The organism is Nonomuraea aurantiaca (genome assembly GCF_020215705.1).
Classification (GTDB): Bacteria; Actinomycetota; Actinomycetes; order Streptosporangiales; family Streptosporangiaceae; genus Nonomuraea; species Nonomuraea aurantiaca.
In genome coordinates this window covers 1-55,833 of record NZ_JAIWNB010000010.1, presented here as the reverse complement: position 1 = coordinate 55,833, position 55,833 = coordinate 1, and the positions used below count along the sequence as shown (strand labels likewise).

Below are 55,833 nucleotides of genomic sequence, written 5' to 3'. Positions count from 1 at the left end.
CTGGCCGCCGACAAGGGCGCGCCTGGTGTGACCACTGCCGCGACGGCCCTCGCGGCGGTGTGGCCGCGTCCCGTACTCCTCGCCGAATGCGACCCCGCGGGCGGCGATCTCGCCTACCGGCTGCCCGCCGCCGACGGCGGCGTGCTCAACCCGGGCAAGGGCCTGCTCACGCTGGCCGCGACCGCCCGGCGCGGCCTGGAGCCCGCGCAGATCCACCAGCACACCCAGAAGATCGTCGGCGGCCTGGACGTGCTGGCCGGGCTCACCCACGGCGAGCAGGCGGCCGGGCTGACCTGGCTGTGGGGTCCGCTGGGCAGGGCGCTGGCCGCCATCCCCGACGCCGACGTGATCGCCGACTGCGGCCGGCTCGGCGGCCATCCGCAGCTCGGCGACCTGATGGCGCAGGCCGAGCAGGTCGTGCTGCTCACCAGGGCCACCCTCGACCATGTCGCCCACCTGCGCGAGCGCCTGTCCATCACCAAGGCCCACGGCGTGGCCGTGATCGCCGACCCGCGCAACTACCGCTCCTCGATCGACGACGTACGCAGGATCGTCGGTCCGAGCGTCAAGTTCGTCCACGGCCTCGCGCACGACCCCAAGGGCGCTGAGCTGCTGCGCGGCCAGTGGGGCGGGCGCCTCGACCGCTGCCTGCTCATCCGGACGGCACGCGATCTCGCGGGACGATTGGTGAGCAACCTATGAATTTCGGTATGGCATTCAACCTCGCGAGAGGTCCGCTACGTACAACCCGGAGTACGACACGCGTCCTCGCGAGAGTGAGCAGCCCGTGATCGATCACTCCCTGGTCAAGCGCTTCCGCCAAGAAGTCGGCGACCGCCTGGCCCACCAGCGCCGCCTCGACCAGGTCAACGGCCTGGTCTCGATGACCGGCGAAGACGAGCGCCAGTTCGCCAGAGCGCTGATCTCCCAGGTCCTGGAGGAGCACGCGCGCAGCGAGATCGGCCTGGGCCGCACTCCGCCCACGGTCGAGGAGGAGGAGGCGCTGGCGGCCGGGATCCACGCCGCGCTGTTCGGGGTGGGCCGCCTCCAGCCGCTGCTCGACGACACCGAGGTCGAGAACATCGACATCAACGGCTGCGACCGCGTCTTCGTCAGCTACGCCGATGGCCAGGAGCTCATGCAGGAGCCGGTCGCCGAGTCCGACGACGAGCTCATCGAGCTGATCCAGATCCTGGCGGCCTACTCGGGGCTGTCGAGCAGGCCGTTCGACACCGCCAATCCGCAGCTCGACCTGCGGCTGCCCGACGGATCGCGGCTGAGCGCCGTCATGGACGTCACGCTGAGGCCGGCCGTATCGATCCGCCGGGCCCGTCTGGGCAAGGTGTTCATGTCGGACCTCGTGGGCAACGGCACGCTGAGCCCGGAGGTGGGCAGGTTCCTCAGCGCGGTGGTCGGCGCCCGCAAGAACATCATGATCGCCGGCTCCACGAACGCCGGTAAGACCACCCTACTCAGGGCCCTGGCCAACGAGATCGCGCCGCACGAGCGCCTGATCACCGTCGAACGCGCCCTGGAGCTCGGCCTCGACCAGTTCCCTGAGCTCCACCCCAACGTCGTCGCCTTCGAACAGCGCCTGCCCAACTCCGAGGGTCAGGGCGAGATCAGCATGGCCGAGCTGGTCCGGAGGTCGCTCCGGATGAACCCCAGCCGGGTGATCGTCGGCGAGGTGCTCGGCGACGAGATCGTCACGATGCTCAACGCGATGACCCAGGGCAACGACGGCTCCCTGTCCACCATCCACGCGAACTCCAGCATGGAGGTGTTCAACCGCATCTCCACCTACGCTCTGCAGGCCCGCGAGCGGCTGCCGATCGACGCCACCCACATGCTCATCGCGGGCGCGATCGACTTCGTGGTCTTCGTCGAGAAGCGCAACGACTACAGCCGCGGCGGCACGTTGCGGCGCTACGTCTCCAGCATCCGCGAGGTCAACGGCTGCGACGGCCGCGTCCTGTCGAGCGAGGTGTTCATCCCGGGCCCCGACGGCACCGCCCTGCCCCACGCCCCCGTCTCCTGCCTGGAGGAGCTCGCCGCCCACGGATACAACCCCGGAGGCTGGCTGTGATCGACCTCGATCCCCTCGCCCTGCTCGCCGGCGCGCTCGTCGGCGGCGGCCTGTTCCTGTTCATCCTCTCCCTGTACGGCATGCGCGTCCGCCCCGCCCGCCCCAAGCGCGAGCTGGTCAAGACGCTCACCACCCGCACCGCGATCGCCGCGGTGGCCGCCACCCTGGTGCTGGTCGTGACCCAGTGGGCGGTCGCGGCGGTGGGCACGGTGCTGCTGGTGTTCGCCTGGCGCGGCCTGTCGGGCGGCGCCGCCGAGGAACGAGCCGCGATGCGCCGCCTCGAAGGGCTGGCCGCCTGGACGGAGTCGCTGCGCGACACGATCGCCGGCGCGGCCGGGCTCGAACAGGCCATCCCGTCGTCGATCAGGGCCGCCGCGCCCACGCTCAAACCGCACCTGCGCGCCCTGGTCGACCGCCTCCACACCCGCATGGCGCTGCCGGAGGCGCTCGCGCTCTTCGCCGACGAGCTCGACGACCCCTCGGCCGACCTGGTGGTGGCCGCGCTGATACTCAACTCCAAGCTGCGCGGTCCCGGCCTGCGCGACGTGCTCGGGGCGCTGGCCGTGTCCGCCCGCGAGGAGCTCGACATGCGCCGCCGCGTCGAGGCCGAACGCCGGGCCACCAGGCGCAGCGTCCAGATCGTGGTGATCACCGCGCTGGTCTTCGCCGGGCTGCTCGTCGTCTTCAACCCCTCGTACGTCAGCGAATACCACGGCCTCCTCGGCCAGGCCGTGCTGGCGGTCGTGGCGGGGCTGTTCGGCGCCGGATTCGCCTGGATGCGGCGGCTGGCCCGGTTCGACAAGCCCACCCGCCTGCTCGTAGGGGGCGGCAATGGATAGAGGGGGCCGTCATGGTTGAGGGTGTGCTGGCCGGCTGCGTGCTGGGGCTCGGTCTGTTCCTGCTGATCAGGGCGCTGTTCCCGGCCCGTCCAGGGCTCGTGTCGCGGCTGCTGGCGATCGAGGCCGTCCGCGAGGACGCCGACGCGCCGCGCATCCAGCTCGCCCTGCCCGACGAGGAGGTCTCCGCCTTCCGCCGCGGCGTGGGCGTCCGGCTGGCCCGCCTCTACCAGGCGCGGGGGTGGGAGGTCCGGTCGGTCAAGGCCGACCTGGCGCTGGTCGGGCGGTCGTTCGAGGGCTACCTGGCCACGAAGGCGCTGCTCGCGTCGGCCGGGCTGCTGGCGTTCCCGGTGCTGCTCGGCTGGCTGGCGCTGATGGGGTGGGGCACGTCCCTGACCATCCCGTTCTGGTCGGCCGTACTCGTGTCGCTGGTCTTCTTCTTCCTGCCCGACGTTCAGGTACGACGCGACGCGGCGGCGAAGAGGCGCGACTTCCGGCACGTCGTCGGCGCCTTCCTCGACCTGGTCTCGATGAACCTCGCGGGCGGGCGCGGCGTGCCCGAGGCGCTGATGATGGCGGTCTCGGTCAGCGGTGACGAGCCCAACTGGGCGATGTCGCGCATCCGCGAGGCGCTGGCCGGCGCCAGGATCGTCGGCATCACCCCATGGCAGGCGCTCGGCCAGCTCGGCGAGGAGATCAACGTCGATGAGCTGCGCGACCTGTCCGCCGCGCTCGGCCTGGTCGCCGACGACGGCGCCAAGGTCCGCGCCTCCCTGACCGCGAGGGCCGCCACGCTGCGCCGCCGCGAGCTGGCCGAGATCGAGGGTCGCGCCGGTGAGCGTTCCCAGTCGATGCTCGTCGCCCAGCTGCTGCTCTGCGCGGGCTTCGTGATCTTTCTCAGTTATCCCGCCGCTATGAAGATGTTGGGGTCCTAATGAACCATCCCTGGGTCATCTACCTGCAGGCATACCTCGGCGTACGTATCCAGCGCGCCCGCACCGCCCCCAGCCGGGGCGCCTCGGCGGTCGAGTGGGTGATCATCTCGGCGATCATCGCCGGCGTCGCCCTCGGCCTGGCCACGCTGATCAAGCAGCTGGTCGAGGGGAAGCAGAGCGAACTCCAAACCAGCTTCGGCCAGACCGGCGGGCGCACGTGACAGGTGCCCGGCGCCCGCGCGGGCACCCTCGGCGACCGGGCCGGCCGGCGACCGGGCCGGGCCGCCGAACAGGGGGGCGCGGACGGCGCGACCGCGGCGCCTCGGTGATCGAGCTCGCTCTGCTGATGCCGGTCATCCTGGCGGTCGTGCTGCTCATCGTGCAGGTGGCGCTCTGGTTCCACGGCCGTCAGGTGGCCGAGGCGGCCGCCAAGGAAGGCGCCAGGGTGGCCAGGTCGGCCCCCTTCGACTCGGGCGACTGGGAGGGCGCGGCCTCCACCAAGGCCACCGACATCGTCCGGGCCATCGGCCCCCGCCTGCTCTCGAACGCCGCGGTCACGACCGCGGAGAAGGATCCCGACGAGCGCTTCGTCACCGTGACCGGCAGCGCCGTACAGGTCATCCCGCTCCTTCCGGAGCTCACGTTCACGATCACGGCCACCTCGGGCGGCCCCATCGAGTGCTTCCGCCCGGACGACGGGGGTGACGACTGCGGATGAGCCAGAACCGACTGCGGGTGAGCCGGAACCGGTGGCGTGAGCGCGGCTCGATGGCCGTGGAGACGGTCATGCTGGCGCCCGTCTTCCTGCTGTTCCTGATGTTCCTGGCGGGGGCGGGCCGGCTGGTCGAGGCGCAGGGCGAGGTCAACGGCGCGGCGCGGGACGCGGCTCGGGCCGCCTCGGTGCGGCGGTCGTTCGGTGACGCGGGCGACGCGGCCGACCGGAGCGTCAAGGCCGCGCTCGACGGGCGGTGCCAGAGCCCGGCGGTGTCCCTCGCCGGCTCCAAGTGGGAGGAGGGGGGCCAGGTGCAGGCGGAGGTCACCTGCGAGCTGGACCTGGGCTTCCTGGGCTTCTCCGGCACCAAGCGGATGACCGGCACCTCGGTGGTGCCCCTGGAGCAGTTCAGGAGGACCGAATGAGCCGCGGTGCCTCTGGAGCGATGCAAGAGGACCGAGCGAGCCGCCGCGACCGCGTCACCCGCCGCGACCGCGTGAGCCGCCCCGACCGCGTGAACCGCCCCGACCGCGTGCGCCGTCGCGATCGCGGGTCGATGTCGGTCTTCACCGTGCTGTTCTCCGTGGCGGTGTTCCTGCTGGCGGGGCTGCTCGTCGACGGCGGCGGGGCGATCAACGCGCGGCTGCGGGCCGCCGACGTCGCCGAGCAGGCCGCGCGGGCGGGCGCCGACCAGATCGACGCCGACCACCTCCACGAGACGGGCGAGATCCGGCTGCTCGGCGACGGCCAGGTGTGCGACCGGGCCGACGAGGTGATCTCGGCGGCGGGCAGCGCCGACGTGACCAGGGGCACCTGCACCGTCGCGCAGGGACAGGACGGCGTGACCGTCTCCGTGAAGGTGCGCTGGACGGCCTTCTTCCTGCAGGCCATCGGCTTCCCCGGCACCGAGATGGAGGGCGAGGCCACGGCCGGGCCGCAGGCCAGGTGAGCCAGACCGATTCCGCTCACTCGATGGATCAGAGCACCACCACGCAGGACCCTGAACACGGAGAAGGGAGAGCCGATGCCGACGCGAGACCCCGCGCGTCCAGCGGGCCGGCCGCGCGGGCCCGGGCAGGCGCCCGTGCGCATCCCGGCCAGGCGGAGCGCGGGCGACGTGCTGGCGGGCCTCGGCGCGCTCGCGGTGCTCGTGGCGATCGTCGGCGGCGTGCCGTACGCGCTGCTCACGTTCGTCGGGCCGCCGATCTCTCCCGAACTGCTCGATCTCGACGTGCTCAACAGCCGCGTGGGGCCCAGCACGATCATGGCCGTCCTGGTGCTGTTCGTGTGGCTGGCCTGGCTGCAGTTCTTCTCGTGCGTGATCGTCGAGGTCTACGCGGGCGTACGCAGGGTGGGCATGCCGGCCAGGGTGCCGCTCTCCGGCGGGTCCCAGGCGCTGGCCAACAAGCTCGTCTCGGCCGTGCTGGTGCTGTTCACCGCCGGGGCGATGGTCGTGCCCCTCGTCAAGCTGGCGGCGCCGCCGCCCACCGCGCCGCCCATGACGACGGTCGCGTACTCCGCGCCGATCGTGGAGCAGCCGATGGAGGCGCAGGCCACCAAGAAGGTGTACGTGGTCCAGCCGCCCCACGGCCGGCACCACGAGAGCCTGTGGGAGATCGCCGAGAAGTGCCTGGGTGACGGGCGCCGATACCCGGAGATCTACCGGCTCAACCAGCACAAGGAGCAGCCCGACGGCACCCGCCTGCGGATGGCCGACCTGATCAGGCCGGGCTGGGTGCTCGACATGCCCGAGGACGCGCGCCACGCGCACGTCGTGCCGGTGAACCAGGCGCGGGCCCAGACACTGAAGCAGCACCCGGCGGGCTCGCACGGCGAACACCAGCGGGTCGCCGACGAGGCGCGCCAGACCTCCAGCGTCAAGCAGGGGCCGGCGCACGCACGCCACGAGACCGGAGCCGAGCAGCCCGTCGTGCAGAGCCCCGCCGCCGACCTGACCGACTACCTGGCCGCCGCGTCGCTGGCCGCGGCCGGTCTGCTGGTCGTGCTGGCCAGGCGGCGGCGCGAGCAGCTGTGGCGGCGCGCGTTCGGCCGCCGCATCGTCCGGCCGCGCGACGATGCGGCCAAGGCCGAGGTCGCGCTGAGGCTGGGCGCCGACGCGCCGGGCACGCGCATCCTCGACATCGGGCTCAGGTTGCTCGGCGCCGAGCTGGCCACGCAGGGCCGCACCCCGCCGACCGTCTACGCCGCCCACCTGTCGCCACGCAACCTCGACCTGTGGATCCACCCGCCTGACGGCGACGCGCCCGCGCCGTGGACGGCCCAGGACGGCGGCCAGGTGTGGCGGCTGGCCGCGCACGAGGGCCGCCTGCTGGAGGAGCAGCCCGGCGGCGCCCCGTACCCCGGGCTGGTCTCGCTCGGCGCCGACGAGAGCGGCCGGGTGCTGATCGACCTGGAGGCGGCGCAGGGCCTGATCAACATCCGCGGCCCGCAGACCACCGCGGCGCTCGCGGCGCTGGCCGTGGAGCTGGCGACCAACCGCTGGTCCGACCGGATGCGCATCACGCTCGTCGGCTTCGGCGACGAGCTGACGGCGATCGCGCCCGACCGGATCAGGGCCGTGGGCAGCCTGGCCGAGGTGCTGCCCGAGCTGGAGGCCACCGCCGCCCCGCGCCAGGAGGTGCTCACCGGGCGCGTCACCGGCAGCCCCCGCGACGCCCACTACCTGCTGTCCGCCGTGGCCCCCACCCACGAGGAGGCGCGCCGCCTGGCGCTGCTCGCCCGCAAGGACACCGCCGGATACGTGGTGACGGGCGACGTGCCGCACGCCACCTGGACCCTGGAGATCACCGAAGACGGCAAGGCGAAGATCGCCGAGCTGGGCTTCGAGGTGACCGCCCAGCTGCTGCCGCGCCGCCACTACCAGGCACTGATCGACCTCTTCCGTACGGCGGAGCAGCTCGACGGCGAGGCGGTGCCCGAGGCGGAGCCGTTGGAGGAGCTGGCGCCACCCGCGGTGGAGGTCAGGATGCTCGGCCCCATCGAGATCGTCGGCCGCGATCCGCTCGAAGAGGGACGGATGGCGCTGGCCACCGAGCTGCTGGTCTACCTGGCCACGCATCCCGGCGGCGTACACCCCGTCGTGCTGGGCGGCGTCCTGTGGCCGCGTGGCGTGCAGCCCATGGTCAGGGACGCCACGATCGCCAGGGTCGTCGACTGGCTGGGCCGCGAGCACCTGCACGTCGACGAGGCGGGCAGGCTGCGGCTGGGGCCCGCGGTACGCACCGACTGGGCGCTCTTCCGCGAGCTGGTCCGCCGCTCGCACGGCGATCCCACGGCGCGGACCGTACTCCTGGAGAAGGCGCTCGGCCTGGTCAGAGGCCCGTTGCTGAGCGGGCGGCCGCTCGGGAGATACGCGTGGCTGGCAGGCGACGACCTTGAGTACGACGTCGCGGCCGGGGTCGCCGACGCCGCCCACCGGCTGTGCGAGCTCCGGCTGGCGCACGGCGAGCCGGACGCCGCGGTCGCGGCCGTACGCGCGGCCCTGCTGCTCGCCACCGACGACGAGGGGCTCTGGCGCGACCTGCTGCGGGCCACGCACGCCACCGGGGACGTGCTGCGGCTCCGGACGGTCGTCGAGGGGCTGACCAGGCGCGCGTCCTCCCACCCCTATGGCGGCGGGATGGCACCCGAGACCGAGGCGCTGATCGACGAGCTGCTGCCGTCGTGGCGCATCCACATAGTGAGGGAGTCGACGGCATGAGGCGGATGGCGGTAATGCTGGCGCTCCTGCTCGCGGCGGGCTGCGGCCCGCCCGAGCGGCCGTACACCCCCAGTGACGTGGCGACCCCCGTCACCGGCGATACCGCCGCGGCGCCCGCTCCCACACCCGCCCAGTCCAAGACGGTCGAGGTCGGCGACGAGCTGAAGGTCAAGGTGGAGAAGGGGAGCTCGGCCAGTGCCCTGCAGCGGCTCTTCGCCGACTACTACGTGGAGCGGTGGAAGGCGGTCGTCATCGGCGACACCGGTTACCTGCGTCATGTCGAGCCGTCCATGATTCCGCGGGCCGGCGAGTGGGTGCGCGGGTTCGCCGACCGGCAGGAGTCGGCGCGCGGCGTCGCGCGTCTCTACAGGCTGCGGATCACGTCGGTCATGGGCAAGGGAGCCCAGGTCGACACCTGCGTGGACGAGCGGGGTGTACGCCTCGTCTCCACGCCCACAGGCAAGGCCGTCGCGCGCCAGCCCGACTGGGTGCGCGCTCCTTACCTCCAGGCCGTGCTCGCGCATCGCGGCGACGACGGTGTGTGGCGGATCAGGGAATTCCGCCAGGACAAAGAAGGGTGCACCTGATGAATCCCCTGATCCCGGTGCTCATGGCAGGCTCGCTCCTGCTGGCCGCACCTACGCCCCCACCTTCCACGGACGCCACGGCGACCAACAACGGCAGAACGAGAACCCTCACTCTCAGGGACTCCAAGATCGTGGTCAGCGGCGACGTGGGCAAGGGCGGCAAGAGCGACGGCTACCGGATCAAACGGCCCTGCTGGTACGAGCCGGGGCTCAGCGCCGACGAGATGCTCAAGTTCCAGACGGACTCGAAGACCCAGTTCGCCAGGGTTAAGGCCGACGAGGACAGTTTCAATAAGTTCGTCCAGCAGTTCAAGGACAAGAAGGGGCAGCCGGGGAACTGGTGGACGCCCGCCTACGACGCGTCCGACCCCAACGGCGCCACCTGCTGGGCCGGGCTCGAACTGTTCGTCTTCGTGCCGCCGAACGACACTCCGCCCTCCGGCATCACCTTCGAGCAGCTGGCCGAGATCGCGCGGGCGGCGATCACCGTGCCCCAGCCGACGGTCAAGCTGAGCCCGGACGCCAAGAGCTTCGTCAACCTGCCGACGTTCGTGTGGCTCGAAGGCATCGGTCAGCCTCGGCGCACGGCGACCGCGACGCTGCCCGGCGTCATGAGCGCCACCGTGGTCGCCACGCTCCAGGACATCAAGATCGACGCGGGCACCGGCAAGGACCGGGCCGAGGTACGCGAGCAGTGCGGGGCCACCGGCAAGCCGTACGCCAAGGGGGCCGCCTTCACCTGTGGCGTGCAGTATCTGCGCTCGTCGATCGACCAGCCGCGGCAGGTCTACCAGCTGACCGTGACGACCGTGTGGCCGGTGACCGTGGCGGACCGGGCGGTGCCGGTGCAGTTCGCGCCGGTCCAGGTGGGGGCGACCCGCGACGTGCCGGTGGGTGAGGTACAGAGCAACGTCAGACCCTAGACGGCGTCCTGACGAGTGCTTCAGGCGACGACGGCGGCGAGCGGGGCCAGCTCCGGCAGCTCCGCCGCCTCCGCCAGAACCTCCTTGAGCACGGTGTCGTGCGTGGGGCCGGCCTGGGCGAGCAGCTCGCGGCCGGCCGGGGTGACCTCGGTATAGATGCCCCTGCGGTCGTCCTCGCACAGGTAGCGGGACAGCAGCCCACGGTTCTCCAGCCGCGTCACCAGACGGGTGGTGGCGCTCTGGCTCAGCACGACCGCGCGGGCGAGCTGCTGCATGCGCATGTGCCAGCCGTCCTGGCGGCCCAGCACGTCGAGCACGGTGTACTCGCTCACGCTCAGCTCGTGTTCCTTCTGCAGGGCCCGCTCCAGCCGGTCCTCGATCCTGGCGTGCAGCGCGGCGAGCGTGCGCCAGCCCTGGGCGCGCGCCTCGACGGCGTCATCGGCTAGCGGCATGTGACACCTTCCCAGACAAGGTTGTATGGTCGTTTAGTCGGCGCGTGCAAATAATGTCTACGCTGACTAACGTCGTCTGAGGAGTATTCTATGCCACTCGCCCTGTTCGCCCTCGCGATCAGCGCCTTCGGCATCGGCACCACCGAGTTCATCATCAACGGGCTGCTGCCGGAGCTGGCCGCGGACTTCGCCGTCACGATCCCCGCCGCCGGCCTGCTCGTGTCCGGGTACGCCCTGGGCGTGGCCATCGGCGGGCCGCCCCTGACCATGCTCGGCGGCCGGTTGTCCCGCAAGACCATGCTGCTGTCGCTGATGGTGCTGTTCATCGTGGGCAACCTGCTCTCCGCGCTCGCCCCCTCGTACGGCGTGCTCATGGTCGGCCGGTTCCTGTCGGCGTTCGCGCACGGCGCCTACTTCGGCGTCGGATCCGTGGTGGCCGCCGATCTGGTCGCTCCGCAAAAGCGGGCCAGCGCCATCGCGCTCATGTTCACCGGCCTGACCCTGGCGAACGTGCTCGGGGTGCCGCTCGGCACCTGGATCGGGCAGGCGTTCGGCTGGCGGGCGACGTTCTGGGTCGTGGTGGCCATCGGCGTCGCCGGGCTGATCGGCGTGCTCGTCCTGGTGCCCGCCCAGCCGCGGCCCGAGGGCGGTGGGATGCTGCGCGAGCTGGCGACCTTCCGCAAGGGCGGCGTATGGCTGGCGCTGGCCATGACCGTGTTCGGGTTCGCGCCGGTGTTCGCGGTGATCACCTTCATCTCGCCGATCATGACGGGCGTCGGGGGTTTCTCCCCGGGTGCCGTGCCGGTCGTCATGGCCCTGTTCGGGGTGGGGCTCGTCGTCGGCAACCTGATCGGCGGCCGGCTCGCCGACCGCGCCGTCATGCCGAGCATCTACGGCTCGGTGGCCCTGCTCGCGCTGCTGGGCCTGGTCCTCGCGCTGGTGGCGGGGAACCAGGTGGCGTTCATCGTGACGATCACCCTGTTCGGGGTGGCCGCCTTCGCGACCGTGCCGCCGCTGCAGACCCGGGTCCTGGACGCCGCCGCGGGTGCGCCGACGCTGGCCTCGGCGGCCAACATCGGCGCCTTCAACCTGGGTAACGCGATCGGGTCGTTCGTGGCGGGGCTGACCATCGACGCGGGCTTCGGCTACACGGCTCCGGCCTGGACCGCCGCGCTGCTCGGGCTGACCGGGCTGGCGGTGGCGGGACTCGCCGGCGTGCAGTCCCGCCGCCAACTCGTCCCGGCCGCCTGACAACGCCACCGGCGCCGTGCCTCCGGCTCAGCTGAACAGCTCGTCCACGCTCAGCGCCGTCACGGCCCGGACGGTCCAGCGGTCGAGGAGGCTCTGGTCCGTGCATGTGCGGATGCGGGACCGAGCCTCCTCGGGCACCGAGATGTCGCGTGCGTCCAGAAATCCCAGGATCAACTGAGCCGGCGTCCGCTCCGGCTCGCCCCTGTATTCGTGTGCTCCGCCCATCCACCCAATCGTACAGAGAGCTGCCGGGCCATGACGGGGAGTTGCTAGAGCCGGCCGGACTCGTGGGCGAGCAGCCACTCCTTGACCGGTACGCCGTAGTAGTAGCCGCCATAGCCGCCCGAGCCGGGCAGCACGCGATGGCAGGGGACGAAGGGGGCGATGAGGTTCTGGGCGCAGGCCGACCCGGCCGCGCGGGCCGCCGTCCTGGGCATGCCGGCGCGTTCGGCCAGCTCGGCGTACGAGACCGTGGTGCCCGGCTTGACCTCCCGGAGCGCCTGGTGGAGGCGCTTGCGGGTGGCCGAGCCCGGCTGCTCGACCGGGATGGCGTCCAGGGCCAGGAGGTCGCCGTCCAGGTAGTCGCGTACGGCCTGCGCGGCGGCGCCCAGGTCGCCGACCACGTCCAGCCCTTCGGCCTGCAGCGCGGGCGACAGCCGGACGAACATGTCCGAGGGGTCGGCGGTGAAGCCGGCCGCGACCAGTACGCCGTCGCGGCACAGCAGGGACAGCGGGCCGATCGGGGTCGGCATGACTTGGGCGTCGATCATGAGGAGCTCCAGAGATGCAGGGCGGCGTAGGCCCGCCAGGGCCGCCACCGTTCGATGTGATCGTCGGGAATGCCCAGGCAGGCCATGCGCTTCTTGAGCACCAGGTCGCCGATGGGCCAGGCGTCGGGGTCGCGGAGGGCGCGCAGCGCGACATAGCTGGCGGTCCAGGGGCCGATGCCGGGAACGTCGAGCAGCTCGGCCACGGCCTCGCCCGGATCCTGCCCGCCGTCGAGGTCGATCCGGCCCTCGGAGACGGCGATGGCCAGCTCCTTGAGCGTCGCGACGCGGCGGTTGGTGAGCCCCAGCCCGGTGAGGTCCGCCGCGAGTAGCTCCGCGGCGGTGGGGAACAGGTGCGTCAGCCCGGGGCGCTCGGTGAGCCGGCCGGCCCGCGAGACGATCCGGCCGAGCAGGGTGCGGGCGCCCGCGACGGAGATCTGCTGGCCCACCACGGCGCGTACGGCCAGCTCGAAGCCGTCGAACGTGCCCGGCACCCGCAGGCCGGGCCGGGACTCGATGAGCGGGCGCAGGGAGGTCTCGCCCAGCGCGGCCGCGATGGCGTCGGGGTCGGCGTCGAGGTCGAGCAGGCGGCGGCAGCGGGCCACGATGCGGGCCAGCTGCCGGGTGTCGTCCACGGCGACGTCGAGCGCGATGTGGCCGGGCTCGGGGGTGAGCGTGATCGTCCCGCCGGGAACGGCCCGGCTGTAGGACGTGGGGCTCGCCACCTCCAGGCCGGGGATCGCGCGCGAGGTCAGGAAGGAGAACACGCCCGCGATGTCGTACGGCTCCCGCCGGTGCAGGCGCAACCGGAGCGTCGCGGGCCCGGCCACGACCTCGACCGCCGACGGCGCGGAAACGGAAGGGCCGCCCGCGGTCGCGCGGAGCTCGCTGGGCGTGAACCCGTACGTCTCCCGCATCGTGGCGTTGAACTGCCGCACGCTCCCGAACCCGGCCGCGAACGCCACCTCGGTGACCGGCAGCCGCGTCTCGGTCAGCAGCTGCTTGGCCAGCAGCAGCCGCTTGGTCCTGGCCACCGCCAGCGGCCCCACGCCCAGCTCGGCCACGAACAGCCGGTGCAGGTGCCGCTCGGTGATGTGCAGGCGCGTGGCCAGCCCCGCCACGCCGCGCTCGTCGGCGGCCCCGTCGTCGATCAGCCGCAGCGCCCGCCCGATGAGGTCACCGCGCAGGTCCCATCCGGGGTCGCCGGGGGAGAGCTCCGGGCGGCAGCGCTTGCACGGGCGGAAGCCCGCAGCCTCGGCCGACGCCGCGTGCCGGTAGAACCGCACGTTGCGCGAGGCCGGCGTGCGAGCCGGACAGATCGGGCGGCAGTAGATCCGCGTCGAGGTCACCGCCGTGTAGAAGCGCCCGTCGAATCGGGCGTCCCGGGCGGCGACCGCCCGGTAGCAGGAGTCGAAGTCGAGCTCAAGTGGTGACATGACACCGAGCGTATGCGTTCGCCCGGCCCATCGACTGGCGGGAATCGGACCTGATCGTTAAATCGCTGGCCAGCAGGTCAAACCCGCCGACCAGCGGAAATCGGACATCACTTCGACAAGCCGCCCACAGTCACTTCGACGAGACGCCCACACCCAGGTCGAACTCCCGGTAGACGCGCGCCCAGAACCCGTCGCGCAGCCACACCCGCGCCTCCGGGAACGGCCGCAACGAGTGGCCGAGCTCCTTCTCCGCCTCGATGAGCAGCTCGGTGTCGATGACCGTCGGCAGGATCGGACCTGGCAGCAGGTCGCGGATGTTGTCGCGGCCACGCGTGAGGATCCACTTCTGTGCCACGTGCTCGCCCACATCCTCGACGCGTGGCCGGCTGGGCCCGAGCTTGGCCACCTGGCCGGGCTTGACGTGCGGTTTGACGGGCGCGCGCCCGGCGAACACCTGCGCGGGCGACGGAGCGGTCACCGGCGGGGCGACCGGAACGGGTTGCGGAGCACGACTGAAAAAGGGCCTCAGGAATTCAGCAGTGATCACTTCCACGGTGTCCGACTCCCAAACCAGCCGTTCGGCCTGGTTGGTGCCGTACGGCGGCTCGACGCCCCACAAGTGGATGCGCACCCCGTACGCCTGCGCCGCCTCCACCGCGGGGACCATGTCCTCGTCTCCGGCGAGCAAGATCGTGTCAGTCACCGCATGATGCCGGGCCAGGGCCTCCAGATCGCTCCTGATCTGCGCGTCCACACCCTTCTGCTGGCCACGGGCGTTCAGGTTGCCAAGCCGTACCTTGACCCAGGGCAACTGGGCGATGACCCGCTGATCGACGGTCGGCACACGGTCGCGAGCGGCGTCATACCAATAGATCCGCAGCAGTTCGCCAGATATACGTTCCAGCGCATGTTTCTGTAGACTCTGGATCAGCTCGTCGGCGGCAACTCGATATTCTTTGCGCTCCTTGGCGCCCAGCAGCACTTCGCCTGCGGCAGCATAGAGATAACCGACGTCCACCAGGACGGCGTACTTCGCTGCCACAGCATGCGGCATGAGGTCTGGGATGGCCATGTGTCCTCCAGGCCGCGGTTAGTTGATCGGCTGACTATATACGCCTACTTTCTCTAGATAGTCCCAACTCCTCGAGAACTTGACACCCGATTCCCGGGATCTATCTCGGTAGAGCGCTCATCCGCCAACCCGACTTCCCCGGTGCGGCTGCCTTACGCATCGCTCTCGCCGGGTTTCGCCATGTTTGACTTCGCGCTACGACCGCCGGCTCCGGTGCGGCCTGCTGCCGGGTGGCGAGGACGGCCACGAGGGCGGCGATCTCCTCCGGCGTGGCGTCCCCACAAACAATCCGCAGATAGGCGCTCATAGCGGGATGTTCCCATGCTTCTTCGGCGGCAGCGAGGCTCGCTTGTTCCGTAGCGCCCGCAGCGCCCTGACGACCTGAGCCCGGGTCTCGGCGGGTCTGATCACCGCGTCGACGTAGCCGCGCTCGGCCGCGATGTACGGGTTGGCCAGCGTGTCCTCATATTCGGTCACCAGCCTGGCCCGCTCGGCGTCGGCGTCGTCGCCCGCCGCGGTGAGCTCGCGCCGGTAGAGGATGTTGACGGCGCCCTGCGCGCCCATGACCGCGATCTGCGCCGTGGGCCACGCCAGGTTGACGTCCGCGCCCAGGTGCTTGGACCCCATGACGTCGTATGCCCCACCGTACGCCTTGCGGGTGATGACCGTCACCAGTGGCACGGTCGCCTCGGCGTAGGCGTAGAGGAGCTTGGCGCCGCGGCGGATGATTCCGTTCCATTCCTGATCGGTCCCTGGGAGGAATCCCGGGACATCTACAAAAGTCAGGATAGGGATATTAAAAGCATCACATGTTCGAATAAAGCGGGCTGCCTTCTCGGAGGCGTTGATATCCAGGCACCCGGCGAAATGCATGGGCTGGTTGGCCACCACGCCCACCGCCTGCCCGTCGACCCGGCCGTACCCGACCACCACGTTCGGCGCGAACAGCGCGTGGACCTCCAGGAACTCACCGTCGTCGAGCACGTGCTCGACGACCCGGTGCATGTCGTAGGGCTGGTTAGCGGAGTCCGGGATCAGCAGGTCGAGCTCGGGATCCGGCTCCAGGTCGGCGGCGCCCTCGAACACCGGCGCCTCGTCCAGGTTGTTGGACGGCAGGTAGGACAGCAGCGCCTTGACGTAGTCGAGCGCGTCGCTCTCGTCGGTGGCCTGATAGTGGGCCACGCCCGACTTGGTGTTGTGCGTGTGCGCGCCGCCGAGCTCCTCGAAGGTGACCTCCTCGCCGGTCACCGTCTTGATCACGTCGGGCCCGGTGATGAACATCTGCGACGTCTGGTCGACCATCACCACGAAGTCGGTCAGCGCGGGGGAGTAGACGTGCCCGCCGGCCGCGGCGCCCATGATGAGCGAGATCTGCGGGATCACGCCCGAGGCGTGCACGTTGCGCTTGAAGATCTCGGCGTACAGGCCGAGCGCGACCACGCCCTCCTGGATGCGGGCGCCGCCGCCCTCGTTGATGCCGATGATCGGGCAGCCCGTCTTCAGCGCCAGGTCGAGCACCTTGACGATCTTCTCGCCGTAGACCTCGCCGAGCGAGCCGCCGAACACGGTCACGTCCTGCGAGAACACGCACACCTGGCGCCCGTCGATCGTGCCATGGCCGGTGATCACGCCGTCGCCGTACGGTCGCCTGCCCTCCAGCCCGAACATCGTGGACCGGTGCCTGGCGAACTCGTCGAACTCCACGAACGAGTCCTCGTCGAGCAGCGCCAGCACCCGCTCCCGCGCGGTCATCTTGCCCTTGGCGCGCTGCTTGGCCACGGCCGCCGCCGAGCCGGCGTGGACCGCCTCGTCAAGCCGGCGCTCCAGGTCGGCGATTTTGCCGGCGGTGGTGTGAATGTCCGGCGGGTCCGGTACGGCGTCGGCAGCAGTCATGCGCGCAACATTAACCCGGCTCCTACAGTGGATCCATGACGGAGGCGGTTCGCACGCACGGCCTGTTCAAGCGCTACGGCCCGCAGATCGCGGTGGCCGGCATCGACCTCGTGGTCCCGGCAGGCAGCTTCGCCGGGCTCGTCGGCCCCAACGGCGCCGGCAAGACGACCTCACTGAGCATGATCACCGGGCTGCTCCGCCCCGACGGGGGCCAGGCCGAGATCGACGGCTTCGACGTGTGGCGCGATCCCGTCGAGGTCAAGGCCCGCATCGGCGTGCTGCCCGAGGGGCTGCGGCTGTTCGAGCGCCTGTCGGGCCGCGAGTTACTCCTCTACAACGGCAGGCTGCGCGGCATCCCCAAGGCCGACGTGGAGCAGCGCGCCGGCGAGCTGCTGCGGGTGATGGACCTGGCCGACGCGGCCGACAAGCTCGTCGTCGACTACTCCACCGGCATGCGCAAGAAGATCGGCCTGGCGGCGGCGCTGCTGCACAACCCGTCCGTGCTCTTCCTCGACGAGCCGTTCGAGGGCGTCGATCCGGTCAGCGCCAACACGCTCACCGAGGTGCTCTGGCGCTACACCGCGTCGGGCTCGACCGTGATCTTCTCCAGCCACGTGATGGACCTCGTCGAGCGGCTCTGCGACTGGGTGTCGGTGATGAGCGCCGGGCACATCGTGGCCCAGGGCCCGCTGGAGAAGGTACGCGCCGGACGCAGCCTCAACCAGGCGTTCCTGGAGCTGGTCGGCGGTCCGCGCGACAACGGCGACTCGGGCCTGACCTGGCTCGGCCGGGGCAAGCAGGAGCCGGCGTGAACACTGTCGCGCTCTTCGCCCAGCTCAAGCTCCGGCTGCTGGTCGGCAACCTCCGAGGCGACATCCAGCGCAAGCTCGGCTTCGTCTTCACCCTCATCATGTCCGTGTTCGTGAGCGTCATCGGCTTCCTGCTCATGAGTCTGCTCCGGCTGGCGCCGCACGACGTCGCGGCGTCGATCGTCGTCGTGGTGTTCTCGGCCATGCTCATCGGCTGGATGGTCGTGCCGCTGCTGGCGTTCGGTCTGGACGACACGCTCGACCCGGCGCGTCTGTCGCTGTTCCCGCTGCCCACCCACCGGCTCGCGGTCGGCATGTTCACCGCCTCCGCCACCGGCGTCTGGCCGCTGGCCACCCTGATCATCACAGCGGGCGCGCTGGTGGGGCTCGCCACCGGCGTCGGCGGTGTCCTGCTCGGGATCGTCGCCGTGCTCCTGCAGTTCGCGCTCTGCCTGGTCGCCTCCCGGCTGGTCACCACGGCGCTGTCCAGCGCCCTGCGCACCAGGCGCGGCCGGGACGTGCTGGCCGTGGCCGCGATCTTCGTCGTACTGCTCGCCCAGCTGCCGAACCTGCTGATCAACAGCGACATCGGCGACCCGGCGGGGATGCTGCGCGGCGTCGCGGCCCTGCTCAGGTGGACACCCTCGGGCATGGCCGCGCACGCGATGGCCGACGGCGGCCTGACCGGACTGGCCGAGCTCGCCGTCGTGGCCCTCGTGGTCGTGGTGGTCGGCTGGCTGTGGATCAAGGCGCTGAGCCGGGCCCTGGTCACACCCGACTCCTCCACCCGCGCGGCCTCCGTACGCAGGGGCAGCGGCCTGGTCGACCGCTTCGTGCCGAGCGGGCCGCTGGCCGCCGTGGTCACCAAGGAGCTCAAGTACATCAGGCGCGAGCCCCGCTACCGGGTCGGCTGGTTCTCCTCCGTCGTGGTGGCCCTCGTGCTGGGCTTCTCGGTCACCCGCTCCGGAGAGGTCGGGGCGTCGATGCCGATCCTGCTCACCGCGTCGGCCGGGATGATGATCGCCCTGCAATCGGCCAACTCGTTCGGCATCGACGGCCGCTCGCTCTGGATGAACGCCGTGACCATGGGCTCGGAGCGCGGCCTCAGCACCGACCTGGCCGGGCGCCACCTGGCCGGCGCGCTGGTCGCGGCGCCGCTGCTCGCGCTGCTCGCCGTCGGCGCCGGGCTGTTCGCCGGCCACCCGGAGGCGATCGTCCCGGCAATCCTCATCGGCCTGGGCGCGCTCGGCACCGGCTTCGGCGTCGGCTCCGTGACCAGCGTCGTCATCCCCTACACGCTGCCCGAACGGATGAACGCCTTCAGCGGAGCCGCGCCCGGTCAGGGCGGCCAGGCGTTCGTCTCCGGCCTCGGCGCGCTGCTGGGCATCTCCCTCCTGTCGCTGCCGTTCGTGGTGCCGCTGCTCTTCGGGCTGCTCTGGGTGTCCGTGCTCGCGCCGTTCTACGGTCTGCTGGCCGAGGCGCTGGGCCGGCGGCTCGGCGCGAAGATCGGCTTCCCCCGGCTCCCCGAGCTCCTCGCCGCGGTGTCCCGGCCCACCTGACCATTGGTCTAGTCCAATACGTGAGACCGCCTTACGGACATTCCACCCTTGTGGATACCGTGGAAGCATGATTGACCAGGGGATTGAGCGTCGCAGTGCCGCGGTCACCGAGATGCCCGATGAGCTGCGCAAGGACGTGCGATTGCTCGGCAAGCTGCTCGGGCAGGTGATCGCCGAGCAGGGCGGCGAGGATCTGCTGGCCGACGTCGAACGCCTGCGCAAGGCCGTGATCGCCGCCCGCAGGGGCGAGGTCACCGGTGACGAGATCACGGCCATGGTCGCGCAGTGGGAGATCGACCGGGCCGTACAGATCGCCCGCGCGTTCACCTGTTACTTCCATCTGGCCAACCTGGCCGAGGAGCACTACCGCATCCGCATCCTGCGCGAACGTGACACCGAGGGCCGGGTGGAGCGGGAGTCGCTGGCGGAGGCCGTACACGAGCTGGGACAAGAGCGCGTCGCCGAGCTGGTCGAGGGGCTGGAGCTGCACCCGGTCCTGACCGCGCACCCGACGGAGGCGCGCCGGCGCGCGGTCGTCACCGCGATCCAGCGGATCAGCGGCCAGCTCAGCGAGTACAACGCCGCCGGGCGCGGCGCCTCCGAGCGCGCCGAGAGCCGCCGGCGGCTGCTGGAGGAGATCGACCTGCTGTGGCGTACGGCCCAGCTGCGCTCCACGAAGCTCGACCCGCTCGACGAGGTACGCACGGCCATGGCCGCCTTCGACGAGACGCTCTTCCGCATGGTGCCGCAGGTCTACCGCTCGCTCGACGCGGCGCTCGGCGACGGCTCCGGCACCCGCCCGCCGCTGGCCAGGCCCTTCATCCGCTACGGCAGCTGGATCGGCGGCGACCGCGACGGCAACCCCAACGTGACCGCCAAGGTCACCCGCGAGACCGTCCAGATCCAGTCCGACCACGTGCTGACCGCCCTCGAGACGGCCTGCACGCGCATCGCCCGCACGCTCACCGCGGCCGAGCAGTTCGCGCCGCCGTCGCCGGAGCTCAGGGCGGCCCTGGCCGCGGCCGTCGACGCCCATCCCGAGGTGGTCTCGGAGATGGCCACCCGCTCGCCGAGCGAGCCGCACCGGCAGTGGCTGATGTTCGTGGCCGCCCGCATCGCCGCCACCCTCCGCCGCGACCTCGACCTCGCCTACCGCGCGCCGGCCGAGCTGCTCGCCGACCTGCGTCTGGCCCAGGACTCGCTCTCCGGCCACGCCGCGCGTCAGGCGTACGGGGAGTTGCAGCAGCTCATCTGGCAGGTCGAGACATTCGGCTTCCACCTGGCCGAGCTGGAGGTACGCCAGCACTCCCAGGTGCACGCGGCCGCGCTGGAGGAGATCAGGGCGGGCGGCGAGCTGTCGGAGCGCACCGAGGAGGTGCTGGCCACGATCCGGGTGATCGCCTGGATCCAGGAGCGGTTCGGCGTCACCGCCTGCTCCCGCTACGTCGTCTCCTTCACCCGCTCCGCCGACGACATCGCCGCCGTCTACGCGCTGGCCGAGCACGCGCTCGGCAAGCGCGCGCCCGTGCTCGACGTGGTGCCGCTGTTCGAGTCGGGCCAGGACCTGGCCAACTCCCCGGCCGTGCTGTCCGGCATGCTGGAGCTGCCGCCGATGCGCGAGCGGCTGGCCGCCAACGGCCGGCGCATGGAGATCATGCTCGGCTACTCCGACTCGGCCAAGGAGCTCGGCCCGGCCGCCGCGACACTCCGCCTGTACGAGGCGCAGGAGCAGCTGACCGCCTGGGCGCTGGAGCGCGACGTGAAGCTGCGCATGTTCCACGGCCGCGGCGGCGCGCTCGGCCGTGGCGGCGGCCCCGCCAACCGCGCGGTGCTCGCCCAGGCGCCCGGCTCGGTCGCCGGCCGTTTCAAGGTCACCGAGCAGGGCGAGGTCATCTTCGCCCGCTACGGCCACATCGCCATCGCCCGCCGCCACCTGGAGCAGGTCACGAACGCGGTGCTGATGGCCTCCTCGCCCTCGGTCGGCTCCCGCACCGCCGCCGCGGCCGACCGCTTCCGCTCGCTCGCCGAGCAGGTGGCCACGGCCTCGGAGCAGGCCTACCGCTCGCTCACCGAAGCCCCCGGCTTCCCCGAGTGGTTCGCCCTGGTCAGCCCGCTGGAGGAGATCGGCTCCCTGCGCCTCGGCTCCCGCCCCGCCCGCCGCGGCCTCGGCGCCCCCCGCTCGCTCGACGACCTGCGCGCCATCCCCTGGGTCTTCGCCTGGGCCCAGACCCGGGTCAACCTGCCCGGCTGGTACGGCCTGGGCACCGGCCTGGCCGCGGTGGCCTCACTCGAGGAGCTGAAGGCGGCCTACGCCGAGTGGCCGCTGTTCAACGCGCTGCTCGACAACGCGGAGATGTCGCTGGCCAAGACCGACCGGTCGATCGCCGAACGCTACCTGGCACTCGGCGGCCGCCACGACTTCGCCCGCCAGGTCATGGAGGAGTACGACCGGACCCGCAGCCTGGTGCTGCAGGTCACCGGCCACACCCGGTTGCTGGAGAACCGCAAGGTCCTGTCCCGCGCCGTCCAGCTCCGCGACCCGTACGTGGACGCGCTGTCGCACCTGCAGCTTCGCGCGTTGACGGCCATGCGCACCGGCACCCTGTCGGACCACGAACGCGAACGCCTCTCGACGCTGCTCCTGCTGTCGGTGAACGGGGTGGCGGCGGGCCTGCAGAACACCGGCTGACGTCAGCCGAGGCTCTCGAAGAAGGCGCTGATGTCGGCGGTGATGGCCGCTGTGGCGGTGTGGGCCGTGTAGTGGCCGTGGGCCGGGGCTTCGAGGGTCTTCCAGGAGACGATGCCGGTGTGGTCGCGCTCGGCGAAGGCGCGGATGGATTTGAAGTCGCCCTCCGCCATGGCCAGCGCCGTCGGCACGGTCGTGGGCTCTTTCGGCGTCTCCATACGGGCGTTCTCCCAGTACAGGCGCAGGGCCGAGCCGGCGGTGCCGGTGAACCAGTGGATCGCCGCGTTGGTCAGCACGAAGTCGTCGTCGAGGTCCTCGTCGAGGAGCTGGGCGAGCCAGCCGAGCAGCCCGGCGGGTGAGTCGGTGATGGCGTGGGCGAGCGTTTGCGGCTGCTGCGACTGCAGGACGTTGAAGGCGCCCTTCTCCTTCCAGAACCAGTCGAGTACGGCCAGCCCGGCCTGGTCCTCCTCGCTCAGGTTCGCGAACTCGGCCGGGTCGCCGGAGGGGAAGGAGAACAGCTGCGTCACATGGACGCCGACGACGTGCTCGGGGGCGAGCCGGCCGAGCTCGGGGGAGATCATCGAGCCCGCGTCGTTGCCCACCGCGCCATAGCGGTCATAGCCCAGGCGGGACATCAGCTCGGCCCAGGCCCGGGCGATGCGCTGGTTGTTCCAGCCGAGCTCGGTGGTCGGGCCGGAGAAGCCGTAGCCGGGGAGTGACGGCACGACCAGGTGGAAGTGCCGCGACAGCGGTTCGAGGGCGTTGAGGTATTCGACGATCGAGCCCGGCCAGCCGTGGGTCAGGATCAGGGGCAGGGCGTCGGGGTTGGCCGAGCGGACGTGGATGAAGTGGATGTTCTGCCCGTCGATCTCCGTGGTGAACTGCGGGTAGGCGTTCAGCCTGGCCTCCTGGGCCCGCCAGTCGAAGCCGTCGAGCCAGTGGCCGACCAGGCGGCGTAGCCGCTCCACGCCCACGCCCTGTTCGGCGCCCGGGATCTCGTCGGTGAAGCGGGTCATGGCGAGGCGGGTCCGCAGGTCGTCGAGGTCGGCCTGCGGGATCTCGATGCGGAAGGGGTGCACGCTCATCGGGGGCTCCTTGTCGGAACGGGTTGTTCTGTTCCAATGATAGCAGAACGGAACGCTTTATTCCGCAATAATCCGCTCCGAACCCGCATACACGTTGCACCGCTGCCCGCGCAGGAACCCGACGAGCGTCATGCCGAACTCCCTGGCCAGGTCCACGGCCAGCGACGAAGGGGCCGACACGGCGCACACCGCCGGGACGTCCGCGGCCAGCGCCTTCTGCATGATCTCGTAACTGGCCCGGCCGCTGACCATCAGCACGTGCTCGGCCAGGGGGAGCCGCTGGCCGAGTGATGCCCAGCCGATCAGTTTGTCCACCGCGTTGTGCCGGCCCACGTCCTCCCTGAGCGCCATCAGCGTCCCGTCGGGCCGGAACAGGCCGGCCGCGTGCAGGCCCCCGGTCTTGCCGAAGACGCCCTGGCCCGCCCGCAGCGCGTCCGGCAGGCCGTACAGGATCTCGGGGGTGAGTTCGAGGGTGCCGCGGGGGAGCGGCGCGCAGCGGTCGTGCAGGTCGTCGAGGCTGGCCGAGCCGCACACGCCGCAGGCGCTGGAGGTGAGGAAGTGGCGGTCCAGCGAGGGCAGGTGGGGGATCGGGCCGTGCAGGCGTACGGTGACCGTGTTGTAGCGGGCCTCCGGCGGGAGGTCCTCGTCGGTGCAGTACGCGATGGCCGCGATGCCGCCGGGCTTGACCAGGCCCTCGCCGTGCAGGAACCCGGCGGCCAGCTCGAAGTCGTGGCCGGGCGTGCGCATGGTGATGGCGACGGTCTTGCGCGTTCCGTCCAGCGCGGTGAGCCGGATCTCCAGCGGCTCCTCGGTGGCGAGGTCGTCGCGTCGGTCGCGGACCGTGGAGCCGGACAGCTCGCGGACACGGATGCGGGTGGTGGGACCCACGCGGGTCAGCCGGTCGGTCATAGCCGCCGCACGGTGACGAGCGCGTTGTAGTCGGGGATCCTGGCCTGGGGCGAGCGCCTGGCCTCGTCGAGGAGTACGTTGCCCTCCGGCCAGTGGATCTGCAGGTTGCCCGGCATCACGGGGGCCCGGAGGATCTTTCCCCCGTACGTACGCTCGCCCGAACGCAGCTCCACCGGAGTGCCGTCGGGCAGGCCGAGGCGGTCGGCGTCATAGGGGCTCATCAGCACGGCCTCGCGCATCGCGCCGTTGAAGCCGTCGAGGCGCTCGTGGACCATGCTGTTGAACTGCTTGCCGCGCCGCGTGGCCACCATGAACGTGCCGTCGGGGCGCTCCAGCGCGGGCGGCTCGACGGCGGAGAACACGCCCCGCCCGTCAGGGGTGTTGAAGCGGCCGTCGGCGAACAGGTGGCGCCCCCCGTACTGGACGTTGTCCCCGAAGGCCTTGAGGTCGGATATGCCCTGGTAGAACGGCACGGCCTGCTCGATCTCCTCGCGGATCCGCGAGGTCCCGGTGAAGCGGACTTTTGCCGAAATTTCGGGGTTTGTGTGGGCGGCCAGTTCGCCGAAGATCTTCCACTCCGGCCACGCCTCCCCGATCCGCGGCCCCTCGATCTCGGGCGAGAAGATGATCCGGCGCTCGGTGGACGTCTCGGTCACCCCGCCGGTCATCTCGTAGCGGGTCTGGGCGGGCAGCAGCAGCACGTCGCCCTCGGCCGGCACCAGCATCTGCGAGGACAGCACGATGTCGATGTGCACCCGGAGCTTGAGCCGGGCCAGCGCCTCCCGGCAGTAGCCGGGATCGGGCAGCACCTCCAGGAAGTTGCCGCCCGAGGAGATGAGCGCGTCGAGGTCGCCCGAGTGGGCCGCGTCGATCATGTCGGTCGCGGTCAGACCCGGCGCCGTCGGCACCTCAAATCCCCAAATATCGGTAAACTTTGCGGCGTTTTCTGGCGTGATCGGCAGGCCGCCCGGCAGACCGGTGGCGTACGCGCCCATCTCGGCCCCGCCCTGCACCCCGCTGTGCCCGCGGATCGGCATCAGCCCGCAGTTGTCACGCCCCAGAAACCCGCGTGCCAGGGCCAGGTTCACGATCGACCGGACGTTGTCCTCGCCGAAGGCGTGCTGCGTGATGCCCATCGACCAGACCAGCACCGCCGACTTCGCCTCGCCGAGCAGCCGGGCCAGCCGGAGCATCTCGTCGCGGGTCGCCCCGGACAGCGCCTCCAGAGACTCCCACGACTGGTCCGCCAGCGCTTGGCGCACGTCATCGAAACCGGAGGTCCGCTGGTCGACGAACGCCTTGTCCACCCAGTCGTTCTCGATCAGGTGCTTGAGCACACCGTTGAGGAAGCCGATGTCGCCGCCCACGTTCACGCCGAAGAACTCGTCGGTGATCTTCGTCCCGAACACCGCCGACTCAGCGTTCGACGGCACCCAGTAGCGGTCCATGCCGGGCTCGCGGTAGGCGTTGACCATGGCCACACGGGTGCCGGCCTTCTTGGCGTGATAGAGGTACTTCATCGCCACGGGCTGGTTGTTGGACGGGTTCGACCCGATGAAGACGATCAGGTCGGAGCCGATCCAGTCGGTGTAGGAGCAGGTGGTGGCCGCCGCGCCGATCGTCTGCTTGAGCGCGACGGTCGAGGGGGAGTGGCAGATGCGCGCCGCGTTGTCGACGCTGTTGGTGCCCAGCGCGCGGACCGCCTTCTGCGCCACATAGTAGTTCTCGTTCGGCATGCCGCGGCTGGTCAGGTAGGCGCCGAAGCGCGCGTCCCGCAGCCCGCCGGCGGCCACGCCCAGCGCCTCGTCCCACGAGATCCGCCGGAAGCCCGGCTCACCCGCCCGCCGGAGCATGGGGTACGGAAGCCGACCCAGCTCCCGCAACTCGGCGCTCTTCCTACCGGCCAGCCCGGAGACGTCCTCCAGCAGCGAGACGTCGAGCGCCGGCATGGTGTTCAGCGGCAGCAGCCGCAGCCGGATGTTGCACAGGTGGATCTCGTCCATCGTCCAGTCGCGCATGCCCCGCGTGCCCAGCGCGCACCCGTCGCACGTGCCCTGCTGGAGAATCCGCCAGGCGTAACGCCTGTTGCCCTTGACCGATCGAAACGCCTTCAGCAGTTCCAGATAGTTGTTCGGCTTGCGCAGCCCGAGGCCGAACGGCCGCCACGAGGCCCAGTTACGCGGATCCAGACGTCTGCTCATGTCCCCATCTTCCCCGCGTGGGGCGCCAGAGGACAGTCGAGCTTGGGCGAAGATGGAGGAATGCCGGACTCGCGCTACTCCGACCTCGACCGCCCGCCCCTGTCCGAGGTGGCGCTCAACCGCGCCCTCGTACACCCTGGCAGCCTGTGGACCGGCGTGAGCGTCGTCGAGAGCACCGGCTCGACCAACGCCGACCTCGCCGAGAGCGCGAGACAGGGCGCCGAGGAGGGCCGGGTCCTGGTCGCCGAGTCGCAGGTGGCCGGCCGGGGCCGGCTGGGCCGCACCTGGACCGCGCCGCCGCGCTCAGGCCTGACCGTCTCCGCCCTGCTCCGCCCGCGGGTGCCCGTCGCCGCGCAGGGGTGGCTGGCGCTGCTGTACGGCGTGGCGGCGGCCTCGGCCGTGCGCCGGCTGGCCGAGGTGGACGTACGGCTCAAGTGGCCGAACGACCTGCTGATCGGTGAACGCAAGCTGGCCGGGATCCTCGCCGAGCGGGCAGATGACGCCGTGGTCATCGGGATGGGCCTGAACGTCTCGCTCAAGCCCGAGGAGCTCCCGGTGGAGACGGCGACCTCGCTGGCCATCGAGCAGGCCGCGTGCGTGGACCGGGATCCGCTGCTCAGGGCCGTGCTCAGGGAGGTCGAGAGGCACTACCGCGACTGGTCCGAGGCGGGCGGCGACGCCGACGCGTGCGGCCTGCGCGCCGCCTACCAGGCGTCGAGCGCCACCATCGGGCGGCAGGTACGGATCGAGCTGCCCGGCGACCAGGTGCTGACCGGCCAGGCGACCGGCATCGACCAGGCCGGACACCTCCAGGTGACCGCCCATGGCCAGCGCCACACCTTGAGCGCGGGTGACGTCGTCCACGTTCGCGCGTCCTCGTAGCCCCGGGGGCGCGGAGGTGGCACCATTTGCCCATGACCCTCCCCGACCACCACTTGACGCAGGGTGAGCGACGCATCAGGTCGTTCCACCCGCACTGGAAGCGGCTCGTGGTGCCCTTCATCGCGCTCGTGCTGATCGTCGCCGCCTCGGGCGTGGCGCTCTTTCTCATCCCCGGCAGCTTCGAGTACGCGAGCTACGCCAGGATCGCCGTCGGCATCGTGGCCGTGCTCCTGCTGACGATCTGGTCGTTCGTGCCGTACCTGCAGTGGAAGAACACCGGCTACGTGCTCACCACGCACCGCTTCACGATCAGCATGGGCGTGCTCAACAAGTCGACGGACGAGATCCCGATGGCCAAGGTCAACACGGTCAGCTCCGACCAGACCTTCTTCGAGCGCATCCTCGGCTGCGGCACGCTCACCGTCGAGTCGGCGGGCGACCGGGGGCAGATCGCCCTGCGCGACATCCCCCACATCCAGGACGTCAGGACCGACCTGTTCCGCCTCCTGGAGGACGCCTCCGACGGAGATATCGACGGCCATTGAACAGGCCCACCGCTGAGGAGATCGACCGGCTGCTGGTCGGCATGCCCGCCCGTCACACCAAGGCGGGGGTGTCGGCCGAGGCCGGCGTGTCGCCGGCGCTGGCGGAGCGCATCTGGCGGGCGCTGGGCTTCGCCTCGCTCGCCGACGACGCGGTGGCGTTCTCCGACGGTGACGTCGACGCGCTGCGCCGGGTGAGCAGGATGCTCGACAGCGGCCTGCTCGATGAGCAGACCGTCATCCGGATGGCCCGCGCGCTCGGCCAGACCACGGCCCGGCTGGCCCAGTGGCAGGCCGAGATCATGATCGGCGCGATGCTGCCGCCCGGCGAGCGGCCGTCCGACGACGACCTCGGCCGGGTGCTCGACACGGCCCGGCAGCTGCTGCCCGACTTCGAGCAGGTGCTGATCCACGTCTGGCGGGCCCAGCTGGCCGCCGCGGGCACCCGCCTGCTGTCCGTCGCCGACCTCGACGAGGAGAACATCCCCGCCCGCGTGTCGATCGCGGTGGGCTTCGCCGACCTCGTCTCGTTCACCCGGCGCGCCCGCGAGCTCGACGAGCGGGAGCTGGCCGCGCTGGTCGAGGGGTTCGAGGCGCGGGCCTCCGACGTGGTGGCCGCGCACGGCGGCCGGCTGGTCAAGACGCTCGGCGACGAGGTGCTGTTCACCGCCCAGACCCCGGCCGACGCGGCGGCGATCGCGCTCGACCTCGTGGAGCCGGGCGACCTGCGCATCGGCCTGGCCTACGGGCCGGTCCTGCCCATGATGGGCGACGTCTTCGGCACGACGGTAAATCTTGCCGCCCGGCTCACCGCCATCGCCCGGCCCGGCACCATCGTCGTGGACGCCGAACTGGCCGAGGGTCTCGACGGCGAGACGGGCTTCGAGCTCCGCAGGATCCGGCGCCGGCCGGCCCGGGGGCTCGGGATGGTGCAGCCCTATGCCTTGCGGAGATCATCCCCTTGACACAAGATGGCTGCCATGCCGTACGAAGTGCAGGGAGTCATCGCCCGAGGTAAGGGCCAGGAAGTGTCGGTCGAGACGGTGCTCGTGCCCGACCCCGGACCGGGGGAGGCGGTGGTGACCGTCCAGGCCTGCGGGGTCTGCCACACCGACCTGCACTACCGGGAGGGCGGCATCAACGACGAGTTCCCGTTCCTGCTCGGGCACGAGGCCGCGGGGGTCGTCGAGGCGGTGGGCGAGGGCGTCACCGCGGTCGAGCCCGGCGACTTCGTGATCCTCAACTGGCGGGCCGTGTGCGGCCAGTGCCGGGCCTGCCTGCGCGGGCGCCCTTGGTACTGCTTCAACACCCACAACGCCGCCCAGAAGATGACGCTGGCCGACGGCACCGAGCTCTCGCCGGCGCTGGGCATCGGCGCGTTCCTGGGCAAGACGCTGGTCGCCGCGGGGCAGTGCACCAAGGTCTCCGCCGACGCGCCCGCCGAGGTGGCCGGGCTGCTCGGCTGCGGCGTCATGGCCGGGCTGGGGGCCGCGCTCAACACGGGCAACGTCTCCAGGGGCGACACGGTCGCCGTCATCGGCTGCGGCGGCGTGGGCGACGCCGCGGTCCTGGGCGCGTCGCTCGCCGGCGCCGCGAAGATCATCGCGGTCGACGTGGACGACAACAAGCTCGAATGGGCCCGCGGCTTCGGCGCCACCGACACGGTCAACTCGCGGGCGAACGACCCGGTTGAGGCGATCCGCGACCTCACCGGCGGCTTCGGCGCCGACGTGGTCATCGAGGCCGTCGGCCGGCCCGAGACGTACAAGCAGGCGTTCTACGCCCGCGACCTGGCCGGCACCGTCGTGCTCGTCGGCGTGCCGACGCCCGAGATGGCGCTGGAGCTGCCGCTGCTCGACGTGTTCGGGCGCGGCGGCTCGCTCAAGTCCTCGTGGTACGGCGACTGCCTGCCCTCGCGCGACTTCCCCATGCTGATCGACCTGTTCCTGCAGGGGCGGCTGCCGCTCGACAAGTTCGTCTCGGAGACCATCGCGCTGGACGAGGTCGAGGAGGCCTTCGCCAAGATGCACCGCGGCGAGGTCCTGCGCTCGGTGGTGGTCCTCTAGATGATCGACAGAGTCATCACCTCGGGGACGTTCTCGCTCGACGGCGGCACGTGGGAGGTCGACAACAACGTCTGGCTGGTCGGCGACGCCCGCGAGGTGGTCGTCATCGACGCGGCGCACGACGCGCGCGCCATCGCCGACCGCGTCGGCGAGCGGACGGTCAAGGCCGTCCTCTGCACGCACGCGCACAACGACCACATCAACGCCGCTCGGGAGCTCGCCGAGCTGACCGGGGCGCCGATCCGGCTGCACCCCGCCGACCAGGTCCTCTGGGACCAGGTGTACGGCCAGGAAGTGCCGTACGAACCCCTGGCCGACGGCGAGAAGGTCGAGGTCGGCGGGATCGCGCTGGAGGTGCTCCACACGCCCGGCCACGCGCCGGGGGCGGTCTGCCTGTACGCCCCCGACCTCGGCGTCCTGTTCAGCGGCGACACGCTGTTCAAGGGCGGTCCCGGCGCGACCGGCCGGTCGTTCTCGTCGTTCGACACCATCGTCGACTCGATCGCCCGTCGGCTGCTGGGACTGCCCGGCGAGACGGTCGTGCACACCGGCCACGGCGACTCGACCTCGATCGGGGCCGAGGCGCCGCACCTGGAGGAGTGGATCGCCCGAGGTCACTGATCTGTGTCGTAGTTAACATAGGCAAGCCTTACCGAAGTGGGTTACCTTAGGTGTGCCTAACCTTTGGTTCCCCTTCTTCGTGAGAGGCTTTTCCCCGCATGTACGTGTGTGTCTGTCGTGCCGTGACCGAGAACGAGGTCCACGACTGCATTGCCGCGGGTGCGAGGAGCGCCAAGCAGATCCGCGACACCACGGGCGCCGGGGGCGACTGTGCGACTTGTGTCAGGAAGATATGTGCGATCCTGAAGCGGTCTGAGGAACTCACAACCGCATAGCACGAGGGGCCCGTTCATGCAGGGCGACATCCAGATCATAGAGCTGCTCAACGAGCAGCTCACCGCGGAGCTGACCGCGATCAACCAGTACTTCCTGCACGCCAAGATGCAGCAGAACTGGGGCTACACCAAGCTGGCCGAGCACACCCGAGCCGAATCCATCGATGAGATGCGCCACGCCGAGCGTCTCACCGATCGCATCCTTTTTCTTGAGGGGCTGCCCAACTACCAGCGCCTCGGCACCCTGCACATCGGGCAGACGGTCGAGGAGCAGTTGCGGGCCGACCTGGAGGTGGAGCTGTCGGTCGTGGCCCGGCTGCGGCCGGGCATCCAGCTCATGCGGGAGAAGGGCGACGCGACCTCCGCGCGGATCTTCGAGGACATCCTCGCGGACGAGGAGCTCCACATCGACTACCTGGAGACCGAGCTGTCCCTGATCGGGTCGCTGGGTGAGCAGCTCTACCTGGCTCGCTACGCCGAGCCGCCCTCCTCCGAGGAGTGAGGGTCCACCGAGCCCATCTCTCTTAAGGCCCATCTCTCTTAAGGCCCGTCCCACGCGCCCGCCGGTACTCCCGGCGGGCGCGTGCGTTTTCGCGACACGCCGGGCGGCACAGAAGGTTTTGCGATTCTGCAAGATCGGGAATCGCGTTTGTCTCCGGCAAGCGCGGTAATTTAAGCGGGACTAACCGTCATTTATCTGTGTTTGCCCAGGTCAATGGATAGGTCAACGACGAGTCAAACCGCGCGCTGTGGCCGGGAAACGATCGCCTAAGGTCCTACGATCGCTTTATGACCTGCGTACTTCTCGCCGAGGATGACACCTCGATTTCCGAGCCGCTCGCGCGTGCGCTACGCCGCGAGGGCTATCAGGTTGAGGTGAGCCCCGACGGCCCGCAGGCCCTGGAAAGGGCCCTGTCGGGTGGCATCGACCTCATCGTTCTTGACCTCGGCCTGCCAGAGATGGACGGGCTGGAGGTTGCGCGCCGGATCCGCGCCGAAGGGCACGGCACCCCGGTCCTGATACTCACCGCCCGCGTCGACGAGGTCGACACCGTCGTTGGCCTCGACGCCGGCGCCGACGACTACGTCACCAAGCCGTTCCGGCTCGCCGAGCTGCTCGCCAGAGTGCGCGCGCTGCTGCGCCGGGGCACCTCGGAGACGCCGGTGGTGCAGGGCGTCCGCATCGACGCCGACTCCCGCCGAGCCTGGATGGGAGAGAAGGAGCTGCATCTTACGACCAAGGAATTCGACCTGCTGCGCGTGCTCGTCCGCGACGCGGGCAAGGTCGTCACCCGCGAGCAGATCATGCGGGAGGTGTGGGACACCAACTGGTGGGGCTCCACCAAGACCCTGGACATGCACATTTCCTGGCTGCGCCGGAAGCTGGGCGACGACGCGGCCAAGCCTCGCTACATCACCACCGTCCGAGGAGTCGGCTTCCGCTTCGAACGCGAGTAGGAGATGCGCCGCCGCCTGCTCACATCCACCCTGCTCGTCGCGGTCATCGCGGTCCTGCTGCTGGGGGTCCCCCTGGGCATCGTGGTCAGCCGTCTGATCGTCGACGAGGCGGCCCAGGAGCTCAGGGCGGAGGCGACGCGCCTGGTGGGGGAGGTCGAATACGCCCGAATCCAGGACACACCTCTCGATCCTCAGCAACTCAAACAGAAGTACCCCGACCGCTACATCCAGATCTACGAGCGCGCCACCCAGCCCAAGGCGACCATCGTCGGCACCGCATCGCCGGCCGGCCACGAGATGACCGCGGACGCCCAGTCCGAGAACGGGATCTATGTCCGGGTGAGCCGCGACCGGGACCAGGTGGAGCAGGATGTTCGAGCACGCCTGCTCCTGATCGTGGCCCTGGCCGTCGCGGCTCTGGCGGTGGCGGTCGGCCTGGCCATCGTGCAGTCACGCCGCTTGACGCTGCCCTTGCAGGACCTGGCGAAGATCGCCGACCGGCTCGGGTCCGGGGACGCCCGGCCCAGCAAGCATCGCTACGGCATACCCGAGCTCGACCGGGTGGCTCAGGTTCTCGACCGCAGCGCCACCCGCATCTCCGACCTGCTCACCAGAGAACGCGAGTTCGCCACCGACGCCTCCCACCAGCTCCGCACCCCGCTGACCGGCCTCACCATGCGCCTGGAGGAGATCGTCGCCGCCTGCGAGCACCCGGAGGTGGTCCGTGAGGAGGGCGAGGCGGCCATCGTGCAGGCCGAGCGACTCACCGCCGTGATCGACGAGCTGCTGGCCGCCGCCCGCCGCCAGCGGCACGCCCAGGCCAAGCCCGTCGGCATCGACGAGGTCCTGGTCCAGCAGGTCACCGAGTGGGAGCCGGTCTTCCGCGGCGAGGGCCGCTCGCTGCTGCTCGAAGGCTCGCGCGGGCTCAGGGCGCTGGCCACCACCGGCGGGTTCGGCCAGGTCATCGCCTCACTGCTGGAGAACTCCCTGCGCCACGGCGGCGGCACCGTCACCGTCACCACGACCAGTGGCGACAACTACGTGGTGACGGAGGTCTCCGACGAGGGGCCCGGCATCGCCGACGACATCGCCCCCAAGGTCTTCGAACGCAACGTCAGCGGGGCCGGCGGCACCGGCCTGGGGCTTACCCTGGCCCGCGCGCTGGCCGCCGCCGACGGCGGTCGTCTGGAGCTCGTACGGCGCCGTCCGGCGACGTTCGCCATCTTCCTGCGCCACGCCGAGGAGAACGACAGGACCCGCGTGGTCAGCGGTCCTGCTTGACCCCGGGCAGCTCCGTGGGGATGGGCTCGGTGGCCTCCAGGAACACCCACTTCTTGTACGACCAGTAGCGGAACAGCGTGCCGAGGCCGACGCCGACGAAGTTGGCGATGTTGAGGCTGAGCAGGTCGTGCAGGTGCAGGGTGTACTTGGTGAACCCGATGGTCAGCAGCCCGAACAGCAGGGCGATGCCGTTGAGCAGGAAGAACAGGAAGTATTCGCGGCCCAGCCCGCTCTGCTCGCGATGCCGGAAGGTCCAGAAGCGGTTGCCCAGGTAGGCGAACGTCGCCGAGACGACCGTGGCCGCCACCTTGGAGGTCAGCGGACCCATGCCGAGCGCCAGGAACACGTTGTACAGGCCGGTGTCGACCACGAACGCGACGGCGCCGATGGTGCCGAACTTCGTCAGCTCATGCAGGAGAGACGAGAACCGCTGGTAGAGCCCTTTGGCGAAGTCCACGTCTGCTACTCGGCCCTTCCCGGTCGTGGCGCAAATCAGGTCATGACCACTTCAGCGTACCGGCCGTAAGGCTGGTGGTGGGCCACAGCGGATGACATCCAACCCCTATCAACACGCCTACAAATATCGCCTTATGCCCGACAATTACGAATCGGGAGCGTTACGCTGCGGTGGCAGATCGCCGGTGCGTACCGGCGATGGGCTCAGACGGACCGCCGTCGCAGACGGCCACGACCCTCGGGGTTCACCTGTGCCGCTTCGACTGCTCGTCCTGCTCGCCGGCCTGACCGTCATGGCGGCCGGTTGCGGCACCACAGGCGTCGCCACGGTGGCGCCCCCCGAGGATCCGACCTCCGCGCCGGCGGCCGCCCACAGCGTCGACACGGCGACGGCCGAACAGGCGTTCCAGCTGCTCGGCCGGCTCGACCAGGCATGGAAGCGGCGGGACTGCGCCGCCGTCGCCGAGCTGACCACGTGGGTGGAGAGGACGCTGGGCGGTCGTGCCTGTGAGGCGACCCGGAACGGCCGCCCGGCTCTCTACAGCGATCCCAGCTTCTTCCTGCCCGGCGAGGGTGACTGGTTCGCCGCCCTGGCGAGCAAGCCGTCGCCGGCGTACTTCGTGTTCCTGCGCGAGGGCGGACGCTGGCGGCTCGGCGCGGGTCCCATCCCCGCGCGCGGGGCCGCGCCGGAGACGCCGACCACTGTCGCCCCCGACGCGGGGCTGGTCAGCCAGGCCCGCGTGGTGGCGCAGCGTCACCTCACCTACCTCACCGACCCGGCCGGCGTGGCCGGCGTGCGCTTCCCGGCCGGGGATCCGGTACGCGGCCTGCGGGACGAGCTGGCCGCGCTGCCCGGCCGGGTACGGCCGGACCGGCTCGACATCGACGTCGAGCTGCCCGAACAGCCCACGATGGCGCTCCCCCTGTCGGCCGACACCATGCTCGTCTTCGACGCGCTGCGCGTGGTCTACCGGCAGCGCCCGAAGGCGGGCTCGTCGGCCCTGGCCCATCCGCTGAAGAAGGAGGCCGAGATCATCGTGCTGGCCGGCGTCATCAAGGCGGCGGGGGGCCTGACCACGGTCGGTGTGCGGCGCGGTCCTGCCTGAGCAGGTTGGGTAAGCTCAGCTGGCGTGAGTGCAAACAGTCCTATCGGGCCGGTCGTCGGCATGGTCGGCGCCGGACAGCTGGCCAGGATGACGCAGCAGTCCGCCATCGCGCTGGGCGTCGAGTTGCGGGTGCTGGCCAACACATCTGACGAGAGCGCCGCCAGGGTCATCGTCGACACGCGGCTCGGCGACTATCGCGAGCTGGGCGACCTGCGCGAGTTCGCCACGGGCTGTGACGCGATCACGTTCGACCACGAGCACGTGCCGACCGAGCACATCAGGGCGCTGGCGGCCGAGGGATACGCGGTGCGGCCGGGGGCCGACGCGCTGGTGCACGCCCAGGACAAGGCCGTGATGCGCGAGCGGCTGACCTCGTTCGGCGCGCCGTGCCCGGCCTGGGCCCGCGTGTCGGGCGTCGAGGATGTCTCGGCCTTCGCCGCCGAGCACGGGTGGCCGGTCGTGCTGAAGGCGATCAGGGGCGGCTACGACGGCCGCGGAGTGTGGGTCTGCCGGACTCCCGCCGACGTCGCGGAGGCCCTGAGCGGCGGCGTGCCGCTGATGGTCGAGGCGTTCGTGCCGTTCGAGCGGGAGCTGGCCGTACTCGTCGCCCGCTCGCCCCACGGACAGGGCGTCAGCTACCCGGTCGTGGAGACCGTGCAGCAGGACGGGATCTGCGTCGAGGTGCTCGCGCCCGCCCCCGGCCTCGACCCGGAGGAGGCCGCGGAGGCCCAGCGGATCGCGCTGCAGATCGCGCACGAGCTGGGCGTGACCGGGCTGCTGGCTGTGGAGATGTTCCAGACGGCCGACGGGCTGCTGGTCAACGAGCTGGCCATGCGGCCGCACAACAGCGGCCACTGGACGATCGACGGCTCCCGCACATCGCAGTTCGAGCAGCACCTGCGGGCCGTGCTCGACCTGCCGCTCGGCTCGCCGTCGATGAGCGCGCCCGTCGTCGTCATGGCCAACCTGCTCGGTGGCGACGATCCCGACCTGTTCAAGCGGTACGAGCACGTCATGGCCCACGATCCCGGCATCAAACTGCACTTCTACGGCAAAGAGGTCCGGCCGGGCCGCAAGATCGGCCACGTGACCGCCGTGGGCGACGATCTCGAGAAGGTACGCGCCCGTGCCAGGCACGCCGCGGTCTACCTGACCACTGGGGAGTACACATGAGACCTCTGTGGGCAAGGGGGGCATCGTCATGATCGGCATCGTGATGGGCAGTGACTCCGACTGGCCGGTGATGAAGGCCGCGGCCGAGGCGGTGGCGGAGTTCGGCGTGCCGTTCGAGGCCGACGTGGTCTCCGCGCACCGGATGCCGACCGAGATGATCGAGTACGGCCGTCAGGCCGCGGCGCGCGGCGTCAAGGTCATCATCGCCGGCGCGGGCGGCGCGGCCCACCTGCCGGGGATGCTGGCCTCGGTGACGCCCCTGCCGGTGATCGGGGTGCCGGTGCCCCTGAAGTACCTGGACGGGATGGACTCGCTGCTGTCGATCGTCCAGATGCCGGCCGGGGTGCCGGTGGCGACCGTGGCCGTGGGCGGGGCGCGTAACGCGGGGCTGCTGGCCGTACGCATCCTGGGGGTGTCGGACCCTGAGCTGCGGGGACGCATGGAGAAGTTCCAGGGCGAGCTGAAGGAACAGGCCCACGCCAAGGGCGAACGCCTCCGCGCGGAAGCGGCCCGGCTGGGCGGTTAGTGCCCGCTTGCCGACCGTTGGGCAGGTGCCTTTCCGGCCTATCTGGCCTTCCCGGCCTTTCGGTCGGCGAGCGGGTTTTGATGCTTTAGTGGGTTAGGGGCGGCCCAGGGCGCGGTAGTGCCAGCCCGCCGAGCGCCAGGTTTCGGTGTTCAGGGCGTTGCGGCCGTCGACGATGCGGCGGGCCGCGACCACCTGCCCGAGCTCCTCCGGGTCCAGGTCGACGAATTCCGGCCACTCCGTGAGCAGCAGCACCACATGTGCCCCTCGGACGGCCTCCAGGGCCGATGCGCCATAGTGCAGCTCGGGATGTGCCTTGCGAGCGTTGTCCAGCGCGATCGGGTCGTACACGGTCACCTGGCCGCCCTGCTCGCCGATCGTGACCGCCACGTCGAGCGCGGGGGAGTCGCGGATGTCGTCGGAGTTCGGCTTGAAGGCGGCGCCGAGCACGCCGACCGTACAACCGTGGAAGGAACCGCCCGCCAGCTCGCGCGCCAGGTCCACCATGCGGGCGCGGCGCCGCATGTTGATCGCGTCGACCTCGCGCAGGAACGTCAGCGCCTGGTCCGCGCCCAGCTCGCCCGCGCGCGCCATGAACGCGCGGATGTCCTTGGGCAGGCAGCCGCCGCCGAACCCGAGCCCGGCGTTGAGGAACCGGCCGCCGATGCGGTCGTCGTACGACAGCGCCTTCGACAGCTGCGTGACGTCGGCGTGGGCGGCCTCGCAGACCTCGGCCATCGCGTTGATGAAGGAGATCTTGGTGGCGAGGAACGCGTTGGCGGCCGTCTTGACCAGCTCGGACGTCGCGAAGTCGGTGACCACCATCGGGATCTCCCCGAGCGGTTGGTAGACGTCGCGCAGCACCTTCTCCGCCCGCTCGGAACGCACGCCGATCACGATGCGGTCGGGCTTGAGCGTGTCCTCGACGGCATAGCCCTCACGCAGGAACTCGGGGTTCCAGGCGAGCTCGACGTCGGCCCCGGCCGGGGCGAGCCGGGCCAGCTTGTCGGCGAGGCGCTCCGCGGTGCCCACCGGCACCGTCGACTTGCCCACCACCAGGCACTCGCGGTCGAGGTGCGGGGCCAGCGACTCGATGGCGCTGTCCATGTAGGAGACGTCGGCGGCGTACTCGCCGCGCTTCTGCGGCGTGCCCACACAGACGAAGTGCACGTCGCCGAAGGCCGCCGCCTCCTCATAGGACGTGGTGAAGCGCAGGCGGCCGGAGTCGAGTCCACGACGGAGAACGGGTTCGAGCCCCGGTTCGTGGATCGGGAGCTCACCGCTGTTGAGCCGGCGAACCTTGTCGGCGTCTATATCAAGGCCCAGGACGTCGAATCCGAGATCCGCCATGCAGGACGCATGCGTGATGCCCAGGTATCCGGTCCCGATCACCGTGAGGCGATATGGCACGAGAGAGCTCCTTTCGATCGCCAGGCATGTTACCGGCCCGCGCTACCTCGTTCTGTGCCACCTGGGCATTTCCGCAAACTGTACCGCCTAGTAACAAGATGGTCGGACGTCCTAGTATTTCGCCCATGGACTTCCCTTTGTACGCGCCCGCCGAAGAGCACGACATGCTCCGGGAGACGATTCGAGCCCTCGCCGACGAGAAGATCGCCCCGCGCGCCGCGGAGACGGATGAGACGGAGGAGTTCCCCTGGGACGTCTACAAGGCGCTCGTGGCGGCTGACCTGCACGCCGTTCACGTGCCGGAGGAATACGGGGGCGCCGGGGCGGACGCGCTGGCCACGGTGATCGTGATCGAGGAGGTGGCCCGCGCCTGCGCGTCGTCCTCGCTCATCCCGGCGGTGAACAAACTCGGCACGGTGCCCCTGCTGCTGTCGGCCTCGGCCGACCTCAAGGCCCGCTACCTGGCGCCGGTGGCCCGTGGGGACGCGATGTTCTCGTACGCGCTCTCGGAGGGTGAGGCAGGCTCGGACGCCGCGGCCATGCGCACCCGGGCGGTGCTGGACGGCGACCACTATGTGCTCAACGGCACAAAAATGTGGATCACGAACGCGGGCGTCTCGGAGTACTACACGCTGATGGCGGTAACGGACCCATCGGCCGGCCCTCGCGGCATTTCCGCATTTATCGTGGAAAAATCCGACGAAGGCGTCTCTTTCGGGCCAAAGGAGCGGAAGCTGGGGATCAAGGGCTCGCCCACCCGTCAGGTGATCCTGGAGAACGTCCGCATCCCCGCCTCCCGCATGATCGGCGACCCCGGCACCGGCTTCAAGACCGCCCTGGCGACCCTCGACCACACCCGCATCACCATCGCCGCCCAGGCCCTGGGAATCGCTCAGGGGGCACTGGACTACGCCATCGGGTACGTCAAGGAACGCAAACAGTTCGGCCGGCCGATCGCGGACTTCCAGGGGCTGCAGTTCATGGTCGCGGACATGGCGATGAAACTGGAGGCGGCTCGGCAGCTGACGTACCACGCGGCGGCCAAGTCCGAACTGGCCATGCACGGCCAGCCCCAGAAGGACCTCACGTTCCTGTCCAGCGCCGCGAAGTGCGCGGCGTCGGACGCGGCAATGGAGATCACCACGGACGCGGTGCAGCTGCTGGGCGGGTACGGGTACACGCGGGACTTCCCGGTGGAGCGAATGATGCGCGACGCCAAGATCACCCAGATCTACGAGGGCACCAACCAGATCCAGCGCATGGTCATGGCCCGGCAACTCCTCAAATAGCCGTTGACCTGTGAGAACCCTGCTCTCTTCTTCTCGGGGGTGGGGTTCGTTGTGTAGGTCTCAACGCCTCTGAAGGGCCATGTTCCGTGGCTGTTCCGTGAGAGCTCGTACGCGCGGGAGATCCAACCGACCGTGAAGTGTCGGTAAGCCTCTGTAGTCTCTGCTGCGACGCGGCTGTGATCGCGAGCTGACAAGGGGGTCGGTGATGAGCGCGAGTCAGTACCGGAGCCAGTTGGAGCGCAAACGCAAACAGCGCATCGAAGCGGAGAAGAAGGCTGGGGAGTACCGGAGTAAGGAAACCGGGAAACGTACGGCGGCGGCCAAGGCGCGTACGGCAGCGGCCAAGGCCAGTAGCACTAGCACGACAAACAGTAAGCTCCGCGAGGCTGAACGCTTCGAGAAGGACGCGGCGACAGCTGGCAAAGAAGCCGGCCGCTGGGGGGATAAGGCGGTTGGTTACGCCAAGGACGAGGCTGGCTTGCAAGGCAAGCTCGCCAAGGCTGAGCAAGCCGAGCGCGACGCGGCTGAACAGCAGCGACAGCGTGAGCAGCAGCAAGCGCAGCGTCAGCGTGCAGCCGAGAGCGCATCTTTCCAACACCGCATCAGCCGCACGGAGTCGGTAGTGCAAAGAGCCATTCGAGAACTACGGGCTCCCAAGCCAGAGAAGCTGCGAGTATTGATCTTGGGCGCAGCATCTCAGGGGACCTGCGCGTCGGGCGCGAGCAGAAGCGTATCCGTAGCGCTGTCGAGTCTGCACTGCACCGAGACCTCATCGAACTTGATGTACGTCCCGCTGCGACGACCGCTGATCTTCTCGACGGGATCACCAAATTCCGCCCCCATGTTGTCCACTTCTCTGGGCATAGTGACGACGACCTCATCGAGTTCGAAGATGAACGCGATGAGCACCATGACGGGGTAGTAGTCAGCGCACGCGCTTTCGCCGCCGCGGTTAAAGCCACGGACGATCCTCCGCTGCTGGTACTCCTGAACTCATGCAACTCTGCCGCCCAGATCGATCGCCTCATCGAGGAGGTCGCGCCCTTTGCCATCGGGATGGCGGACGAGATCGATGACGGCGACGCCATTACGTACGCCGCTCAGTTCTACGCCGCCGTCGCGAACGGGCAATCCATCAACTCCTCCCATCTGTCGGCTCAAGCGGCACTTCAGCTCGCCGGACTGTCCGGCGCCGAACTGCCAACGCTGGCCTGGGCCAGCGACGTGGATCCCGCGACGACCATCCTCGTCAAGCCAGCTAAGTGATCGCGTTCCCGGCCAGTCAGGAGCCCGTACGGGCACGCCCACGCAGGCAGTGAGTAGCCTTGAGATCCGTGAGAGTGGCGTTGATCAGGGAGGGGCTGGTCCCTGGTCCGCTTATGAGGCGGCGCGGGGGCGGAACAGTCGGTCGTCGATGGCCCTGCGGGCACGGTCGTGGGAGCCGGGCATCATGTGGGCGTACACGCGGAGGGTGAAGCCCGGGTCGGCGTGCCCCAGGTACTCGGCGAGTTCCTTGACCGACACGCCGCTGGCCAACATGACGCTGGCGTAGTAGTGGCGGAACTGGTGTAGCCCTTCCTTGCGTGAGGTGTTGTAGCGGCTCCGCTGGCGAGTGTCCTTGTCTGGCGCCGGGATCACGCCTGCAGCCACGAGCGCGGGCTTCCAGACAGTTTCGCTGTAGCTCCTGGCTTTGATGAAGCGGTCGTCCGTCCAGCGGAACAGCAGGTTGTGCGTGCGGAGCTTGCCGTCCACCTTCTCCCAGGGCAGGGAGCAGGCCAATGGCGGATAGACCGAGACGTGCCGCTTGATGGCCTCGGCGGCCCAGTCAGGCAGCGGTACGACCCGCTCACGGTCGTTCTTCGGCAGGGCGAAGATGTGGTCGGCTCCCAGCTTCTTGATCTGTCGTCGGACGCGAACAAGGCGCTCCTCGAAGTCGATGTCTTCGAGCGCCAGGCCGAACAGCTCACCCTGCCGCAGTCCGCACGCGGCCCCGAGCATTGGGAGCAGGCGGAAGAGGGCCGGATGAGCGTCGATCAGGGCGTGGACCCGTTCGTCCGACCACGCCGTGATCTCTTCGGGGATGCGCTTCGGCACCTGGACGATCGGCGACTTGGCGGGACTCCGCTTGATCGCCTCGTCGGCCACGGCTAGGTCGAGGATGCCCTGAAGGACCAGAAAGGCCGTCTGTACGGTTGAGGTCTCGAAGCGGCTGCTCAGGTCACTGATCCACGCCTGTATCTGGGATGGCTTGATGGTCTTCACCTGGCGCTTGCCGTAGGTCGGTGCGACGTGGAGGCGGTGGATGTATTCGTACCGGATCTTGGTCGATGGGTCCACGATGCGAGAGGCGAGCCACCGTTCGGCGAGGTCGCCGAAGAGCACCTTGCCGGCGTTCGGGTCGATGTAGTCGCCGCGCGCGATATCGGCGCCCATGGTAGCGATCTTGCGCTCGGCGTCGGCCTTGCGGTCGTACGCGGTCGAGCGCTCGTTGCCGTCGGGGTCTACCCAGACGGCGAGCCAGCGCTTGCCCTTGCCGTGGCGTGCGGTCTTGACCTTCTGCGGCTTGCCGTCCGGGGTGCGGACTGTCTTGGTCCAGAGGTCCTTGACGAAGGCCATGGGCTACTCCTGGCCCTGGACCCAGGACATGACGTCCTCGGGCACGTAGCGCAGGTGTCGGCCGATCTTGCGGCCTCTCGGGCCTGTGCGGTGGTGCCGCCATTGGTAGAGCGTGGCGACCGGGACGCCAAGGAAGGTGGCTACGTCCTCCACAGTCCAGAGCTTGGCAAAGGTGTTCATAGACAGCCACCGGCGAGGGCAGCGGCGAGGAGTTGGTCTCCGGCGGAGTGGCCTTTGCCCGCGTAGGTCCATTCGCTGATCACGAAGACGGTGTCCTCGGCGAAGAGGGGCAGGCGGCCGGTGGTGAACTCCTGGTCACGGACGTGATCTTCGCGTGCGGCGCGAAGGGCGCCGAGGGTGGTGGAGTAGCGGCGGGAGCGGGTGGAGAAGTGGCCGCGGAAGCCCAGCATGTGCGCCCATTGGGTGAGGCGGAGGTCGGCCAGGTCCTCGATGGTTCCGAGACGCATGCACTCGGCGATGAGGCGCCGAGGGTGGTCGCGGAGATCGAAGGCGTCGAGGTTCTCGAGGGGGTTGATTCGGCGGTCCAGGGTGCCGACGCATTCGGCGGCCTTTGTTGCGTACTTGGCGATGTAGCCGGCGACGGCTTGTTCGGTCAGGTCGCCGTCGAGGGTGATGGGGCGGATGTCGAGTTGTTGGCCCCACTTGAAGAGGCGGGCGGGTTGGTCGTCGATGGCGGGGACCAGGGCGCTGACGACACGGGCGGCGTGTTGGACGGCGTTGGCCAGGGTGTCGGTGGTGGCCCAGGCCGGGGGCGCTGCGGTGGGGCCGCCGGGTCCGTCGAGGCGGATGACGGCGTGGAAGTGGACGACGCCGCGCCGCTGATACTCGGCGACCTTGGTAAAGGAGACGGTGAGGTGTTCGCGGAGTTCGCGCAGCTCGCCGCGACGGGCGGCCCCGGCAACGCGCAGCTCACCTGGACGGGCTCGACGGACAACGTGGGCGTGAACGGCTACACGATTCACCGCTCCACGACGCCGGGATTCACCCCGTCGGCCGCGAACCAGGTCGGCTCGTCACCGACCACCACGTTCATCGACGCGGGCCTCGCGGCGGGGACGTACTACTACCGGGTCCGCGCCTCCGACACGGCCGGCAACCTCAGCCCGCCCTCGAACGAGGTCTCGGCCACCGTCACGGCCCCGCCGACGAACCCGGGCCTGGTGGCCGCGTACGGCATGGAAGAGGGCACGGGCACGACCGTGGGCGACTCCTCCGGGAAGAACAACACCGGAGCGGCCACCGATACCACCTGGGCAAACGGTAAGCACGGCAAGGCCCTGTCCTTCAACGGCACCTCCAGCTGGGTCACCGTCAACCACTCACCCTCGCTGAAGATGACCAACGCCCTGACCCTGTCGGCCTGGGTCAAGCCCAGCGCCGTCGATGGCTATCGCACCGTCATGGGCAAGGACAACGCCACGATCGACGAGCTCGGCTACGGCCTGTACGCCTCCAACGGCTCCACGCCCATGGGTCTGCTGGCCACCGACGACGCCTTCAGTTCGGTCCCAGGAAGCGGATCGCTACCGGTCGACACCTGGAGCCACCTCGCCGTCACCTACGACGGCGCTACCGCCTGGCTGTACCTCAACGGCGCCCGAGTAGGCCAAGGCCTCGCCACGGGCGATCTGTTCGACGACGGCGGCGCCTTCCACATCGGTGGCAACTCGATATACGGCGAGTATTTCAAGGGCGTGATCGACGAAGTACGCGTCTATAATCGCGCCCAGACCGCAGCCCAAATCCAAACCGACATGAACACCCCCATCGGTGCCGCCGCCGCAACGAGTGGGACAGCCGAGCGGCAACGCACAAGCGCCGCCGACCCTGCCTTCGCGATCGAGAAGCTGACAGTGAACGGCAGCCGCTCCGCGGACGGCGTCACCGTCGCCTCCACCCTAACCCCCCACCTGACCGCGTGGCTCCCCGCTGAGCGCAGCGGTGAGGCAAAGGTGGAAGTGGAGGTCGCGCACAAGCTTGCAAAGGCCGCCAAGACGGACAAAACGGCCGAGGGTAAGCGGCTGATCTGGTCGGGCCAGTTCACCGCCAAGCCCGACGATTCCCAGGTGACGCTGCAGGTCCCCAAGGACCGGCTGCGGGCTGGCGAGAAGGTGAGATGGCGGGTCCGAATCACCGCCGCAGGCGTTAATGGTCCCTGGACCACCTGGCACGCGCTCAGCGTAAAGGCGTCGGACTCCGCCGCTCAATCTCAAGTGAGTCGAACCCAAGTTGCTGCGGCCACTCCGGGACCGTGGCCGACACTCCCCACCAATCGGCTCGATTTCCAGAAGTGCTCGGCCAGTAGTAAATCGAACAGCAAGGCGACATATCCGCACGGCTGGGTTCGCGATTCGTACAACTGGTGTTCAGTGCGAACCGTAGGAAAGTCGAGCACCGATAAGGTGCGAGAGTGGTGCGGCTGCCCCGGAAGCGGCGGGGGCTGGAAAACGACCTACAAGGTCAAGGGGAAGCTGGAGTTTCTCTTCAGTGTGGCCGGCCACACCTTCGCGGGTGGTGAGCGTGGCAAACCCTACGCCGAAATCGACCAGAACAACGGCAACATCAACAGCCGGACGATCAAGATGTGGGCTCGGGTCGACGACATACACATATCGGGTTCATCCGGGTCCATCTCTTTCCCCGAGACTACAGACCTGACCGTGAACATTGCCAGCGGCACACCAAGCGGCATGAACTGCGCACCATCGAGTGGCGGGGCTCGCACGTCCACCATCGCGCAATGGCGAGACCCGGCGAACCGGCAGCAGTACTTCGAGTTCGTCTCTAACAAGAACGCCAGTACGGGACCGCATCGGCTTAGCGTGTGCACGTTCACACCAACCCTTGCGTTGGGCTGGCAGGCAAATGTCCGGACCCCTTTCATCAACACGAAGATGATCGACATGCCGGTACGCTGCGATACATCAGAGGAACTAGCGAGCTACTACGGGGGATGCGTCTACTCGGCACACGTGCCTACGTTCCAGACTCCGCTGATCTACGGGTGGAAGGACGGTTCCCCCATCATGAATGAGTCAACCGACCTTATCCGGCAAGCGTTGGAGGAGCCAGAAAAGACCGACCCCAAGAAGACCGATGAGCCAAAGGTGATCCCGGGCGCACGCGACATCGGGCCGCTTCACCGCTCCAGTAGCACCACTCGGGACGGCCAAAACCGTGCACAGTCGGTCAAGTACTGCGCACAACTGCTCATTGGAGGAGAGCCGTCACCCAAGGGTAAGGACTGCGACGAATATCCCTTCGCCGCCACACACGAAGGATCCGCAGGGGCTACTACCAACCGGAACGTTGCGGTCGACTTCATCGCCCACGACCACAACCGGAGCGTCGGCTCCAAGCTGAGGTGGTTCTGGCAGAGCTACCGAGTCTTCGGCTCGGACGCAGCCAACGCAGAGGATAAATTGCATCCCTTCGAGAGCTTCTATGTGAAGACTCCCAAAGGTTAGACCGACCATCCCAGAAGCTGCGGCCCTCCGTGATCACCTCACGGAGGGCGGCAGCGAACAGCTCTTTCTCAAGGACAACAATGTCGACGGATCTCGAATCCTTCTACGGCGGCGTCGTCGCCGACCTCGCCGAATCCCTTCCGAACGGAAGCATCACCTGGTGTCACGCCGCGAGCGCCGACGACGTGGCCGTTGCGCTTGAAGGAGAGCTTTCGAGCGTCGCGCCTCGCTCCCTCTCCGAGGCGAGTGGGGAGGCAGGGCACCACGTCCAGTGGTCTGGCCATGGAAAGACGTTGGTCATCGGAGAGTTGGACTCGTGGTTCGTCGTCATGGAACCCGACGACTGGACTGGCTCCGAAACCCTGCCGCGGCTCTCCGGAGGTGGGGAAGCCGTGTCTTTGTACCTCGGGGACACACTCAGGCGCTATAACCTGCACTACGCCCGGAACGGAGAACAGCTGTGCCGCTTCCAGTGGGGAGCCGAGCCCGACGGTGACCCTTCCCCACTCGCCAGCCTTCTTTCGGGGCTGTTAGTGACGTCGACGACGACGCCGTTCGACGAGTGGAAGGCACACGCCCTCATTCTGGTGGAGCGGATCACCGGAGTCCGCCTAACCACGGAGTGGCTGAGCCGTGAGCACACGCGATTCGTCCAGGGGCCCTACTTTCGTGATGTGCCGCCTGATGATGGAGAGCTTTGGGCTTAGTCTCCAATTTCTCCTGGCGGAGGAGGTTGTTCGGGCCTAAAAATTGGAGTGGTTGCCCGCTGACGTCGTATCTCCTTGCTCGTTGAAGCCTGCTTTAGTTGGACGCAGGAGCCGCCCTGTTAACCGCCCCGGGTTTGATGGAGACCGCCGAACCCAGGGCGATTCACCTTCATCAAGACTCGTGTGTCAGACGGGCATCACCGCCCCGATCGCCACAGACATGTGACGCGTGGTCAATGGGGGACATGCGCGGGATGATCATATGACTGCAAGCGCCGCAGAGCGTGTTCTCGCAGGTCATCCCTAGCGGCGAACCAATACCGACCACGCTCTCCTAATGCGGGTGTCTTTCGGGATCGGTCATATCCGCATGAAAGGGACCTCGTAAGCGGGTGGCTGAATGCTCATCAGGTCGATCAGGGTGTCATCGGTGAGGCTGAGGTCGAAGGCGTTGCCTGCTTGGCACGGGTCCCAGCCGCACTCACGAGCCCTGCGTATAGTCGCCGTCACGAGCGCCGGTCGTATGGCCATCGTCCGCTCCCCGAGCCATGCGTCCGGTCGAGAACAGGGAAGCGAGACCACGAGAAAACGCCCTGGCCCGTCAGTTGACTCGACGGCGAAGGTCAGCGGACCCCAGCTGTTTCCCTGGCAGTACGTGGGCTTGCGGCGGACCCGCCAGCGGTAAGTGACGTCGTCGACTGTGATGAGCCGTGAGCCCTTCTTGGGGATCGACATGAAGACGGGCCTCCTGCTCTGTTCCGTCGCTGTTCCGTGGGAGAGTCGAAACCAGTGACAAGTGACGCGAGACACCCGCAAGCGTAATCCCTGCTCAGGCGCATGATCGAGCCGTTTTCGCAGATGGCCGGATCCGGGGCCGGAGATCACCCAAATCTACGAGGGCACCAACCAGATCCAGCGCATGGTGATGGCCCGGCAGCTCCTCAAGTAGGGCGTTCACCTGCGGAAACCCGGCGACGGCAGGTGTGCGGTGTCGGGTTTCTCATTCTGACCATGCCTCACACAGGAGCCTTGGATGGCACGCCACCGCTGACGACCACGCGCAGCTCACGACCCTGATCGAGACCACTACCAGCTGACCGCCCGAGAGAAGGCCGACTTGCCTCTGGCGCGGTGCATGAGCCAGCAGGAACAATTCGCTGTACAGCGGCAGGCCGGGAGGCGTGATGGTCAAACGCGGTATGGCGGCTGGGTTCACGGTCGTGGTGGCGGCGGCGGTGAACGTGGCGACGGGAATGCTGACCCAGCACTGGGCATGGGCCTGGTGGGCGGCCGCGATCGTGCTGGTGGCCCTGGGCGCGGCGACCCAGATCTGGCTGACCCTCACGGAGCGCGATGCCGGCGCCGCGCGGGGCGATGGCGTACGGGTGACCGGGGATGTGTCGGGCATTATCTCGACCGGCGAGCGCTCGATCAACACGCAGATCAACCCGCCGGGCACGTGATGTCCGACAGGATACGCGTCCGGATCAACAGAGGCATCGTGTCGTCCGGCGCGAATACCGTCAACATCATCAACAACACCGTTCAGGCCGCGCCGCCGATATCGGCCGCGAAGGTGGCGAGCCCTCCCCGTGTAAGACGGCTACGCTCGACGACTGCGGCCACCCGCCTATTCGTGGGACGGGAGAACGAGCTCGCGGCACTCGCCAAGACCCTCAAACAACGTTCCGGCGTGATCGCCCAGACACTGACCGGGCTCGGCGGGATCGGCAAGTCCACACTGGCCGAGCAGTACGTGCAGACCCAGGGCGGCAGACACAATCCCATCTGGTGGATCGACGCCGAAGACCCGGCCCAGATCGAAGCGGGACTGGCGGCTCTGGCCAGGCGCCTGCATCCGGGAAATCCGCCAGATCGGCCGGCCGAGTGGGCCAAAGCGTGGCTGGCCAGTCACAAGGGCTGGCTCGTGATCCTCGACAACGTAACGCGGCCACCGGACGTCGCGGAACTGATCGGCTCACTTCCCGGTGGACGGTTCCTGGTGACCAGCCGCCAGACGGTCGGCTGGGAAAGCATCGCCGCGCCGATCCGACTGGGTGTGCTGCCGACACGCCAAGCCGTGAAGATGCTGCGCCTGCGCGTCGGGGATCGCGATCTCCTCGATGGCGCTGAGGAACTGTGCCGGGCGCTCGGCGGACTCCCGCTCGCCATCGCGATGGCCGGCCACTACATCACCCAGAACCACATCACCGCAGATACCTATCGGCAACGCCTGATCCAGGACGACGGTGCGGTGCTGGACTGGACGCACGCCGGTGGAGACATCGACCGGACCGTGACGCGGACCTGGAGGGTCACCCTGGACCGGATCACCGCCGAGCACGGGCCACAGCCGGAGCGGATCCTGCGCACCCTGGCCTGGTACGCACCCGACGACATCCCGATCGGGCTGCTGTCCACCGTCCCGGAAGCGGACGAAGCCGTCAGCTGCCTTGTGGCTTACGGCCTGGTCACCCGGGACGGCGACGCGCTCTCGATCCACCGACTGGTTCAGGCCGTCAGCCGAGCGGCCGAGGGCCGGCCCCTCGCGGGCCAGATGCTACTAACCGCCTGGACGGGCGGCACGGAGCCCAGCGCTCGCCTGTTTCCGCACCTCGCCGCCTTCGCCTCGTGGGGTGGCCTCGATGGCCTCGACGAAGGCTCCGCTGAACTGGCCATCGTTTACGGCGTTCACTTGGCCAACGGTGGATCGAGCCGGGAGGCCATCGAGTTTCTCGACAAGACAGTCGCCGGCGCCCGGGAGCGGCCGGGATTCGATCACCTGGTAATCCTGCACATCCGGGAGGTCCTGGCCGTCATCCGCGCAACCTTCGATTCCTCTGACGCCACGATCGATGAGTTCGCTGAACTCCTCGCAGATCAGCAGCGAGTGCTCGGCCCAAGGCATCTCGAGACCTTGGAGACCCGGCTCAGGCTCGGTGACCTCTACACGCGAAGAGAGGAATACCCCCGCGCCATCGCCCACTACCGGCACCTCGCCAGGGACGCTGAACTGGCCTTGGGCCGTGACCATTCACTCACCCTGCAGACCAAGTGGGACCTGGCATGGGCCTACCTCGACTCGGCCGACTCGGGAGACGGGCCGAGGATCAAGGATGCCAAGGACCTCCTCCTGGCGCTCTCCCTCTGGCGAGAGTTCCTCGCAGGTCTCCAGCGCACGCTAGGCCCCGATGACCGGACGACGATCGAGTATGCGATGGAGATCGGAAAACACCTCAACGCGTTCGCGCTCACCCCCGATCCGCTGCTCAGATCGATCCTCAACCTGTCACGCGGGGCGGCCGGTGCCCGCCGTCTCGACAATGTGCGCCGCATACAGGAGATCAGCCACCGCCTCGGCGCCAAGCGACCTGGCTGAGTGCGCCCGACAGCAGCCTTCGACCGGGGGGAACTGCACCCCACCCGGACGGCAGCGCCACCTGCCGCACCGGCAACCAGGAGAGCGCCGGTGCCCCTTGCGGGGGGCGATCCGCGCTGATCACCCTGCTCTAGCACGATCAACCACCCGCCACAGGACAGCCTGTAGCCTCCGAGATCGTGTCGCACGTGTGCGTCCCCAGGCCGCTCCCACAGCGAGCACGATCGCCTAATTGCTCATGATCACTCGGAATTCAGCTCCGCACTGTTGCTCACTCCCAACAACATCGCAGGTGGCCAGCCTGCCTGTAAGTGCTCACGAATCCGCGGAACCTACAGTGGCCTCCGGACTGGCTCGAGACGACCGGCATCAGTGAGGCTGAGCTGGCGCATCATGAGGAGGGTCTCGGCGTGCGTCTTCCGCCGAGTTGCAGGGAGTGCACGACGGCGAACTCGCCGGCGGCCGCGGCGCCTGCGGCGGTTGCGGCACGCGCGGCCGGACCGAGTTCGCCGATGAGGTCTTTCAGGGTCTCGGGTCCTCGTGAGTTGGCGATGACGACGTGGTAGCCGCGCGCGATCTGGCTGCCGACCTCACCCGCGCCGATGATGCCGATCACTGTCATGGGTTCGCGCCCAACGGCAGCACGTTCTGCATCGATCGCTGCGGAAGGGTTAGACTGCGGGGGTGGAGACCAAGCAGCGCCGCCCGACCGGCCGACCGCGGGGATTCGACGCCGACGAGGCACTCGAGCGCGCCCTGCTGGTGTTCTGGGAGCAGGGGTACGAGGGGGCCAGCCTGGCCAACCTGACCGACGCGATGGGCATCTCCACCACCAGTATGTACGCAACCTTCGGCAACAAGGAAGAGCTGTTCCGCAAGGCTCTGGAGCGCTACACCGAAGGCCCGAGCGCATACCTGGCCCGAGCCCTGGACGAGCCGACCGCCCTCGGCGTCGCCACCGCGATCTTTGCCGGCACCGTTCGAACCACCACTCGCCCGACAGGTCCCCACGGGTGTCTGGGCGTCCAGGGCGCCCTGGCCACCGGCGACTCCAGCCGTGGAGCCCGCGACCTCCTCGTCGCGTGGCGCGACAGCGGCTACTCCCGCATTCGAGAACGGTTCGAACGAGCCGTCGATGACGGCGACCTGCCACCGGAGGCCAACCCGGCATTGCTCGCCCGCTATGTCACCGCCTTGGCCTACGGCATCGCCGTGCAAGCCGCCAGCGGCGTCAGCCGCGACGAACTCCAGGACATGGCCGACGCCGCCCTGCGCACCTGGCCACCCTGCTGAGAACCGCCCGGCGTTCGTCTTCGCGAACAACGGTTTCGCGTCAAGAGCATCAGGGTGCTGCCTGCGGAGAGTCCCTTGCCGCATCTCGGCCAGGTGCCCGGCTGATCTCTGAGGCAACGACTCCTGCGTTCTGCGCAGCCTGGCCGGCTGCGGCGCTTCCTGAAGGTGCACGAGCCGTCCCGGCGCGGCCGGTCTCACGCGTCACTTGATTGCAGTCACCGTCCCCATCCCCACAGGTCCCGCCCTTCTGTAGTGATCGATGCGGAACGTGCTACGGTGGACTTCCGCATCGATCAATGCGGAAGTCGGCGTAGGTCGACGTCCTGTAGGGCTTCTCGACTGGGATCGATCGCCTTCCCGGTGCCGTACGCCTGCCATGCAGAAAGGGACATCTGATGCCCGACAGTGATCTGCGCGGGTTCTACCTGCGCTACATCGGTGAGCTCAACGCCCACAGGTTCGATCAGATGGACCAGTTCATCGACGACCGGACCACGTTGAACGGTGAGCCTGCCACCCGGGACGACCTCATCGCCGTGCAGAAGGCCGACGTGGACGCGGTTCCGGACCTGCACTGGGAGCTCCAGGAACTGCTCTTGGACGGTGATCGCCTGGCCGCGCGGCTGGTCAACACGGGCACGCCGGTGAAGGAGTGGCTCGGTGTGGCACCCACCGGCGCCTCGTTCGAGATCACCGAGTACGCCATCTACCAGGCGCGCAACGGGCGGTTCGTGCACATGACGGCCCTGCACGATGCCGGTGAACTGCTCCGGCAGCTTGCCGGCTGACCCTTCGGGGCCGGCGCCGGCGACGTGGAGAGCAGTCGCACCCAACGGTCCACTCGGGCCACACACTTCGAGAGGAAACCCATGACCGTCACACTGATCACCGGGGCCAACAAGGGCATCGGCTTCGAGACAGCCAAACAACTTCTGGAACTGGGGCACACCGTGTACATCGGTGCACGCGACATCGAGCGAGGCGAGAAGGCCGCAGCCGCCCTGGGCGCACGGTTCGTACAGCTCGACGTGACCGACGACGCCTCGGTGAGCAACGCGCTGGCGACGATCAGTGCGGCCGAGGGACAGCTCGACGTCCTGGTGCACAATGCCGGCGTCCTCGGGAACGAACCCCTCGACGGTCCCACGGCCCTGTGGGTGTTCGACACCAACGCGGTGGGGATCGTACGCGTCACAGAAGCGGCACTCCCTTTGCTGCGCAAGTCCGCGAACCCCACCGTGGTCACCGTGTCGAGCAGCGCCGGATCGTTCTGGGCGGTGAACAACCCTGACCGGCCCGAGTTCCACCTGCCGCTGGCGCTCTACTCCGCGTCCAAGGCGGCGGCAACCATGCTGACGGTCCAGTACGCCAAGTCCCAGCCGGGCATCAAGTTCAATGCCCTGGAGCCCGGCACTACGGCCACCGACATGACCGCGGCCTTCGGGATCGGAAGATCGCCGGAGGAGAGCGCCAGAGCCGTCGTACGCCTGGCCACTCTCGACGTGGACGGCCCGACAGGAACCTTCCAAGACGAGACCGGGGAACTGCCCTGGTAGTCGCCACGCGGGTGTAATCCGGTGGCGCGGAGCCCGACCGCGGAGAGGAAGCGGAGTTCATCCGCCGTCTTGTGCGGATGCCCGGTATTACCGGGCATCCGCAGTAGCTTGCAGCGGGAAGCGAGCACGCTAATAGGAGAGGTCCGCTGCCTTGCCTCGCCGCTCATGATGCGCATCCAGAGGTCTCGGGCGCGACGGTCGATCATGCGCTCGCCCTCCATGACCGAGATGGGTAGGCGGACCATGTAGGTGTTTCCGCTGAGACCTGCTGCGACCGTGTTCTAGGTTTGCTCGCGTGACGCGGCGGCGGCGCGGCTTTGCGAGCCTCTTTCGGGCGTACAGAGACGTAGCCGCCTGGTCGCGGTACTGGTGGCGCTTGCTCGGACTGTCACGGGGAAAATCGCTCCGGACGGAAGTCCGCAAGCATCTCATCTCTCTTCCCGCTGAGAATTTCCGAAGCGAGCAGCCGGCCGATTACCGGCCCGAGCGTGATGCCGCTGTGGGAAACGGCCTCGTAGTAGCCCGGCACAGACGGCACCGCCCCCACCGAGGGGAATCCGTCGGCTGGGATGGGCCGGTTGGATACCCGTGTCTGTACGACGCGGGAGTTGCCGAGTTCGGGAACGACGTGCCGCGCCGATTCGTGGAGCAGCCGTCCGAGTTCCGCTGAATCTTCGACTGTGTCGATGAGTGCGTCGATCTCGCGGCTGTGGAGGACTAACGAATCGTCTCCGTCAGGACGGATCTCGATGTGCGGCGCGTGCATGGCCCGGCGAACCGGGACCTGAGCGCAGCCGATCCGGGCGACGGCGCCGGGTTCCCGACGCATCGGCAAGTGCCGTGCGACGAGTCCGGCGATGTGGGAGGCGCTGGGGCCTGCCGCGTTCACGACGACGTCGACGTCGAGACGGCTCCCATCGGAGAGAGTAACTGTCCGGATGCTCCCGTCGGCACCGGTGCCGATGTCACAGACCGCGGTGCCGAACCGGTGCTCGGCGCCGGATGCAAACGCCTGGCCGACCAGGCGGCCGACGAGATGACGCCCGTGCACCCAGGCTTCGTCGGGGTAGTACAGGACCGGAGCCTCGTCGGGCATCGTGAGAGTAGGTTCGAGGCGACGGCGCACCTCGGCCCCTGTGCACACCTCGGCCCGGTAGTCCCAGTCAGCCAGCAGCCTGGCTGTTTCCAGGAGCTTCGCCTCCGCTGCGGGATCGTCTGCCCAGCGCAGGTGTCCGCTGGGATGCCACCATGAGTCTGGCCCGAGGGTCCCGGCAAGCTCACGGTAGGCTGCCATGCCCGCGACGTTCAGGTCGAAGTAGGACTTGCGCGCGGTCTTGTTGCTGGCATTGACCCATGAGAAAGACCAGTTGGTGACGCCTTCGCCCGGCTGGCCTGCGTCGATGAAGACCACCTTGGCGCCGTGCCGGGACAGGTTCCAGCCCACGCTGGCTCCGAGGATGCCCACTCCGATGACAGCGACACGTTCAGGCTTCTTCACAGACCCGAGCCCCACGGACGCCCCCTTCTCAGATCGCCGGCGAACTCCCATTTCTAGCATGCAAGCATGTGGAACGGTGATCACTATGAAGGGACGGGCGAAGGCTCCTGAAGCGGGCGGCCACGATGCCGGCTTCTTGGTGACGTCAGGCGATGGCACTGACATTCCCGGGACGGATGCCTTGGACGCAAGGCGACGGCGATCCTGGCTGACATTTGCTGGCCGGTCATCATGGCTTCCGCCCTGGGTGCTCGTGATGCAATGACGCTTGCCGGAAAAGGAAAATCCAGATAGTTCTAGATGTAGACCCACGATGAGAACGTCTGCTTGTCGCACATTGATTACACCTGCCTCGCTAAGAGTAATAGCGGTCACGATCTCTCGGAGGAAATGTCATGACCGAAAAATGGGAAGCGGATCCAGCCGCATCTTTCCTTCGGCGCATAGGAAAGTCATCCCATGAACTCGGACAGACATCCGGAAATTCGAGCTGTCCGGATATCTGGGAGCTTGACAATGGTGACGTCGCGGTCATCGGGTCGGACCTTACGGCGTCGTATGAAGGTCGCCTCCCTCATGGGGTCAGTGTCGACCCCGGTGAACGGCTGGTTATCATCCCACGGAAGACGATCCTGGCGGCGAAGGCGGACATTCCCGATGCCTAATCTGCTCGTCGGCGCAGTCGGCGAACGAATGTAGTTGGCTGCCTATTGCGCTGACTTTGAGCGCAACTTCTGGGCGATCGCAGACCTGGGCTTTTGGAAGCTGAAGCGGCGGAAGTCCTTCAAGCGCGGGGCCGGGATGGTCGCAATCTGTCCAGACGATTGACGCAGAAACAGCGACCCTATATACATCCGCCTGCCGCGTCTACTCTGGTCGCCGTGGATGAGGGGGAGGCAAGCGGCCGGGCTTGGAGGGGCCTGAATTTGCGAGGGCGCCAACCAGCTGGCTGATCATCTCCGATTCGGCCCGGACCAGCTCGCCGGGTCTTCCTCCCACGCCCGAGGAAACCACTGCGGCGGAATCGGTGCGATCATGCTACAGCGGGAACCGCTGGCAGCGAACGTCCATCCGCGGATCGCGGTCGAGGCGATGATGCCGACCTCCGTTTCCGAGCCCCTAATCCTCAAGCAAGGAGTGCGGTGAAGCGCTGGTTATGGCGCCTGACGGTCGCGGCCGTCGTGGCGCTCTCAGGAATGACCGGGCCGGTCATGGCCGCCGAGGCGGTGCCGGTCTCGGAGACCAACATCAGCGACGACTGGGAGATCGCTGTCTTCCTGTGTACGCCGTCCGCTGACGGGTGTCACAAGCGATACGCCACGGCGAAGCAGAGGCGGGACGTTGAGACATTCCTGACGGCCACGCCTGAGGTGACCGAGGTGCGCTTCGTGAGCCGGGCCGCAGCGTACGCGCGCTTCCGCCAGGAGTTCGCAGGGCAGAAGAAGGTGCTGGCGAGTGCGCGTGCCAAAGACCTGCCGGAGTCGTTCCGCGTGCGGGTGTCGGGAAGGGCCGACCGAACCCGGATCGTGCTCTCGGCGAACCGGCGGCCAGGGGTAGGGCTCGCCGTCGACAAGGGAAAGAGTCGTGTCGATACTCCGTGGGCGCCGGAAATATCTGCATTTCTATGTATGAAAGGCTCGGACGGGCCTGCCTGTCTGCATGGACGGGGTAAAGCGAACAAGCCGGCGGCCACGGTCAAAGAGAAGAAGGCGATCGTCGCCGTCATCAAGCGCATCCCCGGACTCGAATCGTACGTCTACGAAGACCAGAGGACGGCGTACCGGAACTTCGTCAAAACGTTCGCGGACAACAAAGCGCTCGTCGCGGCCACCAGGGTGTCGGACATGCCTGAGTCGTATCGGCTGTCGATGCGGTCCAAGGCCGACTTGGGCGCCCCACGCCGTCGGCTGGCGCGGATGCCGGGCGTGAATCGGGCGGTCGACCTGGGGTGCATGTTCCGGAAGGCGCGACTGTGGTCGGAATATGGGCTGCAGAAACTCGGGTCCGTAAACGAGAACTGCGGGTAAGAGCAGTGGCGGCGGCACGAGCTATCAAGCGGCGTCCAAGGTGGGCGAAGTACACCGTCTATGGCGGTGACCGTAGCAGCGCGCCGTTCCCCACTGCTCGATGGCTGCTCCGGTCAAAGAGCCGCAGCCACTGCTGCCGGCTAGTGCTGTGACCGGAAACGATCACCGGGTTGGCGTGTAAGTCGCTCCTGCCGATTGGATGGTGCTGATCACGTTCGATCGGCGCTCAGGAGGCCAGGTGACGCAACCGGTCAAGGTCCGCAGGCT

The 55,833-nt window shown here is 68.9% G+C and carries 55 protein-coding genes (1 of these 55 only partly in view); 37 read left to right on the top strand and 18 right to left on the bottom strand.

Translation table 11 applies throughout. From position 1 onward, the window contains the following. From LDL49_RS23855 to LDL49_RS23805, 11 genes are all read left to right on the top strand, one after another. Nucleotides 1-702: the 3' portion of a CpaE/TadZ family protein gene (locus tag LDL49_RS23855; RefSeq protein WP_225293500.1), read on the top strand. It extends 15 nt beyond the left edge of the window; only the last 702 of its 717 coding nucleotides appear in the window; the start codon falls outside the window, past its left edge; the stop codon is at nucleotides 700-702. A gap of 85 nt (nucleotides 703-787) precedes the next feature. After that, the gene (locus LDL49_RS23850) at nucleotides 788-2,086 is read left to right on the top strand and encodes a TadA family conjugal transfer-associated ATPase (protein ID WP_225293498.1); all 1,299 of its coding nucleotides are present in this window, start codon (nucleotides 788-790) and stop codon (nucleotides 2,084-2,086) included. Continuing rightward, on the top strand, nucleotides 2,083-2,925 hold the full coding sequence (locus tag LDL49_RS23845; protein ID WP_225293496.1) for a type II secretion system F family protein: 843 nt from the start codon (nucleotides 2,083-2,085) through the stop codon (nucleotides 2,923-2,925). The genes LDL49_RS23850 and LDL49_RS23845 overlap by 4 nt, the downstream gene beginning before the upstream one ends. A gap of 11 nt (nucleotides 2,926-2,936) precedes the next feature. Further along, nucleotides 2,937-3,857: a type II secretion system F family protein gene (locus tag LDL49_RS23840; protein ID WP_225293494.1), complete on the top strand. Its 921-nt coding sequence runs from the start codon at nucleotides 2,937-2,939 to the stop codon at nucleotides 3,855-3,857. Continuing rightward, complete coding sequence (locus tag LDL49_RS23835; RefSeq protein ID WP_225293492.1) at nucleotides 3,857-4,078, top strand: hypothetical protein; 222 nt, start codon at nucleotides 3,857-3,859, stop codon at nucleotides 4,076-4,078. Before LDL49_RS23840 ends, LDL49_RS23835 begins: the two co-directional genes overlap by 1 nt. 104 nt (nucleotides 4,079-4,182) lie before the next feature. Further along, nucleotides 4,183-4,575 carry a TadE family protein gene (locus LDL49_RS23830; protein ID WP_225293490.1) on the top strand — a complete coding sequence of 131 codons (393 nt, stop codon included), beginning with the start codon at nucleotides 4,183-4,185 and terminating at the stop codon, nucleotides 4,573-4,575. Continuing rightward, nucleotides 4,572-4,994: a TadE family protein gene (locus LDL49_RS23825; RefSeq protein ID WP_225293488.1), complete on the top strand. Its 423-nt coding sequence runs from the start codon at nucleotides 4,572-4,574 to the stop codon at nucleotides 4,992-4,994. The genes LDL49_RS23830 and LDL49_RS23825 overlap by 4 nt, the downstream gene beginning before the upstream one ends. 20 nt (nucleotides 4,995-5,014) lie before the next feature. Next, a complete protein-coding gene (locus LDL49_RS23820; protein ID WP_225293486.1) occupies nucleotides 5,015-5,518 on the top strand; it encodes a Tad domain-containing protein in 504 nt (167 codons plus the stop codon). Nucleotides 5,519-5,593: 75 nt separating this feature from the next. After that, nucleotides 5,594-8,290, top strand: coding sequence for a BTAD domain-containing putative transcriptional regulator (locus LDL49_RS23815; RefSeq protein WP_225293484.1), 2,697 nt, complete (start codon nucleotides 5,594-5,596; stop codon nucleotides 8,288-8,290). After that, nucleotides 8,287-8,877 (top strand): hypothetical protein, encoded by a 591-nt coding sequence (locus LDL49_RS23810; RefSeq protein ID WP_225293482.1) that lies wholly within the window; start codon nucleotides 8,287-8,289, stop codon nucleotides 8,875-8,877. The genes LDL49_RS23815 and LDL49_RS23810 overlap by 4 nt, the downstream gene beginning before the upstream one ends. Further along, a complete protein-coding gene (locus LDL49_RS23805) occupies nucleotides 8,877-9,800 on the top strand; it encodes a hypothetical protein (protein ID WP_225293480.1) in 924 nt (307 codons plus the stop codon). The genes LDL49_RS23810 and LDL49_RS23805 overlap by 1 nt, the downstream gene beginning before the upstream one ends. A 20-nt stretch (nucleotides 9,801-9,820) precedes the next feature. Here the strand turns inward: LDL49_RS23805 and LDL49_RS23800 are convergent, their stop codons facing one another. After that, nucleotides 9,821-10,252: a MarR family winged helix-turn-helix transcriptional regulator gene (locus LDL49_RS23800; RefSeq protein WP_225293478.1), complete on the bottom strand. Its 432-nt coding sequence runs from the start codon at nucleotides 10,250-10,252 to the stop codon at nucleotides 9,821-9,823. A 90-nt stretch (nucleotides 10,253-10,342) separates the two neighbouring features. Between LDL49_RS23800 and LDL49_RS23795 the strand changes: the two genes are divergently transcribed. After that, nucleotides 10,343-11,503: an MFS transporter gene (locus tag LDL49_RS23795; RefSeq protein ID WP_225293475.1), complete on the top strand. Its 1,161-nt coding sequence runs from the start codon at nucleotides 10,343-10,345 to the stop codon at nucleotides 11,501-11,503. A 27-nt stretch (nucleotides 11,504-11,530) separates the two neighbouring features. On the opposite strand, the gene LDL49_RS23790 is transcribed toward LDL49_RS23795, so the two are convergent. From LDL49_RS23790 to LDL49_RS23765, 6 genes are all read right to left on the bottom strand, one after another. Then, nucleotides 11,531-11,728, bottom strand: a complete 198-nt coding sequence (locus LDL49_RS23790) for a hypothetical protein (RefSeq protein WP_225293473.1) — start codon at nucleotides 11,726-11,728, stop codon at nucleotides 11,531-11,533. Between the two features lie 44 nt (nucleotides 11,729-11,772). Further along, on the bottom strand, nucleotides 11,773-12,273 hold the full coding sequence (locus tag LDL49_RS23785; RefSeq protein ID WP_225293471.1) for a methylated-DNA--[protein]-cysteine S-methyltransferase: 501 nt from the start codon (nucleotides 12,271-12,273) through the stop codon (nucleotides 11,773-11,775). Next, nucleotides 12,270-13,706 (bottom strand): Ada metal-binding domain-containing protein, encoded by a 1,437-nt coding sequence (locus tag LDL49_RS23780; protein WP_225293469.1) that lies wholly within the window; start codon nucleotides 13,704-13,706, stop codon nucleotides 12,270-12,272. Before LDL49_RS23780 ends, LDL49_RS23785 begins: the two co-directional genes overlap by 4 nt. Nucleotides 13,707-13,836: 130 nt before the next feature. After that, nucleotides 13,837-14,778 carry an NYN domain-containing protein gene (locus LDL49_RS23775; RefSeq protein WP_225293467.1) on the bottom strand — a complete coding sequence of 314 codons (942 nt, stop codon included), beginning with the start codon at nucleotides 14,776-14,778 and terminating at the stop codon, nucleotides 13,837-13,839. Between the two features lie 100 nt (nucleotides 14,779-14,878). Continuing rightward, on the bottom strand, nucleotides 14,879-15,085 hold the full coding sequence (locus LDL49_RS23770) for an acyl-CoA carboxylase subunit epsilon (RefSeq protein ID WP_225293465.1): 207 nt from the start codon (nucleotides 15,083-15,085) through the stop codon (nucleotides 14,879-14,881). Then, the gene (locus LDL49_RS23765; protein WP_225293464.1) at nucleotides 15,082-16,671 is read right to left on the bottom strand and encodes an acyl-CoA carboxylase subunit beta; all 1,590 of its coding nucleotides are present in this window, start codon (nucleotides 16,669-16,671) and stop codon (nucleotides 15,082-15,084) included. Before LDL49_RS23765 ends, LDL49_RS23770 begins: the two co-directional genes overlap by 4 nt. Nucleotides 16,672-16,706: 35 nt before the next feature. Between LDL49_RS23765 and LDL49_RS23760 the strand changes: the two genes are divergently transcribed. From LDL49_RS23760 to LDL49_RS23750, 3 genes are all read left to right on the top strand, one after another. Continuing rightward, the gene (locus LDL49_RS23760; RefSeq protein ID WP_225293462.1) at nucleotides 16,707-17,483 is read left to right on the top strand and encodes an ABC transporter ATP-binding protein; all 777 of its coding nucleotides are present in this window, start codon (nucleotides 16,707-16,709) and stop codon (nucleotides 17,481-17,483) included. After that, nucleotides 17,480-19,039: a hypothetical protein gene (locus tag LDL49_RS23755; protein ID WP_225293460.1), complete on the top strand. Its 1,560-nt coding sequence runs from the start codon at nucleotides 17,480-17,482 to the stop codon at nucleotides 19,037-19,039. Before LDL49_RS23760 ends, LDL49_RS23755 begins: the two co-directional genes overlap by 4 nt. A gap of 67 nt (nucleotides 19,040-19,106) precedes the next feature. Next, nucleotides 19,107-21,728, top strand: coding sequence for a phosphoenolpyruvate carboxylase (locus tag LDL49_RS23750; protein ID WP_225293457.1), 2,622 nt, complete (start codon nucleotides 19,107-19,109; stop codon nucleotides 21,726-21,728). 2 nt (nucleotides 21,729-21,730) lie between these two features. On the opposite strand, the gene LDL49_RS23745 is transcribed toward LDL49_RS23750, so the two are convergent. The 3 genes from LDL49_RS23745 to LDL49_RS23735 are packed head-to-tail and all read right to left on the bottom strand — an operon-like array spanning nucleotide 21,731 to nucleotide 25,920. Next, nucleotides 21,731-22,810: an epoxide hydrolase family protein gene (locus LDL49_RS23745; RefSeq protein WP_225293456.1), complete on the bottom strand. Its 1,080-nt coding sequence runs from the start codon at nucleotides 22,808-22,810 to the stop codon at nucleotides 21,731-21,733. A gap of 57 nt (nucleotides 22,811-22,867) precedes the next feature. After that, a complete protein-coding gene (gene fdhD, locus LDL49_RS23740; RefSeq protein WP_225293454.1) occupies nucleotides 22,868-23,719 on the bottom strand; it encodes a formate dehydrogenase accessory sulfurtransferase FdhD in 852 nt (283 codons plus the stop codon). Beyond that, nucleotides 23,716-25,920: an FdhF/YdeP family oxidoreductase gene (locus tag LDL49_RS23735; RefSeq protein WP_225293452.1), complete on the bottom strand. Its 2,205-nt coding sequence runs from the start codon at nucleotides 25,918-25,920 to the stop codon at nucleotides 23,716-23,718. The genes fdhD and LDL49_RS23735 overlap by 4 nt, the downstream gene beginning before the upstream one ends. A 60-nt stretch (nucleotides 25,921-25,980) precedes the next feature. On the opposite strand from LDL49_RS23735, the gene LDL49_RS23730 reads away from it, so the two are divergent. From LDL49_RS23730 to LDL49_RS23690, 9 genes are all read left to right on the top strand, one after another. Then, a complete protein-coding gene (locus LDL49_RS23730) occupies nucleotides 25,981-26,802 on the top strand; it encodes a biotin--[acetyl-CoA-carboxylase] ligase (protein WP_225293450.1) in 822 nt (273 codons plus the stop codon). 32 nt (nucleotides 26,803-26,834) lie between these two features. Beyond that, entirely contained in the window at nucleotides 26,835-27,347 is a 513-nt protein-coding gene (locus LDL49_RS23725) for a PH domain-containing protein (protein WP_225293448.1), read from the top strand. Between the two features lie 41 nt (nucleotides 27,348-27,388). Then, complete coding sequence (locus tag LDL49_RS23720; RefSeq protein ID WP_225293961.1) at nucleotides 27,389-28,309, top strand: adenylate/guanylate cyclase domain-containing protein; 921 nt, start codon at nucleotides 27,389-27,391, stop codon at nucleotides 28,307-28,309. Between the two features lie 15 nt (nucleotides 28,310-28,324). Further along, on the top strand, nucleotides 28,325-29,410 hold the full coding sequence (locus LDL49_RS23715; protein WP_225293445.1) for an S-(hydroxymethyl)mycothiol dehydrogenase: 1,086 nt from the start codon (nucleotides 28,325-28,327) through the stop codon (nucleotides 29,408-29,410). Further along, the gene (locus LDL49_RS23710; RefSeq protein ID WP_225293443.1) at nucleotides 29,411-30,031 is read left to right on the top strand and encodes an MBL fold metallo-hydrolase; all 621 of its coding nucleotides are present in this window, start codon (nucleotides 29,411-29,413) and stop codon (nucleotides 30,029-30,031) included. A gap of 98 nt (nucleotides 30,032-30,129) precedes the next feature. Beyond that, nucleotides 30,130-30,306, top strand: a complete 177-nt coding sequence (locus tag LDL49_RS23705; RefSeq protein ID WP_214633455.1) for a (2Fe-2S)-binding protein — start codon at nucleotides 30,130-30,132, stop codon at nucleotides 30,304-30,306. A 16-nt stretch (nucleotides 30,307-30,322) separates the two neighbouring features. Next, complete coding sequence (bfr, locus tag LDL49_RS23700) at nucleotides 30,323-30,808, top strand: bacterioferritin (protein ID WP_225293441.1); 486 nt, start codon at nucleotides 30,323-30,325, stop codon at nucleotides 30,806-30,808. Between the two features lie 287 nt (nucleotides 30,809-31,095). After that, the gene (locus LDL49_RS23695) at nucleotides 31,096-31,764 is read left to right on the top strand and encodes a response regulator transcription factor (protein ID WP_043620820.1); all 669 of its coding nucleotides are present in this window, start codon (nucleotides 31,096-31,098) and stop codon (nucleotides 31,762-31,764) included. 3 nt (nucleotides 31,765-31,767) lie between these two features. After that, on the top strand, nucleotides 31,768-33,045 hold the full coding sequence (locus tag LDL49_RS23690) for an ATP-binding protein (RefSeq protein ID WP_225293440.1): 1,278 nt from the start codon (nucleotides 31,768-31,770) through the stop codon (nucleotides 33,043-33,045). Here LDL49_RS23690 and LDL49_RS23685 read toward each other — a convergent pair. Then, nucleotides 33,029-33,502 carry a GtrA family protein gene (locus tag LDL49_RS23685; RefSeq protein WP_225293438.1) on the bottom strand — a complete coding sequence of 158 codons (474 nt, stop codon included), beginning with the start codon at nucleotides 33,500-33,502 and terminating at the stop codon, nucleotides 33,029-33,031. The genes LDL49_RS23690 and LDL49_RS23685 overlap by 17 nt on opposite strands. Nucleotides 33,503-33,752: 250 nt before the next feature. On the opposite strand from LDL49_RS23685, the gene LDL49_RS23680 reads away from it, so the two are divergent. Genes LDL49_RS23680 through purE form a run of 3 tightly spaced genes read left to right on the top strand, consistent with a single transcriptional unit; the run spans nucleotide 33,753 to nucleotide 36,306 of the window. Next, complete coding sequence (locus tag LDL49_RS23680; RefSeq protein WP_225293436.1) at nucleotides 33,753-34,607, top strand: hypothetical protein; 855 nt, start codon at nucleotides 33,753-33,755, stop codon at nucleotides 34,605-34,607. Between the two features lie 24 nt (nucleotides 34,608-34,631). Beyond that, a complete protein-coding gene (locus LDL49_RS23675; RefSeq protein WP_225293434.1) occupies nucleotides 34,632-35,780 on the top strand; it encodes a 5-(carboxyamino)imidazole ribonucleotide synthase in 1,149 nt (382 codons plus the stop codon). 28 nt (nucleotides 35,781-35,808) lie between these two features. Beyond that, complete coding sequence (gene purE, locus LDL49_RS23670; RefSeq protein WP_225293432.1) at nucleotides 35,809-36,306, top strand: 5-(carboxyamino)imidazole ribonucleotide mutase; 498 nt, start codon at nucleotides 35,809-35,811, stop codon at nucleotides 36,304-36,306. 93 nt (nucleotides 36,307-36,399) lie between these two features. On the opposite strand, the gene LDL49_RS23665 is transcribed toward purE, so the two are convergent. Continuing rightward, on the bottom strand, nucleotides 36,400-37,713 hold the full coding sequence (locus LDL49_RS23665; RefSeq protein ID WP_225293430.1) for a UDP-glucose dehydrogenase family protein: 1,314 nt from the start codon (nucleotides 37,711-37,713) through the stop codon (nucleotides 36,400-36,402). 125 nt (nucleotides 37,714-37,838) lie between these two features. Between LDL49_RS23665 and LDL49_RS23660 the strand changes: the two genes are divergently transcribed. Next, nucleotides 37,839-39,002 (top strand): acyl-CoA dehydrogenase family protein, encoded by a 1,164-nt coding sequence (locus LDL49_RS23660; RefSeq protein WP_225293428.1) that lies wholly within the window; start codon nucleotides 37,839-37,841, stop codon nucleotides 39,000-39,002. A 585-nt stretch (nucleotides 39,003-39,587) separates the two neighbouring features. Beyond that, a complete protein-coding gene (locus LDL49_RS59250; RefSeq protein WP_372470421.1) occupies nucleotides 39,588-40,268 on the top strand; it encodes a CHAT domain-containing protein in 681 nt (226 codons plus the stop codon). Between the two features lie 111 nt (nucleotides 40,269-40,379). Here the strand turns inward: LDL49_RS59250 and LDL49_RS23645 are convergent, their stop codons facing one another. From LDL49_RS23645 to LDL49_RS23635, 3 genes are read right to left on the bottom strand one after another with little or no spacing between them, the layout of a single operon-like run. Continuing rightward, the gene (locus LDL49_RS23645) at nucleotides 40,380-41,618 is read right to left on the bottom strand and encodes a tyrosine-type recombinase/integrase (RefSeq protein WP_225293422.1); all 1,239 of its coding nucleotides are present in this window, start codon (nucleotides 41,616-41,618) and stop codon (nucleotides 40,380-40,382) included. A gap of 3 nt (nucleotides 41,619-41,621) precedes the next feature. Next, on the bottom strand, nucleotides 41,622-41,771 hold the full coding sequence (locus LDL49_RS23640) for a helix-turn-helix transcriptional regulator (RefSeq protein ID WP_308016177.1): 150 nt from the start codon (nucleotides 41,769-41,771) through the stop codon (nucleotides 41,622-41,624). Between the two features lie 23 nt (nucleotides 41,772-41,794). Continuing rightward, entirely contained in the window at nucleotides 41,795-42,601 is an 807-nt protein-coding gene (locus tag LDL49_RS23635) for a replication initiator (RefSeq protein WP_225293417.1), read from the bottom strand. On the opposite strand from LDL49_RS23635, the gene LDL49_RS23630 reads away from it, so the two are divergent. Further along, nucleotides 42,581-45,106: a LamG-like jellyroll fold domain-containing protein gene (locus LDL49_RS23630; RefSeq protein WP_225293415.1), complete on the top strand. Its 2,526-nt coding sequence runs from the start codon at nucleotides 42,581-42,583 to the stop codon at nucleotides 45,104-45,106. The genes LDL49_RS23635 and LDL49_RS23630 overlap by 21 nt on opposite strands. A gap of 80 nt (nucleotides 45,107-45,186) precedes the next feature. Further along, entirely contained in the window at nucleotides 45,187-45,813 is a 627-nt protein-coding gene (locus tag LDL49_RS23625) for a DUF6461 domain-containing protein (RefSeq protein ID WP_225293414.1), read from the top strand. Between the two features lie 360 nt (nucleotides 45,814-46,173). Here LDL49_RS23625 and LDL49_RS23620 read toward each other — a convergent pair whose 3' ends face one another. Then, entirely contained in the window at nucleotides 46,174-46,548 is a 375-nt protein-coding gene (locus LDL49_RS23620; protein ID WP_225293412.1) for a hypothetical protein, read from the bottom strand. A gap of 449 nt (nucleotides 46,549-46,997) precedes the next feature. Between LDL49_RS23620 and LDL49_RS23615 the strand changes: the two genes are divergently transcribed. Continuing rightward, nucleotides 46,998-47,276, top strand: coding sequence for a hypothetical protein (locus LDL49_RS23615; RefSeq protein ID WP_225293410.1), 279 nt, complete (start codon nucleotides 46,998-47,000; stop codon nucleotides 47,274-47,276). Then, a complete protein-coding gene (locus LDL49_RS23610; protein WP_504854015.1) occupies nucleotides 47,273-49,192 on the top strand; it encodes a tetratricopeptide repeat-containing protein in 1,920 nt (639 codons plus the stop codon). The genes LDL49_RS23615 and LDL49_RS23610 overlap by 4 nt, the downstream gene beginning before the upstream one ends. Before the next feature lie 391 nt (nucleotides 49,193-49,583). Here LDL49_RS23610 and LDL49_RS23605 read toward each other — a convergent pair whose 3' ends face one another. Further along, complete coding sequence (locus LDL49_RS23605) at nucleotides 49,584-49,814, bottom strand: NAD(P)-binding domain-containing protein (RefSeq protein ID WP_225293408.1); 231 nt, start codon at nucleotides 49,812-49,814, stop codon at nucleotides 49,584-49,586. Nucleotides 49,815-49,876: 62 nt separating this feature from the next. Here LDL49_RS23605 and LDL49_RS23600 point away from each other — a divergent pair, with 62 nt between their 5' ends. From LDL49_RS23600 to LDL49_RS23590, 3 genes are all read left to right on the top strand, one after another. Further along, nucleotides 49,877-50,485: a TetR/AcrR family transcriptional regulator gene (locus LDL49_RS23600; RefSeq protein WP_225293406.1), complete on the top strand. Its 609-nt coding sequence runs from the start codon at nucleotides 49,877-49,879 to the stop codon at nucleotides 50,483-50,485. A 395-nt stretch (nucleotides 50,486-50,880) separates the two neighbouring features. Next, nucleotides 50,881-51,273, top strand: a complete 393-nt coding sequence (locus LDL49_RS23595) for an ester cyclase (protein ID WP_225293404.1) — start codon at nucleotides 50,881-50,883, stop codon at nucleotides 51,271-51,273. Between the two features lie 81 nt (nucleotides 51,274-51,354). Beyond that, on the top strand, nucleotides 51,355-52,041 hold the full coding sequence (locus LDL49_RS23590) for an SDR family NAD(P)-dependent oxidoreductase (RefSeq protein ID WP_225293402.1): 687 nt from the start codon (nucleotides 51,355-51,357) through the stop codon (nucleotides 52,039-52,041). Between the two features lie 388 nt (nucleotides 52,042-52,429). On the opposite strand, the gene LDL49_RS23585 is transcribed toward LDL49_RS23590, so the two are convergent. Continuing rightward, entirely contained in the window at nucleotides 52,430-53,539 is a 1,110-nt protein-coding gene (locus tag LDL49_RS23585) for an NAD(P)/FAD-dependent oxidoreductase (protein WP_225293401.1), read from the bottom strand. Between the two features lie 1,142 nt (nucleotides 53,540-54,681). Here LDL49_RS23585 and LDL49_RS23575 point away from each other — a divergent pair. Continuing rightward, the gene (locus LDL49_RS23575; protein WP_225293398.1) at nucleotides 54,682-55,566 is read left to right on the top strand and encodes a permease-like cell division protein FtsX; all 885 of its coding nucleotides are present in this window, start codon (nucleotides 54,682-54,684) and stop codon (nucleotides 55,564-55,566) included. The last annotated feature ends 267 nt before the right edge of the window (nucleotides 55,567-55,833 follow it).

What these genes read in the sequence shown, in the direction of transcription:
- LDL49_RS23730 (WP_225293450.1), top strand. Translation starts at nt 25,981, where the DNA reads ATGCCGGACTCGCGCTACTCCGACCTCGACCGCCCGCCCCTGTCCGAG.
- bfr (WP_225293441.1), top strand. Translation starts at nt 30,323, where the DNA reads ATGCAGGGCGACATCCAGATCATAGAGCTGCTCAACGAGCAGCTCACC.
- LDL49_RS23625 (WP_225293414.1), top strand. Translation starts at nt 45,187, where the DNA reads ATGTCGACGGATCTCGAATCCTTCTACGGCGGCGTCGTCGCCGACCTC.
- LDL49_RS23795 (WP_225293475.1), top strand. Translation starts at nt 10,343, where the DNA reads ATGCCACTCGCCCTGTTCGCCCTCGCGATCAGCGCCTTCGGCATCGGC.
- LDL49_RS23715 (WP_225293445.1), top strand. Translation starts at nt 28,325, where the DNA reads ATGCCGTACGAAGTGCAGGGAGTCATCGCCCGAGGTAAGGGCCAGGAA.
- LDL49_RS23820 (WP_225293486.1), top strand. Translation starts at nt 5,015, where the DNA reads ATGCAAGAGGACCGAGCGAGCCGCCGCGACCGCGTCACCCGCCGCGAC.
- LDL49_RS23660 (WP_225293428.1), top strand. Translation starts at nt 37,839, where the DNA reads ATGGACTTCCCTTTGTACGCGCCCGCCGAAGAGCACGACATGCTCCGG.
- LDL49_RS23760 (WP_225293462.1), top strand. Translation starts at nt 16,707, where the DNA reads ATGACGGAGGCGGTTCGCACGCACGGCCTGTTCAAGCGCTACGGCCCG.
- LDL49_RS23780 (WP_225293469.1), bottom strand. Translation starts at nt 13,706, where the DNA reads ATGTCACCACTTGAGCTCGACTTCGACTCCTGCTACCGGGCGGTCGCC.
- LDL49_RS23835 (WP_225293492.1), top strand. Translation starts at nt 3,857, where the DNA reads ATGAACCATCCCTGGGTCATCTACCTGCAGGCATACCTCGGCGTACGT.
- LDL49_RS23590 (WP_225293402.1), top strand. Translation starts at nt 51,355, where the DNA reads ATGACCGTCACACTGATCACCGGGGCCAACAAGGGCATCGGCTTCGAG.
- LDL49_RS23690 (WP_225293440.1), top strand. Translation starts at nt 31,768, where the DNA reads ATGCGCCGCCGCCTGCTCACATCCACCCTGCTCGTCGCGGTCATCGCG.
- LDL49_RS23840 (WP_225293494.1), top strand. Translation starts at nt 2,937, where the DNA reads ATGGTTGAGGGTGTGCTGGCCGGCTGCGTGCTGGGGCTCGGTCTGTTC.
- fdhD (WP_225293454.1), bottom strand. Translation starts at nt 23,719, where the DNA reads ATGACCGACCGGCTGACCCGCGTGGGTCCCACCACCCGCATCCGTGTC.
- LDL49_RS23750 (WP_225293457.1), top strand. Translation starts at nt 19,107, where the DNA reads ATGATTGACCAGGGGATTGAGCGTCGCAGTGCCGCGGTCACCGAGATG.
- LDL49_RS23815 (WP_225293484.1), top strand. Translation starts at nt 5,594, where the DNA reads ATGCCGACGCGAGACCCCGCGCGTCCAGCGGGCCGGCCGCGCGGGCCC.
- LDL49_RS23735 (WP_225293452.1), bottom strand. Translation starts at nt 25,920, where the DNA reads ATGAGCAGACGTCTGGATCCGCGTAACTGGGCCTCGTGGCGGCCGTTC.
- LDL49_RS23705 (WP_214633455.1), top strand. Translation starts at nt 30,130, where the DNA reads ATGTACGTGTGTGTCTGTCGTGCCGTGACCGAGAACGAGGTCCACGAC.
- LDL49_RS23810 (WP_225293482.1), top strand. Translation starts at nt 8,287, where the DNA reads ATGAGGCGGATGGCGGTAATGCTGGCGCTCCTGCTCGCGGCGGGCTGC.
- LDL49_RS23620 (WP_225293412.1), bottom strand. Translation starts at nt 46,548, where the DNA reads ATGTCGATCCCCAAGAAGGGCTCACGGCTCATCACAGTCGACGACGTC.
- LDL49_RS23595 (WP_225293404.1), top strand. Translation starts at nt 50,881, where the DNA reads ATGCCCGACAGTGATCTGCGCGGGTTCTACCTGCGCTACATCGGTGAG.
- LDL49_RS23805 (WP_225293480.1), top strand. Translation starts at nt 8,877, where the DNA reads ATGAATCCCCTGATCCCGGTGCTCATGGCAGGCTCGCTCCTGCTGGCC.
- LDL49_RS23710 (WP_225293443.1), top strand. Translation starts at nt 29,411, where the DNA reads ATGATCGACAGAGTCATCACCTCGGGGACGTTCTCGCTCGACGGCGGC.
- LDL49_RS23775 (WP_225293467.1), bottom strand. Translation starts at nt 14,778, where the DNA reads ATGGCCATCCCAGACCTCATGCCGCATGCTGTGGCAGCGAAGTACGCC.
- LDL49_RS23790 (WP_225293473.1), bottom strand. Translation starts at nt 11,728, where the DNA reads ATGGGCGGAGCACACGAATACAGGGGCGAGCCGGAGCGGACGCCGGCT.
- LDL49_RS23765 (WP_225293464.1), bottom strand. Translation starts at nt 16,671, where the DNA reads ATGACTGCTGCCGACGCCGTACCGGACCCGCCGGACATTCACACCACC.
- LDL49_RS23695 (WP_043620820.1), top strand. Translation starts at nt 31,096, where the DNA reads ATGACCTGCGTACTTCTCGCCGAGGATGACACCTCGATTTCCGAGCCG.
- LDL49_RS23800 (WP_225293478.1), bottom strand. Translation starts at nt 10,252, where the DNA reads ATGCCGCTAGCCGATGACGCCGTCGAGGCGCGCGCCCAGGGCTGGCGC.
- LDL49_RS23720 (WP_225293961.1), top strand. Translation starts at nt 27,389, where the DNA reads ATGCCCGCCCGTCACACCAAGGCGGGGGTGTCGGCCGAGGCCGGCGTG.
- LDL49_RS23825 (WP_225293488.1), top strand. Translation starts at nt 4,572, where the DNA reads ATGAGCCAGAACCGACTGCGGGTGAGCCGGAACCGGTGGCGTGAGCGC.
- LDL49_RS23645 (WP_225293422.1), bottom strand. Translation starts at nt 41,618, where the DNA reads ATGGCCTTCGTCAAGGACCTCTGGACCAAGACAGTCCGCACCCCGGAC.
- LDL49_RS23745 (WP_225293456.1), bottom strand. Translation starts at nt 22,810, where the DNA reads ATGAGCGTGCACCCCTTCCGCATCGAGATCCCGCAGGCCGACCTCGAC.
- purE (WP_225293432.1), top strand. Translation starts at nt 35,809, where the DNA reads ATGATCGGCATCGTGATGGGCAGTGACTCCGACTGGCCGGTGATGAAG.
- LDL49_RS23615 (WP_225293410.1), top strand. Translation starts at nt 46,998, where the DNA reads ATGGTCAAACGCGGTATGGCGGCTGGGTTCACGGTCGTGGTGGCGGCG.
- LDL49_RS23785 (WP_225293471.1), bottom strand. Translation starts at nt 12,273, where the DNA reads ATGATCGACGCCCAAGTCATGCCGACCCCGATCGGCCCGCTGTCCCTG.
- LDL49_RS23605 (WP_225293408.1), bottom strand. Translation starts at nt 49,814, where the DNA reads ATGACAGTGATCGGCATCATCGGCGCGGGTGAGGTCGGCAGCCAGATC.
- LDL49_RS23770 (WP_225293465.1), bottom strand. Translation starts at nt 15,085, where the DNA reads ATGAGCGCCTATCTGCGGATTGTTTGTGGGGACGCCACGCCGGAGGAG.
- LDL49_RS23725 (WP_225293448.1), top strand. Translation starts at nt 26,835, where the DNA reads ATGACCCTCCCCGACCACCACTTGACGCAGGGTGAGCGACGCATCAGG.